Annotated in this window: 57 protein-coding genes, 2 tRNA genes and 1 pseudogene (1 of these 60 running past the window's edge); 31 read left to right on the plus strand and 29 right to left on the minus strand. The window is 68.4% G+C overall.

Annotated elements, in window-relative coordinates:
- Nucleotides 1–867 carry the end of a glycoside hydrolase family 97 N-terminal domain-containing protein gene (locus tag Hhyl6_RS09500; RefSeq protein WP_483738963.1) on the plus strand. Its footprint begins 2,985 nt before the window's first position, so only the last 867 of its 3,852 coding nucleotides appear in the window; its start codon lies beyond the left edge, outside the window; it ends in the stop codon at nt 865–867.
- Here the strand turns inward: Hhyl6_RS09500 and hisA are convergent, their stop codons facing one another.
- On the minus strand, nt 868–1,605 hold the full coding sequence (gene hisA, locus Hhyl6_RS09505) for a 1-(5-phosphoribosyl)-5-[(5-phosphoribosylamino)methylideneamino]imidazole-4-carboxamide isomerase (protein ID WP_483739695.1): 738 nt from the start codon (nt 1,603–1,605) through the stop codon (nt 868–870). It abuts the gene before it with no gap.
- Nucleotides 1,606–1,734: 129 nt separating this feature from the next.
- On the opposite strand from hisA, the gene Hhyl6_RS09510 reads away from it, so the two are divergent.
- The 7 genes from Hhyl6_RS09510 (at nt 1,735) to Hhyl6_RS09540 (ending at nt 8,246) form a co-directional block, all read left to right on the plus strand.
- On the plus strand, nt 1,735–2,529 hold the full coding sequence (locus Hhyl6_RS09510) for a hypothetical protein (RefSeq protein ID WP_483738964.1): 795 nt from the start codon (nt 1,735–1,737) through the stop codon (nt 2,527–2,529).
- A 75-nt stretch (nt 2,530–2,604) separates the two neighbouring features.
- Nucleotides 2,605–3,774 carry an anion permease gene (locus Hhyl6_RS09515; RefSeq protein ID WP_483738965.1) on the plus strand — a complete coding sequence of 390 codons (1,170 nt, stop codon included), beginning with the start codon at nt 2,605–2,607 and terminating at the stop codon, nt 3,772–3,774.
- A 46-nt stretch (nt 3,775–3,820) separates the two neighbouring features.
- Nucleotides 3,821–5,014: an anion permease gene (locus tag Hhyl6_RS09520; protein ID WP_483738966.1), complete on the plus strand. Its 1,194-nt coding sequence runs from the start codon at nt 3,821–3,823 to the stop codon at nt 5,012–5,014.
- Between the two features lie 83 nt (nt 5,015–5,097).
- The gene (gene fer1 / locus Hhyl6_RS09525) at nt 5,098–5,487 is read left to right on the plus strand and encodes a ferredoxin Fer1 (RefSeq protein WP_470311441.1); all 390 of its coding nucleotides are present in this window, start codon (nt 5,098–5,100) and stop codon (nt 5,485–5,487) included.
- A gap of 117 nt (nt 5,488–5,604) precedes the next feature.
- Nucleotides 5,605–6,633, plus strand: coding sequence for an A24 family peptidase (locus Hhyl6_RS09530; protein ID WP_483739696.1), 1,029 nt, complete (start codon nt 5,605–5,607; stop codon nt 6,631–6,633).
- A gap of 138 nt (nt 6,634–6,771) precedes the next feature.
- Complete coding sequence (hisI, locus tag Hhyl6_RS09535; RefSeq protein ID WP_483738967.1) at nt 6,772–7,134, plus strand: phosphoribosyl-AMP cyclohydrolase; 363 nt, start codon at nt 6,772–6,774, stop codon at nt 7,132–7,134.
- Nucleotides 7,134–8,246, plus strand: a complete 1,113-nt coding sequence (locus Hhyl6_RS09540) for a DUF7118 family protein (RefSeq protein WP_483738968.1) — start codon at nt 7,134–7,136, stop codon at nt 8,244–8,246. Before hisI ends, Hhyl6_RS09540 begins: the two co-directional genes overlap by 1 nt.
- A gap of 4 nt (nt 8,247–8,250) precedes the next feature.
- Here Hhyl6_RS09540 and glmM read toward each other — a convergent pair whose 3' ends face one another.
- A complete protein-coding gene (gene glmM / locus Hhyl6_RS09545) occupies nt 8,251–9,606 on the minus strand; it encodes a phosphoglucosamine mutase (RefSeq protein ID WP_483738969.1) in 1,356 nt (451 codons plus the stop codon).
- Nucleotides 9,607–9,805: 199 nt separating this feature from the next.
- Between glmM and pyrE the strand changes: the two genes are divergently transcribed.
- The 3 genes from pyrE to Hhyl6_RS09560 all read left to right on the plus strand — a co-directional run bounded on the left by pyrE (nt 9,806) and on the right by Hhyl6_RS09560 (nt 12,204).
- The gene (gene pyrE, locus Hhyl6_RS09550) at nt 9,806–10,345 is read left to right on the plus strand and encodes an orotate phosphoribosyltransferase (protein ID WP_483738970.1); all 540 of its coding nucleotides are present in this window, start codon (nt 9,806–9,808) and stop codon (nt 10,343–10,345) included.
- A gap of 97 nt (nt 10,346–10,442) precedes the next feature.
- Nucleotides 10,443–11,879, plus strand: a complete 1,437-nt coding sequence (locus tag Hhyl6_RS09555) for an NCS2 family permease (RefSeq protein ID WP_483738971.1) — start codon at nt 10,443–10,445, stop codon at nt 11,877–11,879.
- A 67-nt stretch (nt 11,880–11,946) separates the two neighbouring features.
- Nucleotides 11,947–12,204, plus strand: a complete 258-nt coding sequence (locus tag Hhyl6_RS09560) for a glutathione S-transferase N-terminal domain-containing protein (RefSeq protein WP_483738972.1) — start codon at nt 11,947–11,949, stop codon at nt 12,202–12,204.
- 121 nt (nt 12,205–12,325) lie between these two features.
- Here Hhyl6_RS09560 and Hhyl6_RS09565 read toward each other — a convergent pair whose 3' ends face one another.
- A complete protein-coding gene (locus Hhyl6_RS09565; RefSeq protein WP_483738973.1) occupies nt 12,326–13,297 on the minus strand; it encodes a transcriptional regulator in 972 nt (323 codons plus the stop codon).
- Between the two features lie 126 nt (nt 13,298–13,423).
- Here Hhyl6_RS09565 and Hhyl6_RS09570 point away from each other — a divergent pair, with 126 nt between their 5' ends.
- From Hhyl6_RS09570 to Hhyl6_RS09580, 3 genes are all read left to right on the plus strand, one after another.
- Nucleotides 13,424–14,689 (plus strand): TiaS agmantine-binding domain-containing protein, encoded by a 1,266-nt coding sequence (locus Hhyl6_RS09570; protein ID WP_483738974.1) that lies wholly within the window; start codon nt 13,424–13,426, stop codon nt 14,687–14,689.
- A gap of 102 nt (nt 14,690–14,791) precedes the next feature.
- A complete protein-coding gene (locus tag Hhyl6_RS09575; RefSeq protein WP_483738975.1) occupies nt 14,792–15,007 on the plus strand; it encodes a DUF7511 domain-containing protein in 216 nt (71 codons plus the stop codon).
- 58 nt (nt 15,008–15,065) lie between these two features.
- Nucleotides 15,066–15,269, plus strand: coding sequence for a DUF7511 domain-containing protein (locus Hhyl6_RS09580; RefSeq protein WP_483738976.1), 204 nt, complete (start codon nt 15,066–15,068; stop codon nt 15,267–15,269).
- Here Hhyl6_RS09580 and Hhyl6_RS09585 read toward each other — a convergent pair.
- Nucleotides 15,266–16,324 carry a pyridoxal-phosphate dependent enzyme gene (locus Hhyl6_RS09585; protein ID WP_483738977.1) on the minus strand — a complete coding sequence of 353 codons (1,059 nt, stop codon included), beginning with the start codon at nt 16,322–16,324 and terminating at the stop codon, nt 15,266–15,268. The genes Hhyl6_RS09580 and Hhyl6_RS09585 overlap by 4 nt on opposite strands.
- A gap of 186 nt (nt 16,325–16,510) precedes the next feature.
- Nucleotides 16,511–17,467 (minus strand): succinylglutamate desuccinylase/aspartoacylase family protein, encoded by a 957-nt coding sequence (locus Hhyl6_RS09590; protein WP_483738978.1) that lies wholly within the window; start codon nt 17,465–17,467, stop codon nt 16,511–16,513.
- A 126-nt stretch (nt 17,468–17,593) separates the two neighbouring features.
- Here Hhyl6_RS09590 and Hhyl6_RS09595 point away from each other — a divergent pair, with 126 nt between their 5' ends.
- On the plus strand, nt 17,594–17,845 hold the full coding sequence (locus Hhyl6_RS09595) for a DUF7536 family protein (protein WP_483738979.1): 252 nt from the start codon (nt 17,594–17,596) through the stop codon (nt 17,843–17,845).
- Here Hhyl6_RS09595 and Hhyl6_RS09600 read toward each other — a convergent pair.
- The gene (locus Hhyl6_RS09600; RefSeq protein WP_483738980.1) at nt 17,826–19,061 is read right to left on the minus strand and encodes a potassium channel family protein; all 1,236 of its coding nucleotides are present in this window, start codon (nt 19,059–19,061) and stop codon (nt 17,826–17,828) included. The two genes, Hhyl6_RS09595 and Hhyl6_RS09600, sit on opposite strands and share 20 nt — an antisense overlap.
- Nucleotides 19,062–19,295: 234 nt before the next feature.
- On the opposite strand from Hhyl6_RS09600, the gene citZ reads away from it, so the two are divergent.
- A complete protein-coding gene (citZ, locus tag Hhyl6_RS09605; RefSeq protein WP_483738981.1) occupies nt 19,296–20,441 on the plus strand; it encodes a citrate synthase in 1,146 nt (381 codons plus the stop codon).
- A gap of 46 nt (nt 20,442–20,487) precedes the next feature.
- Here citZ and Hhyl6_RS09610 read toward each other — a convergent pair whose 3' ends face one another.
- Together Hhyl6_RS09610 and Hhyl6_RS09615 are read right to left on the minus strand one after the other, a co-directional pair.
- Entirely contained in the window at nt 20,488–20,976 is a 489-nt protein-coding gene (locus tag Hhyl6_RS09610; protein WP_483738982.1) for a DUF6789 family protein, read from the minus strand.
- A 105-nt stretch (nt 20,977–21,081) separates the two neighbouring features.
- Entirely contained in the window at nt 21,082–22,716 is a 1,635-nt protein-coding gene (locus Hhyl6_RS09615; RefSeq protein ID WP_483738983.1) for a potassium channel family protein, read from the minus strand.
- Nucleotides 22,717–23,008: 292 nt separating this feature from the next.
- Here Hhyl6_RS09615 and ilvA point away from each other — a divergent pair, with 292 nt between their 5' ends.
- From ilvA to Hhyl6_RS09635, 4 genes and pseudogenes are all read left to right on the plus strand, one after another.
- Nucleotides 23,009–24,220: a threonine ammonia-lyase gene (ilvA, locus tag Hhyl6_RS09620; protein ID WP_483738984.1), complete on the plus strand. Its 1,212-nt coding sequence runs from the start codon at nt 23,009–23,011 to the stop codon at nt 24,218–24,220.
- 37 nt (nt 24,221–24,257) lie between these two features.
- Nucleotides 24,258–24,506: pseudogene (locus tag Hhyl6_RS09625) on the plus strand (Rid family hydrolase); the annotation flags it as partial.
- 23 nt (nt 24,507–24,529) lie between these two features.
- Entirely contained in the window at nt 24,530–24,733 is a 204-nt protein-coding gene (locus tag Hhyl6_RS09630; protein WP_483738985.1) for a DUF7981 family protein, read from the plus strand.
- A gap of 28 nt (nt 24,734–24,761) precedes the next feature.
- Nucleotides 24,762–24,843, plus strand: a tRNA-Ser gene (locus tag Hhyl6_RS09635).
- Nucleotides 24,844–25,078: 235 nt separating this feature from the next.
- Here Hhyl6_RS09635 and Hhyl6_RS09640 read toward each other — a convergent pair.
- Together Hhyl6_RS09640 and Hhyl6_RS09645 are read right to left on the minus strand one after the other, a co-directional pair.
- Nucleotides 25,079–25,339 (minus strand): DUF7577 domain-containing protein, encoded by a 261-nt coding sequence (locus tag Hhyl6_RS09640; protein WP_483738986.1) that lies wholly within the window; start codon nt 25,337–25,339, stop codon nt 25,079–25,081.
- Nucleotides 25,340–25,378: 39 nt separating this feature from the next.
- A complete protein-coding gene (locus tag Hhyl6_RS09645) occupies nt 25,379–25,753 on the minus strand; it encodes a VOC family protein (RefSeq protein WP_483738987.1) in 375 nt (124 codons plus the stop codon).
- Between the two features lie 114 nt (nt 25,754–25,867).
- Here Hhyl6_RS09645 and Hhyl6_RS09650 point away from each other — a divergent pair, with 114 nt between their 5' ends.
- From Hhyl6_RS09650 to Hhyl6_RS09660, 3 genes are all read left to right on the plus strand, one after another.
- A complete protein-coding gene (locus Hhyl6_RS09650; protein WP_483738988.1) occupies nt 25,868–27,259 on the plus strand; it encodes a PAS domain S-box protein in 1,392 nt (463 codons plus the stop codon).
- Nucleotides 27,260–27,313: 54 nt separating this feature from the next.
- Complete coding sequence (locus tag Hhyl6_RS09655; RefSeq protein WP_483738989.1) at nt 27,314–28,288, plus strand: aldo/keto reductase; 975 nt, start codon at nt 27,314–27,316, stop codon at nt 28,286–28,288.
- A 111-nt stretch (nt 28,289–28,399) separates the two neighbouring features.
- A complete protein-coding gene (locus Hhyl6_RS09660) occupies nt 28,400–28,594 on the plus strand; it encodes a hypothetical protein (RefSeq protein ID WP_483738990.1) in 195 nt (64 codons plus the stop codon).
- A 34-nt stretch (nt 28,595–28,628) separates the two neighbouring features.
- Here the strand turns inward: Hhyl6_RS09660 and Hhyl6_RS09665 are convergent, their stop codons facing one another.
- Both Hhyl6_RS09665 and Hhyl6_RS09670 read right to left on the minus strand, forming a co-directional pair.
- Nucleotides 28,629–29,183 (minus strand): sugar O-acetyltransferase, encoded by a 555-nt coding sequence (locus tag Hhyl6_RS09665; RefSeq protein ID WP_483738991.1) that lies wholly within the window; start codon nt 29,181–29,183, stop codon nt 28,629–28,631.
- 62 nt (nt 29,184–29,245) lie between these two features.
- Nucleotides 29,246–30,124, minus strand: a complete 879-nt coding sequence (locus Hhyl6_RS09670; protein ID WP_483738992.1) for a PhzF family phenazine biosynthesis protein — start codon at nt 30,122–30,124, stop codon at nt 29,246–29,248.
- A 97-nt stretch (nt 30,125–30,221) separates the two neighbouring features.
- On the opposite strand from Hhyl6_RS09670, the gene Hhyl6_RS09675 reads away from it, so the two are divergent.
- The gene (locus Hhyl6_RS09675) at nt 30,222–30,827 is read left to right on the plus strand and encodes a DJ-1/PfpI family protein (protein ID WP_483738993.1); all 606 of its coding nucleotides are present in this window, start codon (nt 30,222–30,224) and stop codon (nt 30,825–30,827) included.
- Between the two features lie 56 nt (nt 30,828–30,883).
- Here the strand turns inward: Hhyl6_RS09675 and Hhyl6_RS09680 are convergent, their stop codons facing one another.
- Together Hhyl6_RS09680 and rnz are read right to left on the minus strand one after the other, a co-directional pair.
- Nucleotides 30,884–31,957 carry a Gfo/Idh/MocA family protein gene (locus Hhyl6_RS09680; protein ID WP_483738994.1) on the minus strand — a complete coding sequence of 358 codons (1,074 nt, stop codon included), beginning with the start codon at nt 31,955–31,957 and terminating at the stop codon, nt 30,884–30,886.
- Between the two features lie 52 nt (nt 31,958–32,009).
- Nucleotides 32,010–32,930 carry a ribonuclease Z gene (gene rnz, locus Hhyl6_RS09685; RefSeq protein ID WP_483738995.1) on the minus strand — a complete coding sequence of 307 codons (921 nt, stop codon included), beginning with the start codon at nt 32,928–32,930 and terminating at the stop codon, nt 32,010–32,012.
- 220 nt (nt 32,931–33,150) lie between these two features.
- Here rnz and Hhyl6_RS09690 point away from each other — a divergent pair, with 220 nt between their 5' ends.
- From Hhyl6_RS09690 to Hhyl6_RS09705, 4 genes are all read left to right on the plus strand, one after another.
- Entirely contained in the window at nt 33,151–34,035 is an 885-nt protein-coding gene (locus tag Hhyl6_RS09690; protein ID WP_483738996.1) for a DUF7282 domain-containing protein, read from the plus strand.
- A 178-nt stretch (nt 34,036–34,213) separates the two neighbouring features.
- Nucleotides 34,214–35,839, plus strand: coding sequence for a DUF7282 domain-containing protein (locus Hhyl6_RS09695; RefSeq protein WP_483738997.1), 1,626 nt, complete (start codon nt 34,214–34,216; stop codon nt 35,837–35,839).
- Between the two features lie 51 nt (nt 35,840–35,890).
- Complete coding sequence (locus Hhyl6_RS09700; protein WP_483738998.1) at nt 35,891–36,550, plus strand: potassium channel family protein; 660 nt, start codon at nt 35,891–35,893, stop codon at nt 36,548–36,550.
- Between the two features lie 294 nt (nt 36,551–36,844).
- Nucleotides 36,845–37,324, plus strand: a complete 480-nt coding sequence (locus Hhyl6_RS09705) for a DUF7384 family protein (RefSeq protein WP_483738999.1) — start codon at nt 36,845–36,847, stop codon at nt 37,322–37,324.
- Here Hhyl6_RS09705 and Hhyl6_RS09710 read toward each other — a convergent pair.
- From Hhyl6_RS09710 to Hhyl6_RS09770, 13 genes are all read right to left on the minus strand, one after another.
- The gene (locus tag Hhyl6_RS09710) at nt 37,321–39,024 is read right to left on the minus strand and encodes a methyl-accepting chemotaxis protein (RefSeq protein WP_483739000.1); all 1,704 of its coding nucleotides are present in this window, start codon (nt 39,022–39,024) and stop codon (nt 37,321–37,323) included. The genes Hhyl6_RS09705 and Hhyl6_RS09710 overlap by 4 nt on opposite strands.
- 132 nt (nt 39,025–39,156) lie before the next feature.
- The gene (locus Hhyl6_RS09715; RefSeq protein ID WP_483739001.1) at nt 39,157–39,927 is read right to left on the minus strand and encodes an SDR family NAD(P)-dependent oxidoreductase; all 771 of its coding nucleotides are present in this window, start codon (nt 39,925–39,927) and stop codon (nt 39,157–39,159) included.
- On the minus strand, nt 39,924–40,634 hold the full coding sequence (locus Hhyl6_RS09720) for a non-canonical purine NTP pyrophosphatase (RefSeq protein WP_483739002.1): 711 nt from the start codon (nt 40,632–40,634) through the stop codon (nt 39,924–39,926). The genes Hhyl6_RS09715 and Hhyl6_RS09720 overlap by 4 nt, the downstream gene beginning before the upstream one ends.
- Nucleotides 40,635–40,705: 71 nt before the next feature.
- Nucleotides 40,706–40,984, minus strand: coding sequence for a DUF5808 domain-containing protein (locus Hhyl6_RS09725; RefSeq protein ID WP_483739003.1), 279 nt, complete (start codon nt 40,982–40,984; stop codon nt 40,706–40,708).
- 87 nt (nt 40,985–41,071) lie between these two features.
- The gene (locus Hhyl6_RS09730; protein WP_483739004.1) at nt 41,072–41,488 is read right to left on the minus strand and encodes an EamA family transporter; all 417 of its coding nucleotides are present in this window, start codon (nt 41,486–41,488) and stop codon (nt 41,072–41,074) included.
- A 38-nt stretch (nt 41,489–41,526) separates the two neighbouring features.
- Entirely contained in the window at nt 41,527–43,173 is a 1,647-nt protein-coding gene (locus Hhyl6_RS09735) for a bifunctional N(6)-L-threonylcarbamoyladenine synthase/serine/threonine protein kinase (protein WP_483739005.1), read from the minus strand.
- A gap of 9 nt (nt 43,174–43,182) precedes the next feature.
- Entirely contained in the window at nt 43,183–43,314 is a 132-nt protein-coding gene (locus Hhyl6_RS09740) for a 30S ribosomal protein S27ae (protein ID WP_135303338.1), read from the minus strand.
- Nucleotides 43,315–43,623, minus strand: a complete 309-nt coding sequence (locus Hhyl6_RS09745) for a 30S ribosomal protein S24e (RefSeq protein WP_166967012.1) — start codon at nt 43,621–43,623, stop codon at nt 43,315–43,317.
- Nucleotides 43,624–43,720: 97 nt separating this feature from the next.
- A complete protein-coding gene (locus Hhyl6_RS09750) occupies nt 43,721–44,725 on the minus strand; it encodes an AAA family ATPase (protein WP_483739006.1) in 1,005 nt (334 codons plus the stop codon).
- 115 nt (nt 44,726–44,840) lie between these two features.
- Entirely contained in the window at nt 44,841–46,031 is a 1,191-nt protein-coding gene (locus tag Hhyl6_RS09755; protein WP_483739007.1) for an ATP-binding protein, read from the minus strand.
- A gap of 165 nt (nt 46,032–46,196) precedes the next feature.
- Nucleotides 46,197–48,611: a bacterio-opsin activator domain-containing protein gene (locus tag Hhyl6_RS09760; protein ID WP_483739008.1), complete on the minus strand. Its 2,415-nt coding sequence runs from the start codon at nt 48,609–48,611 to the stop codon at nt 46,197–46,199.
- Between the two features lie 50 nt (nt 48,612–48,661).
- Entirely contained in the window at nt 48,662–48,811 is a 150-nt protein-coding gene (locus tag Hhyl6_RS09765; protein ID WP_483739009.1) for a hypothetical protein, read from the minus strand.
- A 231-nt stretch (nt 48,812–49,042) separates the two neighbouring features.
- A tRNA-Gly gene (locus Hhyl6_RS09770) sits at nt 49,043–49,113 on the minus strand.
- Between the two features lie 166 nt (nt 49,114–49,279).
- Between Hhyl6_RS09770 and Hhyl6_RS09775 the strand changes: the two genes are divergently transcribed.
- The 3 genes from Hhyl6_RS09775 to thsB all read left to right on the plus strand — a co-directional run bounded on the left by Hhyl6_RS09775 (nt 49,280) and on the right by thsB (nt 52,430).
- Nucleotides 49,280–50,113: an NAD+ synthase gene (locus Hhyl6_RS09775; protein WP_483739010.1), complete on the plus strand. Its 834-nt coding sequence runs from the start codon at nt 49,280–49,282 to the stop codon at nt 50,111–50,113.
- A gap of 75 nt (nt 50,114–50,188) precedes the next feature.
- Entirely contained in the window at nt 50,189–50,578 is a 390-nt protein-coding gene (locus Hhyl6_RS09780; RefSeq protein ID WP_483739011.1) for a DUF7383 domain-containing protein, read from the plus strand.
- Nucleotides 50,579–50,753: 175 nt separating this feature from the next.
- Nucleotides 50,754–52,430, plus strand: coding sequence for a thermosome subunit beta (thsB, locus tag Hhyl6_RS09785; protein WP_483739012.1), 1,677 nt, complete (start codon nt 50,754–50,756; stop codon nt 52,428–52,430).
- Nucleotides 52,431–52,622: 192 nt separating this feature from the next.
- Here thsB and chrA read toward each other — a convergent pair whose 3' ends face one another.
- Together chrA and Hhyl6_RS09795 are read right to left on the minus strand one after the other, a co-directional pair.
- Nucleotides 52,623–54,005, minus strand: coding sequence for a chromate efflux transporter (chrA, locus tag Hhyl6_RS09790; RefSeq protein ID WP_483739013.1), 1,383 nt, complete (start codon nt 54,003–54,005; stop codon nt 52,623–52,625).
- Between the two features lie 74 nt (nt 54,006–54,079).
- On the minus strand, nt 54,080–54,661 hold the full coding sequence (locus Hhyl6_RS09795) for a hypothetical protein (RefSeq protein ID WP_483739014.1): 582 nt from the start codon (nt 54,659–54,661) through the stop codon (nt 54,080–54,082).
- Nucleotides 54,662–54,815: the final 154 nt, after the last annotated feature.

Consider the following 54,815-nt stretch of genomic DNA (forward strand, 5'->3'; position numbering starts at 1 on the left):
GTCGAACTCGTCGTCGGCGGCGAGGTGGCGAGGCGCACGAACGTCCGCCTCCCGCCGGACTCGACGGACGTGACGGTCGAATTCGACTACACCATCGACGCACCCGGCGAGTACGACGTGGTCGTCCGCCGGAGCGACGGCGGGGTGCTCTCGAGCACGACGGTGACGGTCCAGCCACCGGAGACGGTCGCCACCGTCGCCGACCCCGCGGGCGACGACTACGGGCCGGGCGAGTACACCTACCCCACGTCCGACGACTTCCCCGACGGGTCGTTCGACCTGCGCTCCGTCACGGTCAACCAGACGCCGAGTTTCCAGCAGTACGCCTTCGAGGTGGCGACGCTCCCGCAGGTCTTCGGCGGGCGGTTCTCGCCGCAGATGTTCGTCTGCTGGATTCGGGACCCCGCGAAGAGCGGCGGGTCGACCACCAGCCTCGACGACCTCGGCGCGAACGTCGAGTTCGAGGAGGAGTGGCACTACCGCCTCCGGGTCGACGGGTTCAACGTCGGCCTCGTGAACGCGGACGGCGGGCCGGTGCTCGACGACGACGGGAACCCGGTCACGCCGCGGGTCGCCACCGACCGCGACGCCGGCACGGTGACGCTGGGCGTCGACCGCGAGGCGTTCGACGGGCGCGACGCCGCCGAGTTCGATATCGTGGCCATGGTCCAGTCCGAGGACTTCGGGTCGCTCCGTGCGGTGGAGGTCGACGCCGGCGGCTACACCTTCGGCGGCGCGAAGGCCGGTGCCGTCGACGACGCACCGCTCGTCATGGACGTGATAACGCCCGAGGGCGTCGGTCAGAGCGAGGCGCTGGCGTACACCGACTCGGAGACGGCGACGCTCCCGTTCGTCTCGCTGGACTGACTACGCCCGCTCTTCGACGGCGGCCATCGCCGATTCGAGGGTGAACGCACCCTCGTAGAGTGCGCTCCCCACCACGACGGCGGCCGCCCCGGCGTCTTCGAGGGCCAACACGTCCTCGACGGTGGCGACGCCCCCGCTGGCGACCACGGGGATATCGATGGCCTCGACGAGTCGGCGCACGGGGTCCGTACGCACGCCCTCCAGTTGCCCCTCGACGTCGACGTCGGTGAAGAGGATACCGGCGGCGCCCAGTTCCTCGTAGCGCTGTGCGGCCTCGGCGGGGTCCAGTCCGGTCCCCTTGGTCCACCCCGAGACGACGACCTCGCCGTCTTTCGCGTCGAGACTGACGAGGACGCCCTCGGGGTGGGACTCGCTGACTTCGGCGACGATGTCGGGGTTCTCGACGGCGGCGGTGCCGAGGATGACCCGGTCGACGCCGCGGTCCAGTAGCGAGACGGCGTCCTCGGCGGTTCGGATGCCGCCGCCCAACTGCACGCTCACGTCGTCGCCGACGGCCGAGAGCACCGCGTCGATGGCCTCGGCGTTCTCGCGCTCTCCCTCGAACGCGCCGTCGAGGTCGACGAGGTGGAGGGTGCGAGCGCCGGCCTCGACCCACCGCTCGGCCGCCTCGACCGGGTCGCCGTACGTCTTCTCGGTGCCGCGTTCGCCGCCCACCAGTTGCACGACCCGCCCGTCCTGCATGTCGACGGCCGGCACGACTTCGAACTCGGGGAACATGGCCGAGGCTGGGTCGCGGGCGGTCGAAAGCGTGTCGGTCCGCGGTGTGAGGGCCGTCTCGACGAGCGCCGACGCTGTCCGACCCCGCCCTATCCCCACGTTTTTACGCTGGCGTGGGAAATGTCAGATATGGCTACTGGAATCCCCATACTGACGCCGCTGGCTCGTCGGCTCGAATCCGTCATGTTCGGGCGGTACGAGGACCAGTACCGGCTGTTCGCACAGGCCGTGCTGGTCGTCGCCGTCGGCCTGTCGCTCGCGTGGGGACTGGTTGCGTTCGGTCTCGTCCCCCTCTCGACCGGCGCGACGTCGGCGCTGGCGACGGCCGCCAGCATCGCTATCTCGGCGTTCGTCGTCGTCGGCCTCCTGCAGTTTCTCGTGTTGGCGAACGTCCTCGAACGGACCAACGAGGACGTCGCAACCAAGGCGGCCGAACTCGAACAGGCCGCAGAGCAACTGGAACAGACCGCCGAGGAACTGGAGACGACAGCAGACACCGTCGAGGACGCGGCCGAGACTGTCGACGAAGCGGCAGAGGACGTCGAGCGGACCGCAGACGACGTCGAGAGAACGGCCGACGAGGTCGAACAGACCGTCGACGAGGTCGAGCAGACGGCCGACGAGGTCGAACAGACCGCGACACAGACCGGCGACGAGGCGGCCGCTGAGAAGGTGACCGAGGTCAAGGACAAGACGACCGAAGTGAAAGACAAGACGACCGAGGTCAAAGACAGGGCGACGGAAGCCAAAGACAAGACGACCGTAGTGAAAGACAAGACCAGCGACGCGAAGGAGACCGCCGAGTCGGTCTCCGAGGAAGTCGAGGCCGCCAAAGAGACCGCGAGCGAGGTCGAGGAGACGGCGGCGGAGAAACGCGAACGGCTGGCGAACGCCGAGAACGAGGACGAGAGCGACGCGGCGTAACCCGGAGAGATGCCCGACTGCGACGGTCGGGATTGCGGTCGATACCCTTTAACGGCCGCCCGGGCTTGCATCTGTATGGTCGAGGTTCTTTTTGTACTCGGACTAGCCGTCGCGGTGTTCGTCGGCTTCAACATCGGCGGGTCCTCCACCGGAGTCGCCTTCGGGCCGGCGGTCGGGAGCGACACCATCTCGAAGACGATGGCCGCCGGGCTGATGTCGGCGTTCGCCCTGCTGGGCGGGGCCACCGTCGGGACGGAGGTCATCGAGACGATGGGCGGACGCATCGTCCCGAGCGACCAGTTCACCCTGCTCGCCAGCGTGACGGTCCTCTTCTTCGTCGGGTTGGCCCTGCTGGTCTCGAACCTCTTCGGCGTCCCGGCCTCGACGTCGATGACGGCGGTGGGGGCCATCGCCGGCCTCGGCGTCGCCAGCGGCACCATCGACTGGGAGGTGATGGGGCGCATCGTCTCGTGGTGGCTGGTCGCCCCCATCGTCGCCTTCTGGCTGTCGGCGGTGGTCGGCCGCTACCTCTACCCGCATCTGGCGGCCCGCATCGCCTTCGAGAGCGACGGGCCCGGCACCACGCGCCGTGAGCGCGTCGGCCAGTTCCTCGTCGTCGCCATCGGCTGTTACATGGCGTTCTCGGCGGGGGCGTCGAACGTCGCCAACGCCGTCGCGCCGCTGGTCGGGAGCGGCGAACTCGGCCTGTACCCGGGCGTCGGGTTGGCCGGCGGCGCAATCGCCCTCGGCGCGTTCACCATCGCCCGTCGCACCCTCGACACCGTCGGCAACGACCTCACCGAACTCCCGATTCTCGCCGCACTCATCGTCGAGACGGTGAGCGCGACCATCATCGGCCTGCTGTCGTGGGCCGGCATCCCGGCGAGCCTCGCCGTCTCGGCGACGATGTGCGTCGTCGGCCTCGGGTGGGGGCGGGCCACTCGGACGACGACGCTCGCGGACGCGGCCGGTGCCGCCGTCTCCGGGGCGGCCGCCGGTGGCGGGAGCGGCGGTGGCGGCGTCTCGGTCAAGGCGCTCAACGTCGACACGGAGGAACCGAGCGCCTCGTCCGACGGCGGGGAGACGAAACCGGTCGCCAAAATCGGCGAGGAGGAACCGGAGTCGGTGACGACGGCGGCCGACCTGTTCGACCCCTCCGCCACCGGCCGGGTCGTGATGCTGTGGATACTGACCCCCTCTATCTCCGCGATGGCGTCGTACCTCGTCTTCCAGTACGTCCTCTGATTCCGACAGGCGGTAGCCTTTACCCCCCGCCGGGCTTGCACTCCGTATGGTCGAGGTTCTCTTCGCGCTCGGACTCGTGGTCGCCGTCTTCGTCGGATTCAACATCGGCGGGTCCTCGACGGGCGTGGCGTTCGGGCCGGCCGTCGGGTCGAACACCCTCACCAAACTCTCCGCGGCGGCGCTGATGACCGTCTTCGCCCTCGCCGGCGGGTTGCTCGTCGGCCCGGCGGTGGTCAAGAGTCTGGGGAGCGACCTCGTCTCGACGCAGTTCTCGCCGCTCGTCAGCATCGTCGTCCTCTTTTTCATCGGGACGGCGCTGTTCCTCTCGAACGTCGCGGGGGTGCCGGCCTCGACGTCGATGACGGCGGTGGGAGCCATCGCCGGCCTCGGGTTGGCGGAGCAGACGCTCAACGAGGGACTGATGCTCGAAATCGTCTCGTGGTGGCTCGTCTCGCCCATCGTCGCCTTCTGGGTCAGCGGCGTCATCGGGCGGTACTGGTACCCGACGCTCGTCGAGTGGTTCGCCGTCTCCCAGAGCGAGGGGTCGCTGCTCCGAGTCGACCGCTCGGGGGACCTGCCGCGCCTGCGACTGGGGGAGAACACCACCCCGCGGGAGTTCGTCGGCACCGCCGTCGTCATTGCCATCGGCTGTTACATGGGCTTCTCGGCGGGGGCGTCGAACGTCGCCAACGCCGTCGCGCCGCTGGTGGGCAACGGGTCGCTCGACCTCTACCCGGCCATCCTACTGGGCGGCGCTGCCATCGGCCTCGGGGCCTTTACCATCGCCCGGCGGACGATGGACACCGTCGGCAACGACCTGACGGACCTCCCTCTCGTCGCGGCCATCGTCGTCGCCACGGTGAGTTCGACCATCGTCACGTTCCTCTCCGCGCTGGGAATCCCGGCGAGTTTCGTCATCATCGCCACGATGAGCATCGTCGGCCTCGGGTGGGGGCGTGCGACGCGGACGACGACGCTCTCCGAGACAGTCCACGGCGAGATTCCCGCGGCGTCCGTGGGGTCGCTGACCGCGGACGACGCGCCGACGGTCGGCAACCGGTCTGAATCCCCGCCGGCGGACCCCCACCCCATCGGCGAGGAGTCACGCGACGACGTCCCGACGGCGTCGGACCTGTTCGAACCCGGGACGACCGCTCGGGTCATCTTCCTCCAGAACGTCGTCCCGTCCATCGCGACCGTCGCGGCCTATCTCGTATTCCGGTTTCTGCCGGTCTTCTGACTCTCTCGCGGTCCTTCACAATCGTTCATCCGAGCGTACTGAAGGGCAAAGTCTAACAAGTCGGCCTCCGAACCACGCAGGTGATGCCCACGGTAGAGTACCTTAATTACGAAGTAGTGGACGACAACGGCTGGGACATGTACGAGGACGACGTCTTCGGTGAGGCCGCGGACATGGACCTCAGCGACGAAGACTACGGCTCCCTCGAAGTCAACGAAGGGGAGTACATCCTCGAGGCCGCCGAGGCACAGGGCTACGACTGGCCCTTCTCGTGTCGCGCCGGCGCCTGTGCGAACTGCGCCGCCATCGTCCTCGAAGGCGACATCGACATGGACATGCAGCAGATTCTCAGCGACGAGGAAGTCGAAGACAAGAACGTCCGCCTGACCTGCATCGGCAGCCCCGACGCCGACGAGGTCAAGATCGTCTACAACGCCAAGCACCTCGACTACCTGCAGAACCGCGTCATATAACGCTGTTCTGCGGTTTCACCGCTTTCTCGCCGGATAGCCGCTGGTGTGTCGCTCGACCACCGTACGGCGACTCTCTCACCCGGAACCATTAGGAGCGTCCCCGTGAGACTGCAAGGCGTGCTGGGGTCGATACCGGACCTGTTGCGACTGCTCGCCGTGCCGGTGTTCGGGTGGGCGGCGTACCGCGACGTGAAGACTCGCCGGGTCCCGAACCGGACGTGGCTACCGCTGGCGGCGCTGGCCGTCGGCTTGCTCCTCTGGGACACCTACGCGGTCCTCGCGGGACCGACCGCCGGCCGGGCGTTCCTCCTCCGCGTGGCCATCAGTCTGGGGTTCGTCGCCCCGCTGGCCTACGGGTTCTGGCTGGTCGGGGGGTTCGGCGGGGCCGACGCGAAGGCGTTCATGCTCGTCGCCGTCCTCTTTCCCGTCTACCCCGTCTACTACCTCCCGACGACGGCGCTCCCGCTGGAACCGTCGGCGCTGGGCGTCTTCTCGCTCACTATCCTCTCGAACACCGTCCTCGCGGGGGTGGTCTATCCGCTGGGCGTCGGGGCGGCCAACCTCGCTCGCGGCCGCTTCTCGCTGGCGATGTTCATCGGGAAACCGGTCCCAGTCGAGCGCATTCCGGCGGAGTACGGCCGCCTGCTGGAGACCACCGACGGGTTCACCCGGAGCGGCCTCGACATCGACGCCCTCCGGATGTACCTCCAGTGGCGCGGCGCGACGCTGGCCGAGGTGCGGGCCGACCCCGACCGGTACCGGAATCCCGACTCGCTCCCGCGGGTTCCCAACGACCCCGGCGACGGGTCTATCGTCACCGACGGCGGGGAGCCGAGCGACGCGAGCCGACCCTCGTCGAAACCCCGTCCCGACGGCGGCGTCTCGCCGGACGCCCTCACCGAGTTCGGGACCGCCGCTACCGCCGACCCGTGGGGGGCCGAGCGGTTCTTGGACGACATCGAGGGGTCGGCCTACGGCACCTCGCCCGAGCAGTTGCGCGAGGGACTGGAGGTGCTGGTCAGCGAGGAGGTGGTGTGGATATCGCCGGGTATCCCCTTCCTCGTCCCGATGTTCGCCGGACTGGTCGTCTCGCTGGTGTACGGCGACGTGCTGTACGCTCTGCTCGGACTCGTCGGGGTTGCGTGACCAGTTCCCGTTGCCACTCTAACCGGCGTGAGTCTGGGGGAAAGAGGTCGCTGGCTGTCGGGAGCCGAGGTTCCGGACCCACTGCGCTCGCCTAGCCACGACAAAAGACCTATCTTCGGGACAGTCGACCCCTCAGGTATGACCGAGGTCCCCCTCGCGTTCGACGAACAGGAGTACATCCCGGCGGTCGCACAGGACGCCGACTCCGGCGAGGTGTTGATGCTCGCCTACGTCACCGAGGACGCGCTCGAACGGACCCGCGAGACGGGCTACGCTCACTACTACTCACGGAGCCGCGACGAACTCTGGAAGAAGGGCGCTACCAGCGGCCACACACAGGAAATCGAGGAAGTCCGGGTCGACTGCGACGGGGACGCCCTGCTGTATCTGGTCGACCAGTCGGGCGGGGCCTGCCACACCGGCTACGAGTCCTGTTTCTACCGCACCGTCGACGGCGAGGAGGTCGGTGAGCAGGTCTTCGACCCCGACGACGTGTACTGATGGCCGACGCTGCCGCGGCCCTCCGGGCGGCCGCCGAGGAGCGCGACCGGGCCAGAGAGCGCGTCGAGGCGGTCGGCGAGGCGCGTCTGCGGGCCTGCCAGTCTACCTACCGGGAGCTACGGGACCTGTTGGACCGCTACGAGGACACGGCGACGGGGAGCGGGAACTTCAAGGCGTTCACCGAGTTTCAGGGCGCCGTCGCGACGCTGACCGAGGAGATGGACGAGGACCTGCCCGAACGCGAGACGTTCGAGGCGATAGACGACTCGCTCCAGAAACGACGCCTCAGCGAGGCCGACTTCGAGTCGGCCCGGTCGCGACTCGCCCCGGTGGCGGACCTCGTGGGCCGCCTAGACGAGTGGGAACAGGCCCGCGAGGAGTACGCCGACGCTCGCCGGAGCGCCCGGAGGCGGCTGGACGAGGTGGACGAGCGCATCGCGGACCTCGAACGCCTCCAGCGCCTCGGCGAGGCTGACCTCGACGCGCCGGTCGGGGACCTCCGGGACCCAATCGAGGCCTACGACGACGCCGTCCGCGAGGCGTTCGGCGAGTTCCGGAGCGAGGCACCGGCCCGCGAGGTGCTGTCGGTGGTCGAACGCGCCGACGCGTTCCCGCTGGTCGGGTTCCAGTCGCCGCCCGCGGAACTACTTCGATACGTCCGCGACCACGCGGCCGGCGCGGAACCGATACCGACACTGCTCGAATACGCCGACTACTCGGCGTCGAAACTGGACCACTACGTCGACGACACGGCGGCGCTCCAGCGGACCGTCGCCACGCGGCGGACCTACCTCCGGAATCTGGACGCCGAGCCACTGGCTATCGGGTGGCCCCCGCCGCCCGCCGACCACCTGCCGTGGCTCGTCCGGGAGTACCGCTCGGTCCTCGCGGGGTTCGCCGACGACGCGGTGGTCGCGCGTCTGCGAGACGTGCGAGCGCTCGCCCGCCGCGAGGACTACGCCACCCTCCGCGAGAGCGCGCTCGCCCGGGCCGAGCTAGCAGCGGCGGAGCGCGAGCGCCTCGAAAGCGGCGCCGTCGCCGACGAACTGGAGTCGCTCCGGGCGGAACGGGCCGCTATCGAGTCGGCGCTCGACGACCACGGCTCGCTGTAGGGACTCACTCGGCCGCGGCGGCGTCGACCATCTGGGCGGCGAGTTCCTCGGCCCGTTCGGGCGACCGGGCCTCGGCGTAGACGCGGACGACCGGTTCCGTCCCCGACGGGCGGGCCAGCACCCAGCCGTCGCCGTAGTCCAACCGCCAGCCGTCGGTCGTGTCGAGGTCGGCCTTGGACGCGTCGGCGTGACCCTCGATACCCGAGAGCATCGCTTCGCGCTCGGCCTCGTTCTCGACGGTGAGGTTCCGGCGGACGTTGTAGTACTCGTCGAAGGGGGCGACCAGTTCGCGGGCGGGCGTCTCCGCGACGAGTTCGCAGAAGCGCGCCGCGGTGTAGGCACCGTCCCGGGCGATGCGGTAGTTCGGAAAGAGGATGCCTCCGTTGCCCTCGCCGGCGATGCTGACGTGGATGCCCTCGGCCTCTAACTGTCGGATGCGACTGACGATGTGGGTCGACCCGATGGGGGTCAGCGACAGCGTCGCGTCGGCGGCGTTCACCGCGTCCACGAGGCGCTGGGAGGCGTTGACCGCCGAGACGACGCCCTCTCCGGGGTCGAGTTCGGCGGCCGACAGCGCCGCCAGCGCGGCGTCACCCTCGATGTGTTCGCCGGTCCCGTCGACAAACATCGCCCGGTCGGCGTCCCCGTCGTGGGCGATGCCGAGGTCGGCGTCCGTCGCTTCGACGTAGGCCCGCAGGTCCGAGAGGTTCGCGGCGACCGGTTCGGGGTTCCGGCCGGGGAAGTGGCCGTCCGGTTGGGCGTTGACCGTGTGGACCGTACAGCCCAGTTCGCGGAACAGGTCGGGACTGGTCAGCGACCCGGCACCGTGGCCGGGGTCGACGACGACGGTGAGGTCGGCGTCGGCGATTCGCTCGCGGTCGACCGCCGCCAGCACCTCCTCGCGGTAGGTGCGGCGTGCGCTCTCGATGGGGCGGTCCTCCCCGACCTCGTCCCAGCGGGCCTGTGGGGTCTCCTCGGGGAGGGCGGCTTCGACCCGGTCTAACGTTCCGCGAGTCAACTCGACGCCGTCCGACCCGACGAGTTTCACGCCGTTGTACGCGGGCGGGTTGTGACTCGCTGTAATCATCACGCCCGGAATCCCCTCGCGTTCGCAGTGGGCCTGCAGGCCCGGCGTCGGGACGACGCCGAGTCGGTCGACGTCGAAGCCGATGCCGGTGAGGCCGCTGGTGGCGGCGTTGACGTACGTGCGGCCGGTGGTCCGCGTGTCCCGCGCGACGGCGACGCGGTCGTAGCCCTCGGCCCAGACGCTCCCGGCGGCCTGTGCCACTCGCAGGACGTACCGCGGAGTCAACTCTTCGCCCGCGACGCCCCGCACACCGCTCGACCCGAACACGTGCATTCAGGGAGGAGTGCGTGGCCGACGGGCTTATGAATGTCGCCGCTAGCTCGGTGAGGTGGTTCGAGAACGAATCCCGGCTCTGTCGGCAACGGGGCCTCAGTCTGGCTGTGCTGGACGGGCTTCTCTGTCGGGCCGCTGACCATACCTGTTCCGAGAGCGATTCCAACAGCCATTAGCCACCGGCCCCGAACCAGAGTGTATGGCCAACGACGAACTCATCGCGGCGCTCCGGGACGCTGACGCCGTCAAGTACGGGGAGTTCGAACTCTCCCACGGGGGCACGTCGAACTACTACGTCGACAAGTACATCTTCGAGACGAGTCCGCGGTGTCTGGAACTCATCGCCGCGGCGTTCGCAGAGCGGGTCACGGACACGAAACTCGCCGGCGTGGCGCTGGGCGGAGTCCCACTGGTGGCGGTCACGAGCGTCGAGACGGGCCTGCCCTACGTCATCGCCCGGAAACAGCAGAAAGAGTACGGGACGGCGAACCTCGTCGAGGGCGAACTGGCCGAGGGCGAGGAGGTCGTCGTCATCGAGGACATCGCCACCACGGGCCAGAGCGCCATCGACGCGGCGGCGGCGCTCAGAGAGGCCGGTGCCACCGTAGAGCGCGTCCTCGTCGTCGTCGACCGGGAGGAGGGGGCCCGCGAGAACCTCGCCGAACACGGCCTCGAACTGGAGTCGCTGGTGACCGCCTCGGACCTGCTGGCCGACGCGCCCGAGGACGCCGACGCGTAACCGCCGGCCGCCGGGCGGATAGGCGACGCGTCGTCCAGCCGACCATTTTCGGCCGTTCTCGCCACGCTTAAGCCAGTCTGTACAGAGATTCGGACAAATGGCGGGCACACTCGAAGAGTTGTTCGGTCTCGAAGAGCACGGCACCGACGTACGGACGGAGGTTCTGGCGGGGTTGACCACGTTCCTGACGATGAGCTACATCGTCGTCCTCAATCCGGTCATCCTCACGGCCTTCCCCGACGACAACACGCCGGGCGGAATCGCCCTGCAGAACTACTCGCCGCCGGAGGTGTTGCAGATGCTGGCGGTGGTCACCATCCTCTCGTCTGCGGTGGCGATGCTGGTGATGGCGTTCTACGCGAACCGGCCGTTCGGCCTCGCGCCCGGCCTCGGCCTCAACGCCTTCTTCGCCATCACCGTCGTCGGCGTCCTCGGCGTGCCGTGGCAGACGGCCCTCGCCGCCATCGTCGTGGAGGGTATCGTCTTCATCGTCCTCACCGCCGTCGGCGCGCGTGAGTACATCATCAAACTGTTCCCCGAACCCGTGAAGTTCGCCGTCGGGGCCGGTATCGGCCTCTTTCTCGCCATCATCGGCTTGCAGGCGATGGGCATCGTCGTGGACGACCCGGCGACGCTCGTGGGCCTCGGGAGCATCGCCAGTAACCCGGTCGCCGTCCTCTCGGTGGTCGGCCTGTTCCTCACGTTCGTCCTCTACGCGGCGGGTCTGCGCGGGTCCATCATCGTCGGCATCCTCCTGACCACCGTCGCAGGCGCGCTCGCGACGTTCCTCGGACTGGCCGAACCCGGTGTCCTCGCCACCGACGCCGTCCGGAACGGCGGGTTCGACGCCTCCCGTCTCGCCGGCGCTCAGTACGACATCACGCCGCTGGCCGGCGCGTTCGTCGAGGGCTTCGGACAGGTCGAGGCGTTCTCCTTCGCTCTCATCGTGTTCACGTTCTTCTTCGTGGACTTCTTCGACACCGCGGGGACGCTGGTGGGCGTCGGGCAGGCCGGCGGCTTCCTCGACGAGAACGGCGACTTCCCGGACATCGACAAGCCGTTGATGGCCGACGCCGTCGGCACCACCGTCGGCGGGATGCTCGGCACCTCGACGGTGACGACGTTCATCGAGTCCGCCACCGGCGTCGAGGAGGGCGGCCGGACGGGGCTGACGGCCCTCGTGGTCGCCGGCCTCTTCCTCGCCTCGCTGGTCGTCGTCCCCCTCGCGGCGGCGATTCCGCTCTACGCCTCCCACATCGCGCTGGTCGTCGTCGCCGTCCTCATGATGCGCAACATCGTCGACATCCAGTGGGACGACTTCGCCCACGCGGTGCCCGCCGGCCTGACCATCATGGTGATGCCTTTCACCTACTCCATCGCCTACGGCATCGCCGCGGGCATCGTCTCCTACCCCATCGTCAAGACGGCGCAGGGCGAGTTCGACGACGTCCTCGTCGGCCAGTGGGTGCTCGCGGCCGCCTTCGTCCTCTACTTCGTCGTTCGGACCGGCGGTATCCTCTCCAGCGCGGTCTGACGGCGCTGTTCGGTCCGCACACACCACCGACGGCCTTTTTCCGGTCGACCCCATACGAGTCGCCGAGATGGCGAACCTCGAACTCTACGAACTGGAAGGCTGTCCCTACTGCGCGAAGGTCAAGACGAAACTCGACGAACTCGGACTGGAGTACGAGTCCCACATGGTCCCGCGCTCGCACGGCGAGCGCACCGAAGTCGAGGAGGTCTCGGGCCAGACGGGTGTCCCGGTCCTCGTCGACGAGGAGCACGGTATCGAGGGGATGCCCGAGTCCGACGACATCGTGGAGTATCTCGAAGAGACGTACGGTAGCGGCGCGGCGTAAGCCGAACGCACTTTTTGTACCATCCGCTGAACGGTCGTTTTAGAGCGATTGCCGTCGCGGTGGGTCGCCGGATTGACGGCTCTCGGACTCGTCGACGGAACCCCGTTCTCGCGCCGTCGGCCTACGCCAGTTCCTCGTCGGGTTCCTCGCCGCGTTCCATGATGAGGTCTCGGAGGTCGTCGGCGTCCTCTATCTCCTCCATCTCACCCTCCTCGATGAGCGCCGTCCCCTCGACGGACTCGCGGGTGAGTTCGTCGACGACGTACACCGAGCGCGTGCGGGTCACCTCGCCGACGGAAGACATGATGCGGGCACGCTTCTCGGCGGCCTCGGTGAACGTCGAGTGGCCCGTCAACACCTGCTCGCGCCGACGGGCGTTCTCGTTGACCGTCTTGAACGGCGCACGGTCGGTCGGGTGGACCTCGAAGCCGATGCGGGTGAACACCGTGGCGATGGGTTCGTCTTCGGGGGCCACGTCCGGGTCCTCGGGCGCGGGTTCGTCGTCGCGGATGTCCTCGGTCCCTTCGAGGACGCTGACCGGCGACGTCAGCGGCGCGTCGAACAGGTCTTCGAGTTCGGCTGCCACGTCGACGGAGGCGTCCATGCCGTCCTCGTACTTCGAGACGGTCCGGCGGGAGACGCCCAGTTCCTTCGCCAACCGACCGAGCGACCACTCCTTCTCCTCGCGGGCGTCCGCGAGCACTTCGGAGTCGATGTTGACGTACAGACCGCCCGGCGCGGCGTAGATGAGCGGCGGGACCTCCTCGACGAACAGGTCCATCGCCGTGTCCGGCGAGAGGACGGGGACGCCGTGACGGAAGTAGACGACGCCCGGTTTCAGGTCCTCGTCCCGGGTCCGGAGGCCGACGACGATAGGCGTCGCGTTCAGGTAGGTGCCCAGACGGCGCATCTCGCCGCCGGTGCGGGCGTCGAAGGCGTCGATGTTCCCGAGTATCTTCACGAGCAACACGTCCTCGCCGCGGCGGGCCGCGACGTCGAAGCTCTTGGGTCGAATCGCACACCGGTCGCTCACGAGGAACCCGGCGTCCTCGAGCATGGCGGTGACGTTGCCGACCAGTGCCGACCGTGACATAGTGCTCGATACCTCTATTGATGGTAAGCCAGTCACCGGATATATGCGTTGTGCCGCCCGCCGAGTGTCTCTCGGCCGCACAGACACTGCGAAACTGGTTTGCCCGCCAATCGTCTACGTCCGGCCGTGACTGTCGTCGGACTGGACGATACGGACTCCCGCGAGACGGGGATGTGTACGACCTACGCGGCGGCCCAGCTAGCCGACGCGATACGCGAGGAAGGGGCCGACGTCGAGCGACTGCTGTTGGTCCGACTGAACCCCGCGGTCGAACACAAGACCCGCGGGAACGCCGCGCTGGCGGTCCACACCGACCTCGTCGCCGACCGAGCGACCGCACTCGTCCGAGAGACGCTCGCCCTCGCACAGACCGACGACCCCATGACGAACCCCGGTGCCGTCGTCGCCGACTGCGACCCCGAGGCGGTCCCGCCGCAGGTGGCCGAGTTCACGGTGGACGCCGTCAGGGAGATTCAGGACCGCGTGACGGCGACGTCGCTGGCGGACGTAGCGGGCTTTGCCCGCGTCGAACGCGGCAACGGCCGTGGACTGGTCGGCGCGCTGGCCGCCGTCGGCGCGTGGGCGGCGTTGGACGACTGGACCTACGAGCACATCGCCTACCGCGAGCAGTCGCGCTGGGGCACCGAGCGAGACGTGGACCCAGCGAGCGTGCGGGCCGCCGCCGACGCCCGCTACCCGACGGTGTGGGACACCGTCGACTGTGACTCGGGCTATCCGGTGTGTGTCCCGCGGACGCCGTGCCCCATCCTCTACGGTATCCGTGGGGACGACGCCGACGCCTGCCGGGCCGTCGCCGACGCCGTCGAGAGCGAACCGGTCGCCGAGCGCGCGACCTTCCACACGAACCAGGGCACGGACGTCCACCTGCGGGACGCCGAACTCGGCGAGGTGACCGACGACAGCGCGTTCCGGGTCACCGGGACGGTGACGGAGTCGCCCGAGACGCGGCGCGGCGGCCACGTCTTCCTGACCCTCGCCGAGGGCGACGCCAGCCTGCGATGTGCGGCCTTCGAACCCACGAAGCGGTTCCGAGACCGGGTGCGTTCTCTCCGAGTGGGCGACCGTATCACGGTCTGTGGCGAGGTGTCGAACGGGACGCTCAAACTGGAGAAGTTCGCGGTCCGCGACCTGGTGACCGCGGAACTCGCCACCCCTGACTGCCCCGACTGCGGCCGGTCGATGTCCTCCGCGGGCCGGAATCAGGGCTACCGCTGTCGGGACTGCGAGACCAGCGCGGACGGGAAGGTCGAACGGCCGGTCGACCGGTCGCTCGAACCGGGGTGGTACGAGGTACCGCCGGTGGCGCGCCGACACATCGCGAAACCGCTGGTCCGGGGCGGGTTCGACGGGCAGACGCATCCCGAGCGATAGGCCGTCTCCGCCCCCAGTTGGCTCGGCATACCGCCGAAAATTTCAACCGATAATACGGTTATGGGCGTTATAACAACTATTACACCACCGATAGTGGAGAGTATGAGCACCGAGCGTCGGGGGCTGGCAGACGAGGCGGCGCCACCACTTCCGCAGGACGATTTCGCGGAGACGGCGCTGGTGGCCGAACTCGAACCGACGAACGACGGGAGCAAGCGGGCGCTCCTGTACCCGCGCGACAGACCGGGCCACGAGGTAGCGACCCGATGGCTCGCGGTTCCGGCCGACGCGCTCGTCGAGTTGGACAGCGTTCGGTAGTCCCTTCCGAGAGATAACCGACTTGTAACAATGCTGGTTCTCAGCGACGCCTCTCGGCATGGGAACGGACCACTGGTCGCCGACCGGCGGCACGCCGTCGCCCGACCCCGACGAGGGGGTCCTGCCGGCGGTGGTTCGGAGCCGGTCTGACGGCACCGAACGGTACATCTGCTACGCCGCCGACGTCGACCCGTCCGACGTCGACACCCAGTGGATATCCATCGACGCCGACGTCCCCGTGTCGCTGCGGGTCTGGCGCTAGGCGTTCCGGCCCGTGAGTGCGACGACCACGTCGTCCTCCGGCCCGAGGACGCCTCGGTCGCGGAACGACGGGAGCGCCGCCGTCGCCGTCGCGCAGGTCGGTTCGACGTGGAACCCCGAGGCCGAGAGACGGTCGTGGGCGCTCCGAGTGTCGGCCTCGTCGACGGCGACGGCGTCCCCGTCCGTGGCCTCGACGGCCTGCCGTATCTGGTCGGCGCGTGCCGGGTCGCGTATCTGGATGCCGTCGGCGAGGTCGTTGCGGCCCCCCGTCCCGCCGTGTCGGCCGTCGGCGATTGGGCTGGCCCCGGCGGCCTGTGCGCCCAGTAGGCGCGGCACCTCGTCTATCCAGCCCGCTGATTCGAGCGCCCGGAAACCCCGATAGGCCCCGAGGAACAGCGTCCCGTGGCCCAGCGGCGTGACGACGGCGTCCGGTGCCGTCCACCCGCGCTGGGCGGCGAGTTCGTAGGCGAACGTGGCCGTCCCGGCGAAGAAGGCCGGGTTCCACGCGTGGCTGGCGTACCACCCCTCGCCCGCCTCGACGGCCTCGATGCAGGCGTCGGTGACGGCCTGCCGGTCGCCCTCGACGGCCACCACGTCGGCGCCGGTGCGCTCGATGCGGCGGCGCTTCTCGGCTTTCGCGTCGGCGGGGACGTATATCTCGGCGTCGAGGCCCGCCCGCGCGGCGTAACTGGCGACCGCCAACCCGGCGTTGCCCGAGGAGTCCTCCAGTATCCGGTCGGCACCGACGGCGAGGGCCTCCGCGACGACGGCGGCCGCCCCGCGGTCCTTGAAACTCCCCGTCGGGTGGAGGAACTCCAGTTTGAACGTCACGTCGTGGGCGGGCGCGTCGACCAGCGGTGTCCACCCTTCCCCGAGCGTCACCCGTTCGTCCATCGGGAGGAGGGCCTCGAACGCCCAGATGCCGTCCTCGCGGTCGACGTCGGGCGGGTCGTCCGAGGGCCGCGGTCGGTCGGCGTAGTCGAGCGCGTGCCCGCACGCACAGCGCCACGGCCGGTCGCGGGGGTACTCACGGCCGCAGGCTTCGCAGTGTCGCATGGGTTGATTGCGGGGACGCACGGTTCAAAAGGTGGTGGATGTAGCGGCGAAGGAGGTGTCGGAGCACGGGGACCCCGCAGGCCGCGAAGCGGCCGAGGCAACCCCGTGTGGTTCGAAAGACGCCGATGGCGTCTTTCATCGTCACGAGAGAGCGACCCTCCCTCGAACGACTGTAAAAAGTGGTCGTCAGTAGGTGTCGAGGTTCGTCCCGACCGAGCAGACGTACTCGCCGGAGGCGACCTGCGGGAGGCGGCGCGAGCGCCAGAAGACGCCGTTCGAGTCGGCGGTTATCTCGGCTTTCGGCTGGCCGAACACGTCGGTTATCTCGAACAGCGTCTCGCCGCGGGATACGCGGTCGCCGAGGTCCACGTGGAAGTCGACGAGGCCGCCGGCGGGCGACCCGTACTGCTCGAACCCGGTGGCGCGGGTCTGGGAGCGAGGGCTGTACCGCCCGTCGAGGAAGTCGTAGTAGGTCAGCACGTTGAACACGCCGTCGACGCCCTTCTGGATGGACGTCTCGTCCCAGCCGACACAGCCGCCGAGTTCGGGGTCGACGGTCGGGACGCCCTCGTCGGGGGCGGCGCGGGCCAGTTGGCCGTCGGGTCCCTTCTGGTCGAGGATGTAGCCACAGCCGAACACTTTGGCGAGTTCGAGACACTCGCTGTGGAGTCGGTGGCGGGTGCCACACCGAACACGGACCTCGTCTATCATCCGAGAGGTGGAGCCCTGATGCAGGTCCAACACGAGGTCGGCGCTGACGGCCGCGTCGTAGGTGGCCGCGGCGATGCGCTCGCTTGACGTGCCGCCGGTGTCGCCGGGGTAGGCCCGGTTCATCTTCGTGTCGTCGATGGGGTTGCGGTGTTCGGCGACCTGGAACGCGTGGTAGTTGACGATGCCACAGACCAGAATCGTCCCGGAGAGTTCGGCGGGGTCCAGTTGCGGGAGGACCCGCTGGATGACCCCGACGCCGTTCAGTTCGTCCCCGTCGCTGGCCGCCTGCATGTAGAGCGTCCGCCCGTCGGCCGCGCCGTTGACGACGGCGACCGGGAGTCCCACCGGACTGCCGTCGCGGGTTTCGCCGACCTCCAACCGCCCCGTATCCATCTCACCGGGGGCGGCACTCGCCGTACCGAGAGTTACCATTGCCGTGTCGTTCGGGTCGTTGACCTTTACTGGTTCGGATTCCGCGTGCCGTGCGGCCGGACGGCGGGCACCCTCGCCCGGCCCGGAGACCGAGGGGTCTTTTGCCCCCAGACCCTACGCTCGTCCGTGTCAGAGCCCGAGCAACAGAGCGGGGCCGGTGCGATGGTAGCGGCGCTGAACGTCCCGCGGAACGCGAAACTCGGCTTCGGTCTGGCGGCAGTGGTGACCCTCACCATCGTCGCGCTGTTCGTCCTGCCCGGCACCACCCGGCCTGCCGTCCTCTACGTCGCGCTGGCGTTCGTCCTGCTGGTCTCGCTGGGCGGCCTGCTGACGGCGCTGTTTACGGTCGTCTCGGCGGTCAGGCTTGCTCGTCGGTAGTCTCGGCGAGGTCGGTGAAGCGCTCGGCCCCGGTCCGGGTCCCCTTGGCGATGAGGACGTCGCCCGCTCTCAGCGGCGTCTCCGGGCCGGGCGAGACGACCCAGTCCCCGCCCTCGCGGCCGGTCCGCTCGCTCTCGCCGGCGGCTCGCCGGACGGCGATGATGCGCATCCCGGTGGCGGTCTTGACCGCCGCCTCCCCGATGGTGGTGCCGGCGAACTCGCTGTCGTCTGCGACGGTGGCGCGGACGATTATCTCGTCGGACTCCTGGACCGCCTCGGCGACCACCGGATGTGTCGACAGGCCGCGCAGGACGCCCTCGCTGATTTCGAGGGCGGCGTCGGAGATGACCTCCGTCGAGCGCGCCAGATGGACCAGTCCGCGGAGGGAGACGGGGTCCTCGACGTCGGCGGCCGCCCGCAGGGTCCACGCCTCGAACCGGGACTGCAGGGCGTCGACCTCCGCTTCGAGTTCGACGACCTCCTCGGCGACGGCCTCGCTGTCGAACAGCACCGCGCCGTAGGCCAAGTCGACGGCGAGTTCGCCCATGTCTTTCATCAGGATGATGGAGTCGATGGCGCGTTCGAGGTCCTTGTCCTCGCCCTCGGGCGGGTCCGGCGGTTCGTAGGCCTCGCCGGTGGCGTCGGCGTACACGCCGCTGACGCCGTCCTCGGGGCCGCGGAACAGCACCACGTCGTCGGCTTCGAGTCGCGTCTCGCGGTCGGGGTTGAGTAGCCAGTTCCCCTGCCGGCGAATCGCCAGCGCGCGGACGCCCGTCTCCGTCTCCAAGTTCAACTCGCCCAGCGTCTGCCGGGCCAGCGGGGAGTCCGCCGCGACGGTCGCCCGAACGAGCGTCTCGATTGCTTCCGGGAGGGCCGCCCGCATCGTGTCCGGCAGGCCGATGTCCTCCAGGACGACCTTGGCGATGTCGCCGGCGGCGTCGCTTATCTTCTCGGCCGCGCCGACCATCCCCAACACCGGCGCCAGCGCCTCGGCGTCGTCGGTCGACCGGCAGGCCATCAGCAGGCTCATCCGGGCCCGCAACTGGAGGACGTCCATCTTCGCCTCCAGTTCCAGCACCTCGGCGGCCACGTCGTCGCTTCGCAACAACACCGCCGAGTACGAGAGGTCGATGAGCAACTCGGCGGTGTCTTTCATCTCCGCCAGCACCGCCTTCACGCTCACCGGTTCGTACTTGACGGTTCCCGTCAGCTCCATGGCTCCTGTTTCGACAGCGCGTCTCAAAAGGGTTCGCTGTCCCGTGGCATTCGGTCACGGGCCGCGAGACGTGTCGCGGGGAGACGTACGACCTGTTCGAGGTAGAATTAGTCCATAGTTTGGCGCCCAACGGAAGACGCAGTGGTCGAACGTCCACTTTCACTCCCGCCGACCGTGTGACACAGACGCCCGGAAAGAAAATGCTTTTCCCGGCAGGTCGGAAACCATTGGCGTATGTCCGACGACCTCAAGAAAGGGCTGGAGGGAGTCCTCGTCGCCGAATCTGACCTCAGTGTCATCGACGGTGACGCGGGCAAGCTCGTCTACCGGGGGTATACGATAGAGGACCTCGCGAACGGTGCCAGCTACGAGGAGGTACTGTACCTCCTCTGGTACGGCCACCTCCCGGACGCCGGGGAGCTCGCCGAGTTCGAAGCCGAGATGGCGAGCGAACGGGAGGTCGACGACGCCGTCATCGCCACCGTCCGCGAGATGGCCGAGGCCGACGAGGAACCGATGGCCGCGCTCCGGACCGCGGTGTCGATGCTCTCTGCGTACGACCCCGCCCCCGAGGAGGCCGACCCGACAGACGAGGCCGTCAACCTCGGGATGGGGCGACGTATCACCGCCAAGATTCCGACCCTCATCGCCGCGTTCACGCGCATCCGCGACGGACAGGAGCCGGTCGAACCCCGCGAGGACCTCGACCACGCCGAGAACTTCCTGTACATGCTCAACGGCGAGGAACCGGACGACGTCCTCGCCGACGTCTTCGACCAGGCGCTGGTCCTGCACGCCGACCACGGCCTGAACGCCTCGACGTTCTCCGCGATGGTCACCGCCTCGACGCTGTCTGACATCCACAGTTCTGTCACGTCGGCCATCGGGACGCTCGCGGGGCCGCTCCACGGCGGCGCCAATCAGGACGTCATGGAGATGCTCAAGGAAGTCGACGACGCCGACCAGGACCCGCTGGACTGGGTGAAGAACGCGCTGGCGGAGGGTCGCCGCGTCTCCGGGTTCGGCCACCGCGTCTACAACGTCAAGGACCCCCGCGCGAAGATTCTGGGCGAACGCTCGAAGGAACTCGGCGAGGCCGCAGGCTCGCTGAAGTGGTACGAGATGTCCACCACCATCGAGGAGTACATGGCCGAGGAGAAGGGCCTCGCGCCGAACGTGGACTTCTACTCCGCCTCGACGTACTACCAGATGGGCATCCCCATCGACATCTACACCCCCATCTTCGCGATGTCCCGCGTCGGTGGGTGGGTCGCTCACGTCATCGAGTACATCGAGGACAACCGCCTGATTCGCCCCCGCGCCCGGTACACCGGACCGGACCCCGAGGAGACGACGTTCGTGCCGCTGGACGAGCGGTAACGACGACAGTTCACAATCCCGTTTTCCCGGCCAGCCCGTCTCGACGTTATCGGCCCGTCTCGACGACGAGGAGCGTCCGGTGTGCGGCCAGATAGTCGTACGTGCCGCCGAGGACGAGGCCGTAGAGGACGTACGCGACTACCGTGACGAGTAGGAGGCCGACGTCCGGCCGAGCCACCTGACTGGCCGGCCCGAGTCCGACGAGGGCGGCGGCGAGATAGCCCGCCGAGAGGACGACGCCGAAGGTGGCGCCGTGGGCCGGTCCCGACTCGCCGGGCAGTCCCCACGTGAACCCGGCGAACAGCAGAGGCCACGCGAGAGCGAACAGGGCGAGGAACCAGACGGCGGTCAGGGCCGTCGCCGTCGGCGACCCGAGTTCGCAGTACGGGGGGCCGCCGACGGCGCACAGACTCGTGAACGTGGAGAGCACCAACAGGGTCGTTCCGTCGAAGACGACGCCGGCGAGCAACAAGAACGCGGTCAGAACGGCGGTGGCCGCGACGCCGGCGACGAGACTGCTCCTGACGGGGTCCATGACCCGGTCGGACGGCGGCGACCCTCAATAGTATACACAGAGTTGCCACGATAGTGGGAGGTTTCCGCGGCCGTCGGCGGTGTCCGGGGCCGTCAAAAGGGTGTGTCAGTTGAAGCTGTCGGTGAACCGGTTGACGCCGTCGTCGGTGCCGGCGATGACGAGTTTGTCGCCGTACTCCACTTCGACGCCCGGACCGAGGTCCGTGAGGACGCTCCCGTTGCGTTCGATGGCGAGGACGGTACAGCCGGTTCGCGAGCGCACGTCGGCCTCGCCGAGCGTCTCGCCGGCGAGGCGGCCCGCGTCGGTGCGGACGATTTCGACCTGCTGGTCCATCGAGATGACGTCCTCGTCCTCCAGGATAATCGAGGCGAGCATCCGGCCGCTGACCGTCGCCAGCGAGAGGACGTAGTCCGCGCCGGCCCGGTACATCTTCTTGACGTTCTCAGTCTCCTCGGCGCGGGCGATAATCTCCACCTCGGGGTTCAGGTCGCGGATGACCAGCGTGGCGAACTCCGTGTCGGTGTCCTCCGAGAGGGCGAGGATGACGGTGCGGGCGTTCTCGACCCCCGCGTCCTGCAGGTCGTCCGGTTCGGTGGCGTCCCCGACCACGTCGACGCCGGGTTTCTCCGTCCGGTCGAGGACCGTGTAGGGAACTCCCGCGACGGCGAGTTCTTCGGCGATGGTCTGGCCCACCTCGCCGTAGCCGACGACCACCGTCTCGCCGCGCCGGAAGCCGCGGACGCTGGAGAGCGTCTTCGACTTCAGCGTCTCCAGTTGGGAGGCCGTCCCGGAGACGAGCAGGACCGTACTGCCGTCGAGTTCGGCGTCGGGGTCGGGCGGACTGACGAACTGGCCGCGGAACCACGCGCCGATGACGTTGACCCCGGTCTCCTCGCGGATGCCGCTCTCGGCCAGCGTCGTGCCGACGAGTTCGCTCCCGCGGTGAATCGGCAGTTCGGCGATGTCGAAGTCCACGCCGATTTCGAAGTCTTCGCCGAGCGTGGTCGAGACGCCGGTCGTGACCTTGCTCGCCAGGCTCTCGCCGAGCAGTTGGCGGGGCGAGATGACGGCGTCGGCGCCCGCGAGGTCGTGGTACTTCGCCCGGTCGGGTTCCTCCACGACGCTGACCGTGCGGACCCCCTCGTCGACTTCGCGGGCGGTGAGGACGATGCTGGTGTTGATCTGGTCCGAGGCGTCGGCGACGAGCGCCCGCGCCCCCGAGAGATGCGCCTTCTCCAGCCCTTCGACGGACTGTGGGTCGGCGTTGATGACGTGGTACCCCTCCGCGTAGAGGTCGTCGGCCCGGTCGTCGTCGGGTTCGACGACGACGTAGTCGACGTCCCACGTCTCCAGTTCGGTCACCAGCGTTTCCCCCCGCGGGGTGAAGTGACAGATGACGACGTGGTCCGAGAGCTCTGTCTCCATGGTCGTCGGCGCGCGGGTCTCCATCGCCTCCTCGAACAGCGGAAAGAGGAGCACAGGCAGTGCGAGGAAGATGAGGACGACGCCGGTGATGTCCATCACGATGATGAGCAGGCGCATCTCCGTGCTCTCCCACGGCGCGTCGGACCCGAACCCGGTGGTGGTGAACGTCTCGACGACGACCTGCAGCGAGTGGAGAAAGTCTCGCGACCGCCCCTCCCAGGCCGTCATCCCGTAGTCGTAGGCGACGGCGAACGCGACGATGATGCCGGCGAGGCCGACGACGTACCCCAGTGTCCGTCGCTGCCAGGTGTCCATCTACTCGGTATCTCGCCGAGGCGGTGTAAAACAGTTCTGACAGTCCGTGACGTGGGGCCGGTCGTGTGTGCGAGTGGCCATCAGTGCGACGCTCGTCTGACAGCGGGCTGACGTCCCGTTTACGGCGGCCACGTCGTGCGGTTTCACTTTCACCCCGATTCGGCGGGGTTTATGTGCCTCCGAGCGCTGGATTCTCGTGCAGTCACACGCTCCCCCATCCGTTCTCCGCCGAGACCCGACTCGCCAGCCGTGGCCCCGACAGTATAACACGCCCCGGCGAGTAGGCCGGGCCATGCTCTCGTTCGAGGACGTACTGGCGGCGCAGGACCGAGTGGCCGAGACGGCCCGACACACGCCGCTCGACTACTCGCATACGTTCTCCGCGATGACCGACGCGGACGTCCACCTGAAACTGGAACTGTTCCAGCGCACCGGGTCGTTCAAGATTCGCGGCGCGACAAACCGCATCGCCACCCTCTCGACCGACCAGCGCGAGAACGGCGTCGTCACGGCCAGCGCCGGCAACCACGCGCAGGGGGTCGCCCTCGCCGCGACGCGCATCGGCGTCGACTCGACCATCGTGATGCCCGAACACGCCCCCATCTCGAAGGTGAAGGCGACCCGGAGTTACGGCGGCGAGGTAATCCTCCACGGCGAGGACTACGACGAGGCCGCCGAGAAGGCCCACGAGATAGAACGCGAGGAGGGCCGGACCTACGTCCACGCCTTCGACGACGACTACGTGATGGCCGGACAGGGGACCATCGGCCTCGAGATATACGACGACCTGCCCAGCGTCGAGACGGTGGTCGTCCCCATCGGCGGCGGCGGCCTCATCAGCGGCATCGCCACGGCGCTGAAGGGCAAAGACGAGGACGTCCGCGTCGTCGGCGTGCAGGCGGAAGGGGCCGCAAGCGTCGCCGAGTCGCTGGAGAAGGGCCACCGCATCGAACGCGCCGGCGTCGAGACCATCGCCGACGGCATCGCCACCCGCACCGTCGGCGAGCGAACCTTCGAGGTCATCCAAGAACGGGTCGACGAGGTGGTGACCGTCTCGGACCCCGAAATCGCCGTGGCGCTGACCACGCTCCTCGAGCGGTCGAAGACGCTCGCGGAGGGCGCCGGTGCCGTCGCCCTCGCGGCCGTCACCGAGGAGAAGTTCGACTACGCCGACGACGAGACCATCGTCCCGGCGCTGTGCGGGGGCAACATCGACCTCAACACGCTCACCAACGTCGTCATGCGCGGCCTCGTCGAGACGGGCCGGTACCTGAAGATACGGACCGTCCTCAAGGACCGCCCCGGAGCGCTGGAGGAACTCGTCGAGATTCTCTCGGCCCAGCAGATAAACATCTACGGCATCGAACACGACCGGACCAACCGCGACGTGGCGATGAACGACGCCGAGGTGGAACTGGACCTCGAAACCCGCGGCCCGGACCACGTCGACCGGTTGCTGGCGGCGCTCCGGGACCACGGCTACGAGGTCGACGTGCTCGTCTGACGGTCGGTTTTATGCGCGTGGCCGCTCGCTCTCGGGTGTGAAACGGACCGTCCACACCGACGACGCGCCCGCCGCCGTCGGCGCGTACAGTCAGGCGACGACCACCGACGACCTCGTGTTCACCACGGGCCAGATAGCGCTCACGCCCGACGGGGAGATGCGCGACGACGCGTCGGTCGCCGAGCAGACCGAACAGACCCTCTCGAACCTCCGGGCCGTCCTCTCGGAAGCGGGGGCGGGGATGGGCGACGTGTCGAATGTCTCCGTCTATCTCGCCGCCGTCGAGATAGCGGCCGTCGCCGCGACGTGATGGACCCGAAGACGAAATCGAGCGTCCTGTGGGGCGTGGTCGCTGCTCTGGCGTTCCTCGTCCTCGTACAGGGGTACGAACTGCTCGCGGGGGCCGGCGTCTCCGTCGGGGTCAAGGCAGGCGTCGCGCTCCTCGTCGCCGTCGCGGCGACGCTCCTGACCTACGCGGCCGACGGCCGCCTGCCCGGAAACGAAAGCCCTTAACCGACCGACCACGCACACTCGGTTGCGTGCCAGGATGGCCGAACGGTAAGGCGCACGCCTGGAAAGCGTGTTCCCTTCCGGGATTCTGGGTTCAAATCCCAGTCCTGGCGTCCCACCTTTTTCGTCGTCGGGTGCGCTCGCGTCGCTCGCACACCACGCCTCGAAAAACGCGGTCTTGCCGAGCGAAGCGAAGCAAGGCTCGTCAGAGCTTGCTCCGACGGTGGCGAAAAAGCCGCGAATCGCTCTGTGAGTCGGTCGAAACCGCACCTCCGGCGCGGTATGCTTGCTGCCGTCGGCTCCGTATCGACCAGTCTCCGACCGACGCTGCGAGTACCGGTTCCCGGCTCACAACTGTTCCAGACACTCCCGACAGTAGACGAACCCGGCGTCGTTCTCGGCCCCGCAGTTGGGACAGCGGGGTCGCGACGGGTCGGCCGCGGGGCGGTCGCCCCCGTCCTCCTCGTCGACGGGCGGCATTGGACCGCCCTCACGCAACCGCTCGCGGCCGTCGACGACGATACGGAGCAGGACCGGTATCGCCACGGCGAGGGCGACGAGGGCCATGGCGGTCACGAGGAGGACGTACACCTGTCCGGGCGTGACCATGTCCGCTCTACGGGGTGGAGACGGGTAGCCGCTTCGGGGTCACAAACCGTGGTAGAACTCCAGCGTGTACCCCTCGGGGTCCTCGACGAAGGCGGCGTACGCGCCGGCGGCGTCGATTTCCGTCGGTTCGAGGACGGGCGACGCGCCGGCAGCGATAGCCGTCTCGAACTGCGCCTCGACGTCCTCGACGGTGAACGCGACGTGGTCCACGTCGGCCCGGGACGGCGCGATGGGCGTCGTCCGGTCGGCGTCGTAGCGCAGTTGCAGGTCCCCGTCGCTCCCCGGCCGGCCGAGGTAGACGTTCTCGACGCCGTCGAGGGTGAAGCGGTGGGTCTCTTCGAAGCCCAGTTCCCCGTAGAACGCCATCGCGCGCTCGAGGTCCGAGACGCAGATGGCGACGTGTGCGAGGTCCATGGTCGGCCGTTCATCCGCGCGTCGAATGATTGTACCGGTTCGTCCGGTCGACGTGTCACCGGGCCTGCGCTGGCCGCCGGTACTATTGTCCCTGCACACGAACGTGTAGCCGAGATGGGGGGAACGGCGCCAACGGCGCTCTTGTTGGACTACACGCAAGACAAGGTCGCGGTACTCGAAGCGTCGGGAGCGTACACCTACGTGAACGCCGCCGCCGAACGTATCCTCGGGTTCGACCCCGACACGCTCGTCGGCCAGAACGCCTTCGAGTACGTGCATCCCGAGGACCGCTCGGCGGTCCAGACGCAGTTCGAGACGGTCGTGGACGCGGACGACCAGTTCGCGGCCGGCACCGCGACCTACCGCCACCGATGCGACGACGGGTCGTGGGTCTGGTTGGAGAGTCGGATGTCGAACCTGACCGACTCGGTGCTGGACGGCTACGTCGTCAGCTCCCGCGTCGTCACCGACCGCGTCGAGGCAGAGCGCCAGCACCGCGAGACGCAGGAACGCCTACAGGAACTCGCCGACACGACCGACGATGTCCTCTGGATGTTCGACGGCGACTGGTCGGAACTGCTGTTCTGTAACCCCGCTTACGAGGACGTCTTCGGCCGCTCCGTCGAGGAACTGGAGGGGGACCCACAGAGCTTCCTCGAGTCGGTGTATCCGCCGGACCGACCGGTCGTCGAGGAGGCGATGGAACGGCTCTCGGCTGGAGTACCGACCGACCTCGAGATGCGGGTGAACCAGTCGACGGACTACAACCGCTGGGTCTGGGTACAGGGCGAACCGATAGTCCGGGACGGAGAGGTGGTCCGCATCGCGGGGTTCACACGCGACGTCACCGACCGACGCCGTCGGGAACGGCAACTGGTCGTCGTCGACAACTTCCTCAGACACAACATCCGCAATCAACTGAACGTCGTCCTCGGCAACGCGGAGACGCTGGCGGCGGACCTGGACGGCGAGGCTGAACGCGCTGTGATGATTCGGCGGGCCGGCGAGACGCTCTTGCAGACGGCCGAGAAACAACGCGACATCGTCGACGTCCTCTCGGCGATGCCACAGTCCGCGACGACGGATATCTGTGCCGCGGTCGGCGACGCGGTCGCGTCGCTCCGCGAGCGGTTCCCCAACGCAGTCGTCGACGCCGACGTCCCCTCCTCGGTCACGGTCGAGGGGCCGTCCGAACTGGAGGTCGCGGTCGCGGAACTCGTCGAGAACGCTATCCGTCACGCCCGCTCTGAGACGCCGCGGGTCGCCGTCGCCGTCCGGACGACGGCCGACCGCGTCGAAGTGTCGGTCACGGACGGGGCCCCGCCCATCCCGGAGTACGACCGGAAGGTCCTGTTCGGCGACCACGAGATGACGGCCGTCAATCACAGCCGCGGCTGTGGCCTCTGGCTCGTCTACTGGGTCGTCGACCTCGCGGGCGGGCGCATCGACCACACCGCGGACGAGGACGGGAACACGGTCACGCTCTCGCTGCGGCGCGCGGCGTAGGCACACCGCGACCGTCGTCCGAACTGTTTAGGTCACCCGGCCGTTGGTCCGCCCATGGAGTACACGACGCTCGGGTCGACCGGCATCGAAGTCAGCAAGATATGTCTTGGCTGTATGAGCTTCGGGAGCGGACGCGAGTGGATGTTAGACGAGGACGAGAGCCGCGACCTGATAGAGCGGGCCATCGAGTTGGGCGTGAACTTCTTCGACACCGCTAACGTCTACTCGGCGGGCGAGAGCGAGGAGATTCTGGGCGACGTCCTCGCCGACTACGACCGCGACGAACAGGTCGTCGCCACGAAGGTCCGGTTCCCCGGCGCGAGCGACCACCGGAACGCGCGCGGCCTCTCGCGGAAGACCGTCGAGCAGGAACTGTCGAACTCGCTCGACCGGTTGGGGATGGACACGGTCGACCTCTACCAGATTCACCGCTGGGACTACGACACGCCCATCGAGACGACGCTCCGGGCGCTCGACGACGCCGTCCGCCGCGGGCAGGTCCGTCACGTCGGTGCCTCCTCGATGTGGGCCCACCAGTTCCAGCGCGCGCTCCACGTCAGCGAGCGCGAGGGACTGGCCCGATTCGAGACGATGCAGGACCTCTACCATCTGGCCTATCGGGAGGAAGAACGCGAGATGTACTCGCTCTGTGACCGGAAGAACGTCGGCGTCATGCCGTGGAGCCCGCTCGCCGCGGGCTACCTCACGCGCCCGCACGAGGAGTTCGAGTCGACGACCCGCGGCGTCCACGAGAGCGAGGAGGCCGAGGTGCCCTACGCCGAGGGACCGGGCAGCGAGGAGATAAACGAGCGCGTGCAGGAACTCGCGGCCGACCACGGCGTGACGATGGCCCAAATCGCGCTGGCGTGGCAGTTCCAGAACGACAACGTCACGGCCCCCATCGTCGGCACGTCCAGCATCGAGCATCTGGAGGCCGCCGTCGAGGCGCTGGAGGTGGACCTCTCGGCGTCGGACGTGGCGTATCTGGAGGACCCGTACGAACCGGTGGCAGTGTACGGGCACGAGTAGCGAGGGTCTGAGCGGAGCGAAGACTCTCGATGGTGCGGGGAGCGGAGCGAACCGTGGAGTAGCGGGATTCAGAACGGAGTGAGTGGCCGTCGGAAACGATTTGGACGGCCGGTGACTAGTGGCGAGTATAGTCGCTGTTCCGAACCTGCCATGATTCCGCCGCTCGTCCGCCGCTGTCCTGAGTGCGGGCACCTGAACTGGAGTCGTCGCTTTCCGGTCGTGAGCGCCAGCGACGGCCCGCAACTCGTCGAATGTCCGTCCTGCGGCTATCGGTTCGAGACGGTCGACAACCCGCGGCTCAACTGACTCGGCGCTCCAGTCTGCGCCCAGCGGACGGCGGTTACAGCTCTTTAATCACCGTCGCGGGATTGCCGCCGACGACGACGCCGTCGGGCACGTCCGCTGTGACGACGGCCCCCGACGCGACGACGGTGTCGTCGCCGACTGTGACGCCCGGGTTGATGACCGCTCTCCCACCGACCCAGACGTTGTCGCCGATAGTGACCGGCTTGCCGTACTCGGGGCCTGCGACTCGCTCGCCCGCGTCCAGCGGATGCGTCGCGGTGTAGACGTGGACGCTGGGGCCGAGTTGACAGTTCTTTCCGATGTCGACCCGGCAGACGTCGAGAACGACACAGTCGAAGTTTGCGTAGAAGTTCTCGTCGACGTGGACGTTGTAGCCGTAATCACAGCGGAACGGCGGTTCGACGTGGCAGTTCTCGCCGCGGCTTCCGAGGAGGTCGGTGAGGATTTCGTCTCGTTCCTCGGCATCGCTCGGGGTCGTGCGGTTGTAGCGTCGCGTCAATTCTGTTGCTCGTTCCCGCTCTTCGACGAGTTGCGGGTCGTCGGCGTCGTACAGTTCGCCACGGAGCATCTTCTCCTTCTCACTGGCCATAGCTACCCCTGTCCGGAGGAGGCGGATAGGCGTTTCTGCCGAGGGGGCCGGTCCGCTCGTCGCTACGCCGACACGAAATCACCGCTCGCCACCGGCACCACGCTCCCACCGACCTCGACACGGGCCTCGTCGCCCGCGCTCGCGTCGGCGTGGAGGTGGAGCAGGGACGGCCGCCCCATCTCGTAGCCCTGTTCGACGCGCACGTCGACGGTCGGGTCGCCGAGGTACTCGTGGCTGGCGAGGTAGGCCGCGAGACACCCGTTCGAGGAGCCAGTGGCGGGGTCCTCGGGTACGTCGTAGAACGGCGCGAACACGCGGTCGGCGAGGTCGTTCTCGTCGCTCCGGGCGTCGGGGCAGAACGCCAGCACGTTCTTCGCCTCGCGGTCGCCGGTCACCCGGTCGTAGGCCGCGCGGTCGAGGTCGACACTCGTCAGCGCCTCGCGGTCGGTCAGTGGGACGACGATGGTCGGCAGACCCGTCGAGACCACCTGCACGGGCCACCGGTCGTCGAGGGCCTCCCGGCCGAGGCCCAGTACCTCGGCCAGCGCCGCGTGGTCGAGTCGCTCGCCGAACTCGGGGGGTTGCTGTGTCATCCACAGCGTCTCGTCCTCGCGGGCCTCGACCGGGACCTCGCCCACGCCGAGGTCGAGCGTCACCGTCTCCGGTCGGTCGTCGGCCAGATGCTCCCGAATCACGTGAGCGGTCCCCAGCGTCGGGTGACCGGCGAACGGAATCTCGCTGTTCGGCGTGAAGATGCGGACCGGCCACGCGCCCTCGTCGGGCGACCCGGTGACGAACGTCGTCTCGGAGTAGTCTACCTCGCCGGCGACGGCCTGCATCGTCGCCGTCGAGAGGCCGCCGGCGTCGGTGACGACGGCCAACTGGTTGCCGGCGTACCGCTCGCGGGCGAACACGTCGACGATGTGGAAGGGCTGGGACATACGAGAGCCGACGGCGGCGGGGACAAAGAGCGTGTGGCTCCCCTGACCCGGCGTCACACACGGCACGTCTTTGACGCGCCGGGGCGTCGAAGGCCACATGGACACGGTCGCTATCGTCTGCTACGACGGGTTCGACGAACTGGACGCAATCGGCCCCTACGAGGTGTTCGAGAACGCCACCCGGTTCGGTGCGACGTGGGACGTGACGCTCCGGCCGCTCGATGACCGGTCGACGGTCACCGCGAGCCACGGCCTCTCGGTCGGTGTCGACGGCCCACTCGCCGACGTCTCGCCGGACCGCCTCCTGGTTCCGGGCGGTGGCTGGAACGACCGGAGCGACGCTGGCGCACGCACGGAGGCCGAACGCGGTGCCCTCCCCGACGCAATCGCTGCTGCTCACGAGGCCGGGACGACGGTCGCCGGCGTCTGTACCGGCGGGATGCTCCTCGCCAGCGCCGGCGTCCTCGACGGCCGCCCGGCGGTCACCCACCGCGGCGCCCTCGAGGACCTACGGGAGACGGCCGCCGAAGTGGTGGAGGCCCGCGTCGTCGACGACGGCGACGTACTCACGGCCGGCGGCGTCACGTCGGGACTGGACCTCGCGGTCCACCTCGTCGAGCGCGAGTGGGGCGCCGAGACTGCCGACGCGGTGACGGCTGAGATGGAGTACGAACCGCGAGGGCGGGTCCACCGGTCGGGGTGAGCGACCCCTTTCTGCCTCTCTGACGCGGTAGTCTGCGGAAACTCGAGTGAGAACTGCTAGGCGTTCTGGCGGGCGTCGGCGAGCAAGTCTTGGACGCTGACGGCTTCGCCGCGCTCGCTGCTCTCGACGGCGGCGAAGACGATGGCCATCGACTGGAGCGTCTCCTCGACGCGGGTGTCCATCGGGTCGCCGCCGTCAAGCCACTCGCAGAACTGCTCGATGAGCCACGCGTTCTCCCAGAGGGGGCGTTCGACCGGCGAGACCTGCTGGCCGTCGCCCTTCCGGACGCCCTCCCAGTCGCCCACGCGCTCCGGGTCGAAGGGGAACCGCTCGACCTCGCGGTTGTCCAGCAGGACGGTCTCGTCCTTGCACTCGGCGCGGAACTGCTCGTGGCCCCACCCGTTGAGCGTCGTCGCGTTGGCGTAACTGCCCTCGTACTGGGCGCGGGTGCCGTCCTCGAAGTGGAGCGTGACGAGGCCGGAGCAGTCCCCTTCGTAGTCCGCGCCGTCCGGCACCCACGTCTCGGCGTAGACTCGCTCACAGCGGGCGTCGACGAACGACCGGAGCATGTCCAAGTGGTGGATGGCGCCGTCGAGCAACAGCATGTCCTCCATCTCGTGGACGTACTCGGAGTAGAGGCCGCGTTCGCGGACGTTCCCGGTGTAGCGGGCCGTGAGGTAGTCGACGGGGCTGGCCTCCCTGAGCGCACGGCGGAACGTGGTCTTGTCCTGGTCGTAGCGGTGGCTCATCGTGATGCCCATCTTCGCGTCGGCCTCGCGGACCTTCTGGGCGATGCGGACCGACCCTTCGAGGGTGTCGGCGATGGGCTTCTCGGAGATGATGTCGAGGCCGTGCGAGAGGGCCGTCTCGACGACGGGTTCGTGGGCCGAGGGGGGCGTCACGACCGAGCAGAAGTCGGCGTCGCGCTCCGAGAGGGCGGTGTCGAGGTCGGTGTAACAGCGTTCGGGCGGGAGGTCGAGGTCCGTCTCGGCGCGTTCGAGTCGCTCGGGGGCCGTGTCGACGGCGGCGACGACTTCGACGCGGCTGGCGTCGACGTTGGGGGGAATCGCTTCCGTGGTCCAGTGTCGACCCTGTCCGCCGAGGCCGACGTGTACCATCCGGTGTGTCATTGGTACGTACCGATGCTGGGCGTCAATAAATGTCGCGCTATCCGCGGTGCCGTCACTCCTCGGGGAACTGGACGTGTCGCTCCATCCCGTCCTCGGCGACGAACGTCTCGCCGTCGAAGCGGTCGCGGGCCTCCGCGGCGAGTCTGTCGGCCCGGCCGGCGTAGCGCGTCGAGATGTGCGTCAGCGCGAGCGTTCGGACGCCCGCCTTCTGGGCGACGTCGGCGGCCTCCTTCGCGGTGGAGTGGGCCGTCGCCTTCGCGCGCTCTTTCCGGTCTTCGGCGAAGGTGGCGTCGTGGACCAGCAGGTCCGCGCCCTCGCTGGCCTCGATGACCGACTGCGTCGGGAGCGTATCGCCCGTGTAGACGAACGTGCGGCCGGGACGCGGGGGGCCGACGACCTCTTCGGGTCGAACCGTCCGACCGTCGTGTTCGACGGCCTCGCCGCGGTGGAGCTTCGAATATTTGGGTCCCGGCGGGATGCCAAGTTCCTCCTCGGCCTTCTCGCGGTCGAACTCGCCCTTGCGGTCGTCCTCGGCGAGGACGTATCCCACGGAGGCACAGCGATGCTCGGTGGCGATGGCCCGAACCTCGTACTCCGGGCGGTCCAGCACGGTGTCGCCAGCAGACACCTCGTTTAAGCGGACCGGGTAGGAGGGGGTGGTCCCGTTGGCCTCGATGAGTTGCTTGACGTTTCCTCGGGTGCCGGCGGGCGTGTGGATTGTGACCGGGTCCTCGCGGTCGTTGAAGTCGAACGTCTGGAGGAGGCCCGGAATCCCGAGCACGTGGTCCCCGTGGAGGTGGGTGACGAAGAGGTGGTCGACGGCGAACCCGGTGCCGTAGCGCATCATCTGGCGCTGGGTGCCCTCGCCGCAGTCGAAGAGGAGGTAGTCGCCCTCCCGGTTGACGAAGATACTGCTTGTGTTGCGCTGGGTCGTCGGGATGGCCCCGCTCGTCCCGAGGAACGTCACTCGCATCGTTCGTGTCGTCGGCCGCCCCCGCGTAAACGCGTGTCGAAAGCCGTCCGGCAAAGCCGACCTTTCTCGGGCTAACCTCGGCCTTGGATTCGGATGGCCCTGTCTTCGGGGTTGAACTGTCGTAGCGCTTTATCGGTTGTCCTGTTGTCACTTCGTCCGCATCGTCACCGAACTGATGATACCGAGATATATGATACGCACAAAGACAGTCGCCGCGTTTTTGGCTCTACTTGTCACCGGGATGCTCGTCGCCCAAGCCGCGGCGATACCCGGCGTGACAGCACAGCAAGAGACACCGACAGAGACGCCGACACCGTCGGACAACGAGACGGCCGCGAACGAGACGGTCGAACCGTCGGTCACCTTCGACGACCAAGAGACCGACGGCACCACGGTCACGGTGACGAACGTCACCGTCCCCGAGGGGGGATACGTCGTCATCCACGACGAACTGTTGGCCGAGGGCGACGCGCTCAACAGCGTCATCGGGGTCTCGGAGTACCTCGAACCCGGCGAGTACGACGAGGTGACCGTCCAACTGTTCGACGTGCCGGGCGCGGAGTTCGGCGCGGAGACCACCGAGACGGAAACGCCGACCGAAGCAGGCACCGAGACCGGCACGCCGACAGAGATGACGCCGACGGGGACGGAAACGGGGACGCCGAGCGAGGAGACTGCGACCGGAACCCCGACAGAGAGTGAGGCGACCGGGGCCCCCGCGGAGGGGACTGCGACCGAGACGCCCACCGAGAGTGAGATGACCGGGACGCCGGCCGAGGGCACTGCGACCGCCACGCCCACGGAGTCGGCCGACACCGGCGCACAGACCCAGTTGACGAGCGACCAGACGCTCACCGCGATGCTCCACGTCGACAGCAACGACAACCGGACGTTCGACTTCGTCACCACGTTCAGTCTCGAAGACGGTCCGTACGTCGTCGCCGGCGAACCGGTGACCGACAGCGCGAACGTGACCGTTTCCGAGACCGGTACGGAGACGGGAACGCCGAGCGAGGAAGGCACGGAGACAGGAACGCCGAGCGAGGAAGGCACGGAGGCCGGCACGCCGACGGAGACCGGCACGCCGGGCGAGTCGGCCGGCTAACGCCGTGCGATGACGACCGAGTGCCGGCGTCGCCGGACAAAGCCCGCCTTTCTTTCGCTAACTCGGACTTAGCGGCCGGTTGGTCGGTCCTTCGATTCTGAACTGTCAGCGCGGTTTATCGGGGCTCCTTCCTACCCATCGTTCGCGTCGTCAGCCCACTGACGACAGGAAGTAAGCTATGATACGAACCAGAACGCTCGCCGTATTGCTCGCGTTGCTCGCCACGGGTGCCGTCGCCGCGCAGGTCGCCGCCGTCCCCGGAGTAACACCACACCAACAGGACGGTCCGACGGCGCAGTCGGCGTCGTTCACCGTCGACATCCTGTCGGCACCCGAGAGCGCCGCGCCCGGGTCGACCGTCACCGTCGTCGCGGAGGTGACCAACGACGGCGCCCAGCGCGGCACGCAACCGGTCGAGTTCCGCGTAGGCGGCGCTGTCGCGGACCGGGCGGTCCTCACGCTCGGACCCGGCGAGAGTCAGGTCGTCACGTTCACCGCCGACACGGAGGGGCTCGACCCCGGAGACTACCGCCACGGCGTGTTCACCCGGGCGAACGGACAGACGGCGCTGCTCGTCGTCTCGGAGTCGTTCACCATCGAGGACTTCGACGCGCCCGACGCTGTCGAGGCCGGCGAGACGGTCACCGTCGACGTCGAACTGGAGAACCCCAACGACTTCGACACCACGCAGAACGTCTCGTTCTGGCTCGCGGGGTCGCTGGTCGAGACGCAGTCGGTCACCATCGACGACGAGGACACGGAGGACGTGACGTTCAACGTCTCGACGGAGGGCGTCCCGCCCGGCACCTACGTCCACAGCGTGTTCACGCGCGACGACGGCCAGTTCGCCGAGATTACCGTCGAGGAACCGGGGCCGGAGAACGCCTCGGTCGTGATGAACGACCAGGAGTCCGACGGGACGGCCGTCACCGTGGACGAACTCGTCCTCCCGAGCGACGGGTACGTCGTCATCCACGACAGTAGCCTGCTGGAGGGCAACGTCGTCGGGAGCGTCGTCGGCGTCTCCGAGTACCTCGAAGCGGGCGAGTACGAGAACGTCACCGTCACGCTGTTCGACGTCGAGGGTGCCGAGTTCGACGAGACCACCCTGACCGAGGGCGGGACGTTCGTCGCCATGCCGCACAACGAGACGACGGGCGACGAGACGTACGACTTCGTCGCCAGCGACGGCGCCGACGACGGCCCGTTCGTCACCGACGGCCAACCCGTGACCGACGCGGCCAACGTCACCGTCGCTGGAGCGGACGACAACGAGACGGAGACGCCCGCCGACAACGAGACGGAGACGCCCGCCGACAACGAGACGGAGACGCCCGCCGACAACGAGACGGAGACGCCCGCCGACAACGAGACGGAGACGCCCGCCGACAACGAGACGGCCGCACCGACCGGCAGCGTGACCTTCGACGACCAGTCCTCCGAGGGCACGAGCGTCGTCGTGACGAACGTCACCGTCTCCGAGGGCGGCTACGTCGTCGTCCACGACAGTAGCCTGCTGGAGGGCAACGTCGTCGGGAGCGTCGTCGGCGTCTCCGAGTACCTCGAACCCGGCGAGTACGACGAGGTCACCGTCGAACTGTTCGACGTGCCCGGCATCGGGTTCGAAGAGCCGACCCTGACCGAGGACCAGACGCTCGTCGCGATGCCGCACCTCGAAACGACCGGCGACGAGACGTACGACTTCGTCACGAGCGCCGGCGACGACGACGGGCCGTACGTCGCAGACGGGCAACCCGTGACCGACGCGGCCAACGTCACCGTCGCCAACGAAACCGCCGGCTGACGCCCCTGTCACACGTTCACATTTTTATCCCTGGCTGTCGTACCCCGCCGCATGAAGTTCGTCATCGTCGGGTACGGTCGCGTCGGGACGCGGACCGCACGCATCCTCCAGAGCGAAGGTCACGACGTCGTCATCGTCGAACGGGAACACGAGAAGGTCGACCGGGCCACCGACGACGGGTTCACCGTCGTCGCCGGCGACGGGAACGACGAGTCCGTCCTCGAAGAGGCGGGCATCGACACCGCCGACGCCATCGGCGGCCTCACCGGCGACCTGAACACGAACTTCACGGCCTGCATGATAGGCAAGGAACACGGCTGTCGGACCGTCCTCCGCATCGACGCCGACTACCGCGAGGAGATTTACGAGAAGTACGCCGCCGACGTCGACGAAATCATCTACCCCGAGCGACTGGGGGCCGCCGGTGCCAAGACGGCGCTACTCGGCGGGGACTTCAACGTCCTCGCGGACCTCACCGAGCGCCTCTCCATCGCCAGCGTGCAGGTGCCCGAGGAGTCGCCGGTCATCGGCAAGCGCGTCGTCGAGGTGGAACTCCCGGGCGACGCCCACATCTACGCCCACGGGAGCGGGCACGAACCGATGACGATTCCGCTGCCCCAGACGGTCATCGAGGCCGGCGACAGCGTCGCCGTGATGGCCGCACCCGACGGACTCGACGACGTGCGCGCGTCGCTCCGAGGCGAGGCCTGACTCGGAACTGGGCGGTAGAACGGAAAGGGGTGCGGTGTCCGGGCGCGCGATGGGAGGATGGGATGCGCTGCAAGCACGCGAGCAGCGTCGTAAGTGCCGTTGCGCGCCCGTGTGGACGAGAGACGGCCACGCGATATAAACTCCCGTCAGACGGACGGCACACGGCACGGCTTTTTGCCCTCGGGCGGCGTCTCACGCACATGGCGTGGCAGGACTTGTTCGAGCGAGCGGCGGCGTACGAGACGAGCGTTGAGCGCGTTCGAGACCGACTCCGAGAGCACCGGGAGACCGACGATGACTGAGGCGGCGCCCGCCCGCGTCGTCGCCGACGCCGACGTCCTCGCGGCGGACCTGCTCTGTGGGGACGAGGACAACGCGGCCCGGGCGGCGCTGGACCACGTCCGCCGACACTCGTGGGTCACGCTCGTCGCCAGCGACCCGCTACTGGACGACGCCGAGGCCGTGATTCGCGACCTGAGCGAGGCGTCGCTCGCCGGGGACTGGCGCGAGCGAATCGAGCGAGAGCGCGAGGCCGTCGACCACCCCGCGGACGACCACCCGGCGCTGGCCTCGGCCTACCGGGGCGACGCCGCGCACCTGCTCACCTACGAGGAGGACCTGCGGAGCGCGAAGACCGGCCTCTCCCTCCAGCCACACATGCAGGTCAGCGTTCGGCCGCCGGACGCCTTCGCCCGCCTGTTCGACGCCGAATCGCTGTACGAAGCCGTCGAGGGCGGCGAGTACCCCGGCCCGGACCGGGACCCGCGCGACTAGTCGCCGGCGCCCGACGCGACGGCCCCCGCGCTGGAGTGCGGGCGCGCTCCCGCTCTGTCGCCCACCTCGAACGCCGTCAGTAGGTCGTGGAGGTCGTCGGTCCGTGCGGCGACCGACCGGACCTCCCCGGTCACGTCGGAGATTGTCGCGGTCTGTTGCTGTGCGGCCGCGGCGACGGACTCCGCCTCGGCCTTCGTCTGGTCGCTGACCGCCGCCACCTCGTCGACGGCGGTGACCACCTCCTGGGTCGTCTCGGCCTGCTGACCGGTCGCGTCGGATATCTCCTGAATCGCGTCGTTGACCTCGCCGACGACGTCCACGATGTCCTCGAAGTTCCGCAGCGTCGCCTCGATGGTGTCCGTGCTGTCGGCCACGCGCTCGTTCGTCGCCTCCACGTCGGTCACCGTCTCGTTGGCGGCCGTCTGGACCGCGTCGATGCGTTCGGAGACGTCCTCGGCGGCCTCCCGCGTCTCCTCGGCCAGCGCCTTCACCTCGTCGGCGACGACGGCGAACCCGTCGCCGTCGGCGTCGGCCCGCGCCGCCTCGATGGAGGCGTTCAGTGCCAGCATGTTCGTCTGCTCGGCCACGTCGGTGATGAGGTCCACCACCTCGTCTATCTCGGCTATCTGCTCGACGAGGCCGTCGACCGACCCCGCGATGTCGTCGATGCGGCCCGCCATCGTCTCCAGTTCGTCTATCGCGGCGGCGGCCTCCTCGCGTCCCTCCCGGCCGCGAGTCGCCGCCCGGTCGGCGGTCTGAGCGGCGTCGTCGGCGGTGGCCGCTATCTCCTCGACGGTCGCCGACAGCGTGTTCATGTCCTCGGCGACGCTGTCGTGGCGGTCGGACTGCTGACTCGCTCCCGCGGAAATCTCCTGGACCGACCGGGCTATCTCGTCGCTGGCCCGGTCTATCTCGGCGACGCTCTCGGTGACGGTGTCGCTGGTCTCGGCCACCTCGTCGGCGAAGGCGGTCACCTCGCCGATGGTGTCGGCGAGCGTCGTCACGAGGTCGTTGTAGTCGGCGACGACTCGCTGGAACTCCGCGTCCACGTCGTCGAACTCGGCGTCGATGGTCGCCGTGAGGTCGCCCGCCTTCGCCCGTTCGGCGGCGTCGCCGAAGGCCCCCACCAGCTCCGAGAGCGCTTCAGACCGCCGTTCGAGGTCCTCGGTCATCTCCTGCAGTTCGGTCGTGTACGACTCCATGTTGGTCGCCATCCGGTCCAGCGACGCCCCGAACGTGCCGGGGACGTCCTCGTCCATGACCGGCGCGTCGAACTCCCGCCGCGAGAGCGCGTCGGCCTGCCGGGACACCGTCTCCAGCGATTCCTGCATGGCCCCGAAGGAGGCTAACAGACTCGCCACCTCGTCCTCTCGGTCGCTGTCGGGCACGTCGACGTCGACGTCTCCGGCGGCGATGCGGTCGGCACGCTCCGAGAGCGTGACCACCGGGTCTACGAGGTCCTCTCGGGTGATGAACACCGTGTTGGCGAACGCGACGGTCGCACCGGTGAGCAGGAGGCCGGTGAGGACGGCCTGTGCGACGCCACTCAGGAGGAAGGCGACGGCGGCGAGCGCCACCGAGACCGCGAACTGGAGGCCGACGGCCGCGAGTACCTTCCGCTCGACGGAGCCAGCGACGCCGAACGCGTCGAGTGACGCGCGTATCAGCCCCTTGTAGCGCCGGACGAATGTGTTCGACATACGCCACTGTTCCTCGGTCCGGTACTTCAATACACGGCGCGGTTCTCGAAATTCGAAAAGACAGCTGTCGGAGGAAAGGACGCTCTGTCCCGGTCGGTACGTCTGTCGGGAGTCGGTTTTCGGGTCTGCGATTCAGCGCCCGCCGTTGACCCACTTCGCGACCCGGCGGACGACGGGGCGGGGCGTCACCCGGCCCAGAAGGTCCACGACCCGCATCGCACGGCTCGGCACCACGACCGTCTCGCCCGCCATCAGCCCTTCGTAGGCCGCCTCGGCGACGGCCTCGGGCGTGTTCGACGTGAGGCTCCCGACCGCCGAGTCGCCCATCCCCGCCCGGTCCTGAAACTCGGTGTCGACGGGGCCGGGACACAGCAGGGTCACGGCCACCTCGTCGCGCAACTCCGCGGCGATGGCCTCGGTGAAACTGTTGACGTAGGCCTTGCTGGCGTAGTACCCCGCGAGGTTCGGTCCGGGCTGGAACCCGGCGACGGACCCGACGTTCAGCACCTTCCCGCCGCCGTCGAACTCGTCGAGGAAGAGGCGAGTGAGTTCGACGGGGAGGACGACGTTCAGGCGCAACTGGGTGCGCTCGGCGTCGAGGTCGCTGTCGGCGAACGGGCCGTACGTGCCGACGCCGACGTTGTTGACGAGGACGTCGACGTCTACGCCGCGGTCGGTGACCGTCTCGTGGAGGTCTTCGGCCGCCGACGCGCGGTCGAGGTCCATCGCGACCGTCTCGGCGGTCACCCCCTCGCGTTCGAGGCCGGCGGCCAGCGATTCGAGACGGTCCTCGCGCCGGGCCACCAGCACCACGTCGTGGCCGTGGCCGGCGAACTCGCGGGCCAACGCCTCGCCGATGCCGGCCGACGCGCCCGTAATCAGGGCCGTCCCGCGCTCGGTCATCGTGTCTGGTACCACTCGGCGAACTTCGCTAGCGCCCGGCCCCGGTGGGAGACGGCGTTCTTCTCCTCGGTGCTCATCTCGGCGAAGGTGGCCCCGTCGTGTTCGAAGATGGGGTCGAACCCGAACCCGCCGTCGCCCCGCGGTGCGACGAGTTCCCCGGGTACTCGCCCCTCGAACAACTTGACCGGGAGCGTCTCCTCGCCGCCCGCGACCTGTTCGTCGGTGGTCGCGGCCCCCCGTTCGTCGCTCGCGAGGTCCTGTCCCCGGCGTTCGTCACGGTCGACTGTGTTCGCGGCATCCGCCGCTCGCCCGTCCGGCGGGCTCTCCTCGCGGTCGACCCCGCCCGGGTCCGGCGTCGCCGCGAACGCCTCGCCGTCACAGTAGGCGATGACCGTCTTGAACGCCGCCGCGTGGTCGTCCTCGGGTTCGGTCATGCGCCAGACGCGTTCGACGCCGACGGCGTCCTCGACGTACGAGGAGTACGGACCGGGGAAGCCGTCGAAGGCGTCGATGAACAGACCGGCGTCGTCGACGATGACCGGACCGTCGGCGGCGCGGTAGGCCGCCCGTGCACCGTGGGCCGCCACCGCCCCGAGGTCGTCGGCCTGTATCTCGGGGTAGTCGAAGTCGAACTGGACCACTTCGTCGTCCAGATACTCGGTCGCCTCCCGGACCTTCCCGGGGTTGGTCGTCACGAAGTTGAGCATACCGGCACAGGGGCGGGCGGCGGCAAAAGAGGCGTCGGTCCGTCCTACGGCTGCTGTGTACCGCTGCCGTCTCAGTCGACGACGACTTCGACGGGTTCGTCCTCGCTCTCCTCGTCCTCGAAGCCCTCGGACCCGCTGTTGCGTTCGAGGTAGAGCATGGCGCCAGCCACGAGGAGGACGACCCACGACCGCCAGTTGGCGAGGTTCAGCGTGTAGCCGATACCGAACGGTTTCTCGACGAGCATCCCGTCACCGGGCTGCCAGTACGAGGAGACTAACCGCTTGAGGCTCGGTCGTTCGAAGTTGTACGGCACGCCGAACAGGGTTCCTGACTGGGGTTTGTCTGCCATACCCACCTGTACACGTGCCGACGTTAAGTCAGTTGCCCACCTGCGGTTCTGGTCGGCGGGGTCGACGGCGTGTGCCACCCGCCGCGCTCACTCCGCGGCCGTCAGGTACACGGCGAGTATCGCGAGACCGATGCCGGCGGCCTTCCGCGCGGTGAGCGACTCCTCCAGAAACAGGATACCGACGACGGAACTGGTCGCGATGAACATCCCGAAGATGGGGACGACGACGCTGACCGGGCCAGCCGCCAGCGCCCGGTAGTACGCGATGATGCCGACGGTCAGCGCGACGCCCGCGCCGTAGGCGTACATCGCGTCCTCGTGGGTGAGATACTTCGCTACCGAGAGGTCGTTGGCGGCGACGATGCCGGCGGCGGCGACGATGAGTATCCCGTTGGAAATCACGACCACCACGTCACTGGGTATCTCGGCCGTCGCCAGTTTCGCCAGCGGCGGCACGAGCGTGTACCCGAGGAGTGCGAGCACCGCCCACGCGATGTAGTTCATACGCCGGGTGACGGCCGGGAGGGCCGTGTGCGTTCCGGTTACTGGTACCGGCCGCGCCCCTCGATGTCGGCGAGGCTGGCGAAGACCGACTCGGCGTGGTCGCTCTCGTCGCGGTAGGCGTCCTCGGCGGCGGCCAGTAGCCTTTCGGGGTCGTCGGCGGTGCCCGCGAGCGACTGGGCGAGGACGTGGAGGTCCATCGCGTGGTCCTCCGGTTCGTCGGTGTAGTAGCCCAGTCCGAAGTCGATGAGAAACGACCGGGGACCGTCGCCGCCGGATGCCGCGACGCGCACGTTCCGCGTCGTCGGGTCCCCGTGGACGAACCCCGCGTCGTGGATGCGCGCGAGGTGGCGACCGACGGCGGCCACGCTGTCGACGGTCAGCGCCTCCCGCAGGTCGGCGTCGCCGACCCGCTGGAACACGAGGCGGGACTCGTCGGGGTCGGTGTCCAACACCAGCGGCGTCGGGACGCCGTGCCGACGGGCCTCGCTCGTGAGGCGGGCCTCCTGCCGGGTGCGCTCGATTCGAAGGCGCTCGTCCAGCGCCGGGTGTCGGTAGCTTCGCGGGACTCGGTTCTTGACGACGCGGTCGGCCTCGATGCTGACCGTCGCCTCGGCGCCCTGCACCTCGGTCTCCGTCTCGACGGCCCGGTCGACGGACTCCTCGGGGCCGCGCCACGACACCGCGACCTCGTCGGGCCGGAAGTTCGAGTCGACGCCCGACTCCTCGATAGCGAGTGTGTCGCCGGCGGCGTACATCTTCGCGCCGAGGACGGCTATCATCCCGGCGTTGTCCCGCAGGAAGCGGTTCTCGGGGGCGAAGAAGTCGGCACCGCGTTGCTCGCACATCTCGCGGAGCATCCGCTGGAGGCGGTCGTTCTGGGCGACGCCGCCGCCCAGCACCAGTTCGTCGGCGCCGGTCAGCGACAGCGCTCGCTCCGAGACTTCGGTCAGCATGGCGAAGATGGTCTCCTCCAAGCCGCGACAGACGTCGTCTATCGGCACGCCGTCGTCGGAGGCCTGCTTCGCGGCGCTCATGATGCCCGAGAAGGAGAAGTCCATCCCCTTGACGACGTACGGGAGCGGGTGGAAATCACCTTCCCGGGCGTGCCGTTCGACCTTCGGACCGCCGGGGTGTTGCCAGCCCACGTGGCGGGTGAACTTGTCGATGGCGTTGCCGACGCCGGTGTCCATCGTCTCGCCGAGCACGCGGTAGCGGCCGTTCCGGTAGCCCAGCACGTGTGCGTTCGCGCCGGAGGCGTTCAGACACACCGGCGACTCGAACCCGGAGCGGTGGCGGCCGACTTCGAGGTGGGCCACCATGTGGTTGACGCCCACGAGGGCGACGTCGAACCGCTGGGCGACGGCGCGAGCGGCGGTGCCGACGATGCGGAGACAGGGGCCCAGACCCGGCCCGCGGGAGAAGGCCACTGCGTCTATCGGCGGGCCGGACTCGCCGGCGTCGGCCGCTCGCTCCCGGGCGTGGTCGATGGCCGTCTGGACCACCTCGGGGACGGCCTCGCCCATGTGTTCGGCGGCCTCGCGCGGGTGGATGCCGCCGCTCTCCGGTTGGTAGGCGTCGCTCTCGACGAAGACGTGTTCGTCGTCGGTGGCTCGGGCGGGGCTATCCGTTTCGAACACCGCAGCACTAGCTGCCCACGCGGTACCTTCGATACCGAGAACGCGCATGTGGTGGCCTTACTTCCACTCGGTGTAGCCGCACTTGCCGCAGTGCTTGCGGTCGTCGTGGTCGGCCAGCACCGTGTCGCCACATCGGGGGCAGTTCTCCTTGACCAGTTCGCCGTCCTCGTAGTACTCGTTCCGGGCCATCTATGCTTCCTCCGCCTCTTCCTCGCCGTCGGCGACAATCTTGTTGCGCTCGAGCATGTGGTCCTGTTCGACGTCGCGGGCGTACTCGGGGCTGTCGTAGACCTTCGCGTAGCCGACCGTCTTGCGCATGCCGAACTTCGTGTCGAGTTCGTGGATGACGACTTCCTCGGCGTCCTTGTTCAGCGTCGCCGCGAGGGAGTCACGCACAGAGAGACGGGACGGCGTCGCTTCGTCGTGGACGACCTCGAACCGGACGTCCGTTCGGTGCAACATGGGATTCGTTTCTTCCTCGATGATGTCGATATCCATGGTTCGTTGTCCATAGATTCCCGCCGAAGCGCCTAAAAGGATTTCGAAGCCGCAACTACCGGTTCTCGGGGCTGTCGCTGGTGCGCAGTTCGCACGGCTACGCCTGTAGCTGTGCCAGTAGCCGCGAGAGGTGGATGCGCTCGTTGGCCGCGTCGGTCAGCGCCACGTCCGTCTCGCCGGCCAGTCGATGCACTTCGGCGAGCCGCTGGCCGGAGTATCGCGACCGGGCGACGTCGAGCAGTTCCTCCAGCACGTCGTCCGCCCCGTACCCCTCGTCGACCAGCAGGTCGTCGAGCGTCGAGCGCGCGTCCGAGAAGCGCCCCTCCTCGGCGGCCTCGACCATGTCTTCGACCGCGTCGTCGGCCTCGACGCCGGCCAGCACTTCGTAGGCTGTCTCCATCGTCACCTCGCCGGCCTCCTCGTAGGTGGTCTGAGCGGCGAGGATGGCCTGTCGTAAGTCGCCCTCGGCGTAGCCGGCGACGTACTCCAGTCCGTCGTCGTCGTGGTCGGCGCCCTCGGCGGTGACGACGTCTCGGAGCACGGAGACCGTCTCCTCGTGGGTCGGCGCTCGCATCACGACGGGGAAACAGCGCGAGCGGATGGGTGGAATCAGCGCCGAGGGTTGGCGGGTGGCGATGACGAACTGCGTCGCCTCGTAGTACTGTTCCATCACCCGGCGCAGGGCCTGCTGGAAGTCCTCGCGCATCCCCTCGGCGTTGTCCAGCAGGATGGTCTTGTAGGTGCCCGACATCGGCGAGTAGCTGGCCGACTCCTTGAGGACGTGGTTGATGAGGTCGGCCTTCGAGGACTCCCGGCGGCGCTTGCTGTCGATGAACGAGGAGAACCGGGGGTCGTTCGCGACTTCCTTCTTCGTCATGTCGAACACGTCGGCGACGTTGAGTTCGGTGAAGTCGGCGTCGGGGTTGTCGTGGACCGTCTCGGCGAACGCCCGGACGGCGGCCGTCTTGCCGGCCCCCTTCGGCCCGTGGACCAGCAGGTTCATCGGCTCCTCGACGGCGCCCTGTAAGTGCTCGCGAGCCTTCGGCTGTGGTACGTCTTCGAGTGCCGGCGCGTGGGTCTCGGTCCACAACGGGGCGTCCATCTGTCGCCCGTGGGTAGGCGAGGCCGCGACAAGTATCCCGCGGTTGCGCGGGCCGCGACAGCGCGGTCCGCGACGGAACGGAGAACAGAGTGTGGGGTGTCGGCCGGTGGCCGGTCTACAGCAACGTGCGTACCCGCCGCGTCACCGTTTCACTACTGGTGGTTTCAGGGTCCTCGGTCACCGGCGAGACGGCGCGTCCCTCGCCGCCCGCCAAGGGCACGACTAGCTCGACTGCGGCCCCGCCCAGCGACGACTCGCGGACCCGGATTTCGCCGCCGTACTGCCTGACCACCGAGGCCGTGAGGAACAGACCGAGACCGTCACCATCGCTCTCCAGGCCGCGCTGGTTGGCCTCGAACACGCGCCCGCGGGCGGCCTCCGGGATGCCGGGGCCGTCGTCGGCGACGGTCACCACCGCCGACTCGTCGCTCACCGTCGCACGAACGACCACCGTCGGTCGCTCGCCGTCGTTGTGCTCGACGGCGTTCTCGACGACGTTCCACAGCGCCCGGCCGAGGAGGTCGTTCGCCCGAACCGTACACTCCGGCACCGATTCGAGGGCCACCGCCGCCTGGGGGAACCGCTCGCGGGCGTCGGCGACGCAGGGTTCGAGGACCGCCGGCAAGGGCCGGGAGTCGAGGTCGGTCTCCTCGGTCAGCGTCCGGGTTATCCGCCCGATTTCCTCGACGGTGTCGACCATCCGGTCGGTCCTGTCGAGGACCGTCGTGGCCCACTGTTCGGGGTCGTCCTCGGTTCGCGACGCGAGCAGTTCGGCCCGCCCGCGGACGACGGTGAGGCCGTTGAGCAGTTGGTGGCGCAGCGTCCGATTCAGCAGTTCGTTGGCGTCCCGCTGGCGTTCGAGCAGTTCCTGCTCGACCCGGGCCTGCGTGGCCCGCTCTGCGGACTGGCGGGCCTGCACGCTGTAGACGCCGACGAGCAGACCGAACAGGCCGCCGGCGATGACCTCGGTCAGCAGGCGGACGCCCACCGGGACCGTCGCTTGGCCGACGGCACGCAGGAGGACGGGCCAGAGGCCGAGGCAGGCCATCACCACCAGTCCGCCGGTGAACCACCGGAGGACCGTGTCGGCGTCCTCGAACGCGTCGGCCCGACGCAGACGGAGACCCTGCCAGACCGCGACGCTGACGAACGCCGTCGGCAGCATGATGTCCAGCAGGGCGTACGCCGGCGTCGTCACCTGCACCCAGACGACGGCCGTCAGCGCCCCCAGCGCCATCAGACTCACCGTCGGCACCCACCACTCGCGCACCGCTTGCGTCCATCCCCGGGTCCCACCCCCTACCATCTCACTCAAATGTCATTGAGCTATGGTAAATACGTTGTGCCGGTCTCACGAGCGGACACCGCGTCGCTTCGCGGACCGCTCACCTCGTTTGACCCTCGCTACCGCTCACGGGCCACTCCGTTCGCCGTTCGCGCTCAGAGGGTCTTCGCTCGGCTCAGACCCTCGCTACCGCTCGAACAACTCCTCGAACACCTTCTGCTGGGCCGCCCGGAGGTGCTGGTGGTACGTCGGCCTGGAGATGCCCATCGCGGTGGCGAGTTCGTCGCCGTCGACCTCCCGGGGCCACTCGAAGAACCCGCCGAGGAAGGCCGTTCGGAGCGCCGTCTCCTGTCGGTCGGTGAACCGCTCGGCCAGCGACGCCCGGAACTCCTGTTGGGTCTGAACCGGACGCTCGTGTTCGTGGTACCCGACGAGGTCGGTGCCGTCGTAGTTGTCCTCGACCAGCGAGAACACCTCGCGGGCCTCCGTCTCGTAGGGGAGTTCGATGGCGTACCGCGTGACGCCGTTCTCGCTGGCGATGGTCTTCGGGACCGCGCCGTGGTCGACCAGCGTCGCCAGCAGCGACTCCCCGACCGTGACGTCGAACAGGGCGCTGCCCTCGTGTTCGGCGACGCAGGTGGCGTCGACGACCGCCTCGTCGCTCGTCATCGCGTCGAGGACCGTCTCCGTGTCGCTACCCTCGACGGTGAGGTACAGTCGCAGCGACCCGTCGTCCTGCGTGACCGCCCCGGCCGAGGTGAACGTCGCGCCCGTCGACGCCGACAGGCGACTCAGGAGGAGCGCCCGGTCGTCCACGGTGAACTCCAGTTCGACCACCTTGTCGGCGGAGAGAATCTTCCCGCTCTCGATGGCGTTGATGGCGTTGGCGACGGCCCGTCCCAGCGCCTCCAGAACGACCTGTTCCCGGTCGTCGAAGGCACCGGGTTCGTCGGCACAGACGTACAGGACGCCGTAAGTCGAGTCCGTGTAGGAGAGCGGAATCGCCATCACCGAGGCGACGCCGGCCTCGCGGGCGCGCTCGGCCCACTCGCCGTCGACGTCGTCGAGGTCGTCGAGTATCTCTGTCGTGTGGTCTGTGAAAGCGGTGCTGCCGGGCGCGCCGTCGGCTATCGGCACGTCGATGTCCGCCATCGCTATCGGGGCCTCGCCGGCCCACTGACTCGGGGTCAGGCGACTCCCGCGGACGTCGGGACGGCCCACCCACGCGAACGTGTAGGGGTCCGTCGCCGCCAGTTGCTCGCAGACGCCGGCCTCGACGGCCTCGCGGGTGGTGGCCTCGACCAGCACCTCGACGGTGTTCTCGATGAGGCCGTTGATGCGGTCGAGGATGGTGGCGATGCGCTCGCGGGTCTCTCTGACCTCCTGTTCGCGCTTGGCGCGGTTGCACGCGGCGGCGGCGTTGGTCGCGAGCAGTGCGACGACCTGCCGGTCGATGTCGTCGAACGCGTCGGAGTCCATCGACAGGACGCTCAGGGTGCCGTGCACGCCGATTGGGAAGTACAGGCCCGACCCGACGGACGTCCCGCCGTCGTCGAGGTCGTGCGGGTCGCTCAGGGTGGCGGCCTCCCCCGACGCGAACACCTCGCCGGGTCGCCCCTCGTCGAGGGCGTACACCGGGCGCTCGCCCAGTCGCTCGACCACCGCGTCGGTCGTCGCCGCTGGCCGGAGCACTCGCTCGTCGGCGTCGTACAGGCGGACGACGGCCATGTCGAGTCCGAGGACCTGTTCTGCGGCACCGGCGACGATGGTGGCGACTTCCTCCCGGCTGGGGGCCTGCATCAGCGCCCGAGACGTCTCTTGCAGGGCCGAGAGCATCTCCTCGCGGCGCTTCCGCTCGGTGATGTCCCGGATGACGCCCGCCGTCCCGCGAAACTCCCCCTCGGGCCCGTACAGCACCGTCATGTGGTCCTCGCACGGTATCGTCTCGCCCGTCGCGCGTCGGAGTTCCAGTTCGAACGTGGTTCCCACGTCGTCCGCCCCGTCTGCGGAGAGCAACGCCGCGAGTTTCGACTCGGCGAGTTCGACCGTCTCCCGGTCCTTGATGACCGCCGTGTGCTCGCCGAGCAGTTCGTCGACGCCGTAGCCCGTCAGTTCGGCCATCGCGTCGTTGACGAAGACGAACCGCCCCTCGTCGTCGAGCGCGTAGACGCCGTCGTCCAGGGCCTCGATGACCTCGCCGTGCCGGTCGAACCCGCCAGTCTCGTTCCCCAGCGATGCCGTCTCGGTGGTCGCTACTGCCCGCTCGATGCGGTGGGCGAGGACGGCGTACTGCTCGTCGGTCCCGCGCTGGACGTAGTCCGTCGCGCCGTCGGCCAACACGCCGCCGACGACGTCGGCCGGTCCGCTCCCGAAAACCACGAGCGGGAACCCCGGGCGCTCACGACGTAGTGACTCCGCTAGCGGCGTCAACTCGGTGCCCTGATTCACCACGCAGTCGACGTCTCCGACCGAGGCCGCGGACGTCTCGGCGGCGGCCGTCACCGGTTCGAACTGCTCGCCCACCCGCTCCAACTCCCGCGCCGTCGCCGCGACGTCCGCCTCGTCCTCCCCGCAGACGAGGACGGCTAACCCGCTATCCATACCTAACTGGTTAGTAAGTCCAGCACAAGAAGGTGTAGGGTCCCGCGCGGCTACGCGGGTTCGTTCCGGAGGACATCACTCATCTCCGGGTGACACCGGGCACAGAGCCACTCGATTCTCCGATGGGTCATCGTCTCCGTCGGCCGCCGGTGTTTCCAGACGTGTACCGCGTCTTCCTTGCAGTAGTCACACTCTGCCATTGTCACACATTGTCGTGTGTGTCGGTGTGGCATAAAGGCTCCGTGTAGTCGTGTTTAATGCAGTAAAGTTGTACTATCGCGCATTTTCGAGCCGCTAATTAGGCGAACGTACGAAAGCGTACCAAAAGATACGCTGTGCTATCGGTGGGTCGTTTCGAAGAACGGACGCCGACCGGGAGTGAACGAACACACCGGGTTCGCGAACTACGGGCGGCGAACGACGACAGGGAGTGCGCCGGCCGGGAATTGAACCCGGGCTATTGGCTTGGGAAGCCAATGTCCTACCACTGGACCACCGGCGCAGGGCACTCACTCAAATCTTCTACGACCGTCGCACTTGAACGTAGCGCTTCCGGCGGGCGACGCAGGACTGGACACCGGTCCCGAGGGCCGTCCGTTCGCTGGACGCACGTCCGAAAATACCGCGCGGATGGATGGCTATTTGTTCGATTAGGCCTACCGATACGTATGGCCGAAGCCGACAGCGTCGTGCGGGCGGAGTCCCCGCTCGACCTCACATTCTCGGAGGCCGAACTGGAGGCACATCGCGAGCACATCACCGAGTTCGTCGCCGACCAACTCGACGCCGCCGGGGTCGACCGGGCGGTCATCGGTCTCTCCGGAGGTATCGACAGCACGCTCACCAGCCACCTCGCAGTCGAGGCACTCGGTCCCGACGCCGTCCACGGCCTCGTGATGCCCAGCGAGGTCAACCGGGCCGACAACATGAGCGACGCCGAACGGGTCGCCGACGAACTGCTGGGCATCGAGTACGACGTCGTCGAAATCAACCCGCTGGTCGACGCGTTCCTCGACGCCTACCCCGACGCCGAGGGCGACCAGATGGCCGTGGGCAACCTCCGCGTGCGCTGTCGGGCCGTACTGAACTACCTCGTCGCAAACCACGAGGCGGCCCTCGTGTTGGGGACCGGCAACCGGAGCGAAGCGCTGGTGGGCTACTACACGAAGTACGGCGACGGTGCCGTCGACTGCCACCCCATCGCGCCGCTGTACAAACAGCAGGTGCGCCAGTTGGCGAGACACGTCGGCGTGCCCGACGCCCTCGTCGATAAGACCCCGAGCGCGGAGATGTGGAGCGGGCAGACCGACGCCGCGGAGATGGGGATGGACTACGACACGCTGGACTCGATTCTCGCCTTGCACGTCGACGGCGGCGTCCCGAAGGCCGCCACCGCTGACCACATCGGGGTCCCCGAATCGGTCGTCGACCGGGTCCGCGAGATGTACGAGGCGAGCGCGCACAAGCGCGCGATGCCACCGGGCCCGGACCCGCTGTACTGACCGCTCCGTGGTCCTGCGACCGTCTTCGCCGGCCTCGCCACCCTGCTTTATTGCGCTGCCGACCGTTTGTCGGGTATGACGCGCCGCGCGAACTACGCCCGCTGTACCTTCCAGCAGCACCTCGGCCCGGACGCAGACTCGCTCGACGTCCCGTGGGCCGAGTTCTCCGGCGACAGCACCGACCCGGTCACCTTCGAGGTGCCCACGGACGTCCCGGCCGAACCGTACATCGAGATGCAAGTGTACGACGTCGACGCGTTCTCCCACGAAATCTGTCTCAACGACCGTCCTCTCTCGGGATTCGACATCCCGCCGTGTACCGGGTGGCAGTACTGGATGGACACCGTCGGCGACGACCAACTCCGGCCCGGCGAGAACACCCTGCAGTTCGAACGAGACAGGGAGACCACCGACGCCTTCGTCGTCGGCACCGCCGTCGTCCACTGGACGGAGCCGGTGGAGTAGGTATATAAATCTCCCACTCGACCCGCTGGGCGATGTGCCACTCTGTCACACGATACTGCCACGTATCGGTCGCAGTGGGGTGGTTTGAGCGCTGCTCGGTGGTTCCCTCGCCGAGCCATCGCTCGCGCCTAACCCGTACTTTTATATAGAACCACATGCAATCTTTCGGCTGACTATGAGCCAGCGTCAGATGCAGGGCCAGCCGATGATAATTCTCGGTGAGGACGCCCAGCGGATGAAGGACAAGTCCGCACAGGAGCACAACATCTCGGCCGCCCGCGCGGTCGCCGAGTCCGTACGCTCGACACTCGGACCGAAGGGGATGGACAAGATGCTCGTCTCCTCGATGGGCGACGTCACGGTCACGAACGACGGCGTCACCATCCTCACGGAGATGGACATCGACAACCCGACGGCCTCGATGATCGTCGAGGTCGCCGAGACCCAGGAGGACGAGGCCGGTGACGGCACCACCTCCGCCGTCGCCATCGCCGGCGAACTCCTGAAGAACGCCGAGGACCTCCTCGACCAGGACATCCACCCGTCGGCCATCATCAAGGGCTTCGACATGGCCGCCAAGGAGGCCAAGAAGGAGATTCACGACATCGCCACCGACGTCGACCCCGACGACGAGGAACTCCTGAAGAAGGTCGCCGAGACGTCGATGACCGGCAAGGGCGCGGAACTCAACAAGGAACTGCTCGCCCAGATTATCGTCGACGCGGTCAACGCGGTCACCGTCGAGGCCGACGACGGGAGCGTCGTCGCCGACCTCGAGTACCTCAACATCGAGACCCAGACCGGTAGCTCCGCCGGCAACTCCGAACTGCTCGAAGGAGCCGTCGTCGACAAGGACCCGGTCCACGAGGAGATGCCGTCCTCGGTCGACGACGCGAAGGTCCTCCTGATGGACACGGCCATCGAACTCGAGGAGACCGAAGTCGACGCACAGCTCTCCGTCGACGACCCCAGCCAGCTCCAGAACTTCCTCGACAAGGAGGAACAGCAGCTCAAGGACCTCGTCGACAAGGTCGAGGCCACCGGCGCCAACGTCCTGTTCTGCCAGAAGAACATCGACGACATGGCCCAGCACTACCTCGCCCAGAAGGGCATCCTCGCGGTCAAGCGGGCCAAGAAGTCCGACATCGAGTTCCTGAAGGAGGTCCTCGGCGCGAGCATCGTCTCGGACCTCGACTCCGCCAGCGAGGACGACCTCGGTCACGGCTCCGTCTCCCGCGACGAGAACGAGGGGCTGTTCTACGTCGAGGGCGGCGAGGACGCCCACGGCGTCACGCTCCTCCTCCGTGGCTCCACCGACCACGTCGTCGACGAACTCGAACGCGGCGTCACGGACGCGCTGGACGTCGTCGCCTCCACCGTCGCCAACGGCGCGGTGCTGGGCGGCGGCGGCGCACCCGAAATCGAGGTCGCCGCCCGCCTGCGCGACTACGCAGACGGCGTCGAGGGCCGCGAACAGCTCGCCGTCGAGGCGTTCGCCGACGCGCTCGAAATCATCCCGCGCACGCTCGCGGAGAACGCCGGCCTCGACTCCATCGACACGCTGGTCGACCTGCGCGCCGCCCACGAGGACGGCGACGTCAGCGCCGGCCTGAACGTCTTCACCGGCGACGTCGAGAACACCCTCGACACCGGCGTCGTCGAACCGGCCCACGCGAAGACGCAGGCCGTCTCCTCGGCTGCAGAGGCCGCGAACCTCGTGCTCAAAATCGACGACATCATCGCCGCGGGCGACCTCTCGACCTCCGGTGACGGAGACGAGGGTGGCCCCGGCGGCCCCGGTGGCGCCCCCGGCGGCATGGGCGGCATGGGTGGCATGGGCGGCGCGATGTAAGCGAGGTTCCGTAGGAACCTCGACAGCGAACGGGCGTAGCCCGTGAGATAAGGCCACGTTTTGCAACTCCCTCGGGCGGCAAAGCCGCCCGCCGTCGTGCAAAAACGTGGGGAAAACCGCGGCTGAACCGGCGCGCTTCGTGCGCCGGATGCTCACTGCGGTCCGCTTCTGCGATACTTCGTCGTCGGTAGCTCACAGCACGAAAAACACGCCTGCACCGACTAGCCCGCCACCCAGAATCAGGTACATCGCGTCCACGTCCCGCGTGAAGAGGACGAACGTCGCCATCGCGAGGGCCGCCCGGAACGGGTCGACGCCGGCCACGCCCACCGGAGACCCGGTGACGACGGCGAAGGCGTCGACGGCGAGCGTCACCGTCGCGCCGACGATGGCGCCGACGACAGCGGCGTTGACGCCGTACAGCGCGGCCTGCACTGTCTCGTCGTCTCGGACGCGGGCGACGTAGGGGAACGCGCCGGTGATGAAGAGGAAGGAGGGCGCAAACGCACCGAGCATGGCGACGAACGCGCCCAACACGGCCCATCCCACCGACCCGTAGGCGTCGAGCATGAGTTTGTAGCCGACGAACGCCGTGGTCATCACCACGGGGCCGGGCGTCAACTGACCGATGGCGATGCCGTCGACGAACTGCGTGGCGGTGAGCCACCCGAAGACGCCGACGACGTACGTCTCGATGAACGGGATGAGGACGAGGCCGCCGCCGAAGATAAAGGACCCCGTGTACAGCATGAACAGGAACAGTTTCACCCAGAGGTTGCCCCAGACGGCGGCGAACGGGCCGGTGAGCGCGGCCGGGACCGGGAGCGCGTCGCCCAGCAGAGCCGCCACCCGGCCCCGGAGCGCGTAGAGCGTGCCGACTGCGACGGCGGCCCCCGTCCCCACCGAGACGCGCCGCCAGTTCGCCCGGACCCACTCGGATCGGAACAGGGCGACGGCGACGGCCCCGGCGACTGCGAACTCGACGACGGGGTTCGGGTTCACGAGGACGGTGGCGACGAGAGCGCCCGCGAGCAGTCCGAACAGGCGGAGGTCTATCGCCCACTCGTCGCCGCCGAGCGCGAACGTGAGGTCGGACCGACCCGCCTTCAGCGAACTCCGCCCCATCGAGAAGGCAGCGCCGGCGATGAGGCCGATGACGACCGGGTTCACGCCGTAGAAGAACGCCTGTACCGACGGGAGTTGCCCGAACGCGAAGTAGACGTACGAGAGCGCGACGACGATGAGGAACGTGGGGGCCATGAACGTCGCGCCGGCGACGAGCGCCCCCAGATTGCCGCCGCGGACCCACCCCATGAAGATGCCCAGTTGGGTCGAGGCCGGTCCCGGGAGCATGTTGCAGATGGCCAGCCCCTCCATGAACGTCGACTCGTCGGTCCACTCGCCGACGAGTTCGTCCTCCATCATCGCGATGTGGACCAGCGGCCCGCCGAACCCGACCAGCCCCAGTTTCAGGAAGAAGCGGGCGATGCCGACGAGTCGCGACCGAGTGGCAGACCCCTTGTACTCGCTCGCGGTGTCCGCCGTGGCGTCGGTGGTCGCGGAGTCGCCGGCCATGCGAGAGGCGACGGGGCATCGGACCAAAAAATCACGTCCACGGAGCGGTCCGGAGCGGGCAGTAAACGTCCGGACTACGACTCGGTGACGGTCCCCGGGGAACACGCAAGCAACGTCGAGGACGCCGTCGACGTAATCGGTCCCACGCCGGGGACTCTGACTCGGTGACCGGAACTGTTGCAGTCGAACCAGTTCCGCCCGACGTCGACCGTCGTCCGCCGGCCGTCGGCGGGGACGTGAATCTCGACGGCGTAGGCCGCCGGTGTGAGCAGTTCGAACCGGCGCGCGACGCCGGCGGCGTACTCGTCACGTCGCTCCAGCGACGGGCCGTGGTCTGGCGCTCGCACGTCGACGGCTATCTCACGGGCGGTCGACCCGGCGTTCCACACCACCACGTCGTGGGGCCGGTTGTCGTCCGGGTTCTCGACGCCGTCACGCGTCCCGACCGCTATCGTCTCGACGACTCGCGTGGGAGCGGAGGCGTCGTCGGTTTCGGTGGACTGCTCGGCGGTCGATGGCGACGTGAGCGTCGCTTCGGTGGGTTCGGTCCCGGTTCGGTCTGGCTGTGGTCCGTCCGAGGCGGCACTGTCGAGCGGCGAGACACAGCCGGCACCGAACGCGGTACTCAGGAGGGCGAGATACGACCGGCGCTTCATACTCTGTGCTGTCTGTCGAACGGAAAGTACTTCGTGGTCACTCGAACGGTCGCCGAGCGACTGGCGCGTGTCGAGGTGCGTCGGGGCCGGCCACGCTACGGGTGTCGGTGCCGAGACTGTCCGACCGACCTTGCGTGTGCCACGGTAACGAGCA

It is taken from the genome of Haloarcula sp. H-hyl6 (assembly GCF_056934455.1).

Coding starts and splice junctions, on each gene's coding strand:
- hisA (WP_483739695.1), bottom strand. CDS start 1,605: ATGTTCCCCGAGTTCGAAGTCGTGCCGGCCGTCGACATGCAGGACGGG.
- Hhyl6_RS09540 (WP_483738968.1), top strand. CDS start 7,134: ATGGCCGACGCTGCCGCGGCCCTCCGGGCGGCCGCCGAGGAGCGCGAC.
- fer1 (WP_470311441.1), top strand. CDS start 5,098: ATGCCCACGGTAGAGTACCTTAATTACGAAGTAGTGGACGACAACGGC.
- Hhyl6_RS09580 (WP_483738976.1), top strand. CDS start 15,066: ATGGGAACGGACCACTGGTCGCCGACCGGCGGCACGCCGTCGCCCGAC.
- Hhyl6_RS09585 (WP_483738977.1), bottom strand. CDS start 16,324: ATGCGACACTGCGAAGCCTGCGGCCGTGAGTACCCCCGCGACCGGCCG.
- Hhyl6_RS09795 (WP_483739014.1), bottom strand. CDS start 54,661: ATGAAGCGCCGGTCGTATCTCGCCCTCCTGAGTACCGCGTTCGGTGCC.
- Hhyl6_RS09650 (WP_483738988.1), top strand. CDS start 25,868: ATGGGGGGAACGGCGCCAACGGCGCTCTTGTTGGACTACACGCAAGAC.
- Hhyl6_RS09750 (WP_483739006.1), bottom strand. CDS start 44,725: ATGGACGCCCCGTTGTGGACCGAGACCCACGCGCCGGCACTCGAAGAC.
- Hhyl6_RS09730 (WP_483739004.1), bottom strand. CDS start 41,488: ATGAACTACATCGCGTGGGCGGTGCTCGCACTCCTCGGGTACACGCTC.
- Hhyl6_RS09780 (WP_483739011.1), top strand. CDS start 50,189: ATGACGCGCCGCGCGAACTACGCCCGCTGTACCTTCCAGCAGCACCTC.
- Hhyl6_RS09645 (WP_483738987.1), bottom strand. CDS start 25,753: ATGGACCTCGCACACGTCGCCATCTGCGTCTCGGACCTCGAGCGCGCG.
- Hhyl6_RS09640 (WP_483738986.1), bottom strand. CDS start 25,339: ATGGTCACGCCCGGACAGGTGTACGTCCTCCTCGTGACCGCCATGGCC.
- ilvA (WP_483738984.1), top strand. CDS start 23,009: ATGCTCTCGTTCGAGGACGTACTGGCGGCGCAGGACCGAGTGGCCGAG.
- Hhyl6_RS09710 (WP_483739000.1), bottom strand. CDS start 39,024: ATGTCGAACACATTCGTCCGGCGCTACAAGGGGCTGATACGCGCGTCA.
- Hhyl6_RS09665 (WP_483738991.1), bottom strand. CDS start 29,183: ATGGCCAGTGAGAAGGAGAAGATGCTCCGTGGCGAACTGTACGACGCC.
- Hhyl6_RS09520 (WP_483738966.1), top strand. CDS start 3,821: ATGGTCGAGGTTCTCTTCGCGCTCGGACTCGTGGTCGCCGTCTTCGTC.
- citZ (WP_483738981.1), top strand. CDS start 19,296: ATGTCCGACGACCTCAAGAAAGGGCTGGAGGGAGTCCTCGTCGCCGAA.
- Hhyl6_RS09560 (WP_483738972.1), top strand. CDS start 11,947: ATGGCGAACCTCGAACTCTACGAACTGGAAGGCTGTCCCTACTGCGCG.
- Hhyl6_RS09675 (WP_483738993.1), top strand. CDS start 30,222: ATGGACACGGTCGCTATCGTCTGCTACGACGGGTTCGACGAACTGGAC.
- Hhyl6_RS09515 (WP_483738965.1), top strand. CDS start 2,605: ATGGTCGAGGTTCTTTTTGTACTCGGACTAGCCGTCGCGGTGTTCGTC.
- pyrE (WP_483738970.1), top strand. CDS start 9,806: ATGGCCAACGACGAACTCATCGCGGCGCTCCGGGACGCTGACGCCGTC.
- hisI (WP_483738967.1), top strand. CDS start 6,772: ATGACCGAGGTCCCCCTCGCGTTCGACGAACAGGAGTACATCCCGGCG.
- Hhyl6_RS09615 (WP_483738983.1), bottom strand. CDS start 22,716: ATGGACACCTGGCAGCGACGGACACTGGGGTACGTCGTCGGCCTCGCC.
- Hhyl6_RS09575 (WP_483738975.1), top strand. CDS start 14,792: ATGAGCACCGAGCGTCGGGGGCTGGCAGACGAGGCGGCGCCACCACTT.
- Hhyl6_RS09565 (WP_483738973.1), bottom strand. CDS start 13,297: ATGTCACGGTCGGCACTGGTCGGCAACGTCACCGCCATGCTCGAGGAC.
- Hhyl6_RS09590 (WP_483738978.1), bottom strand. CDS start 17,467: ATGGTAACTCTCGGTACGGCGAGTGCCGCCCCCGGTGAGATGGATACG.
- Hhyl6_RS09760 (WP_483739008.1), bottom strand. CDS start 48,611: ATGGATAGCGGGTTAGCCGTCCTCGTCTGCGGGGAGGACGAGGCGGAC.
- Hhyl6_RS09630 (WP_483738985.1), top strand. CDS start 24,530: ATGGACCCGAAGACGAAATCGAGCGTCCTGTGGGGCGTGGTCGCTGCT.
- chrA (WP_483739013.1), bottom strand. CDS start 54,005: ATGGCCGGCGACTCCGCGACCACCGACGCCACGGCGGACACCGCGAGC.
- Hhyl6_RS09555 (WP_483738971.1), top strand. CDS start 10,443: ATGGCGGGCACACTCGAAGAGTTGTTCGGTCTCGAAGAGCACGGCACC.
- Hhyl6_RS09740 (WP_135303338.1), bottom strand. CDS start 43,314: ATGGCCCGGAACGAGTACTACGAGGACGGCGAACTGGTCAAGGAGAAC.
- Hhyl6_RS09745 (WP_166967012.1), bottom strand. CDS start 43,623: ATGGATATCGACATCATCGAGGAAGAAACGAATCCCATGTTGCACCGA.
- Hhyl6_RS09725 (WP_483739003.1), bottom strand. CDS start 40,984: ATGGCAGACAAACCCCAGTCAGGAACCCTGTTCGGCGTGCCGTACAAC.
- glmM (WP_483738969.1), bottom strand. CDS start 9,606: ATGCACGTGTTCGGGTCGAGCGGTGTGCGGGGCGTCGCGGGCGAAGAG.
- Hhyl6_RS09695 (WP_483738997.1), top strand. CDS start 34,214: ATGATACGAACCAGAACGCTCGCCGTATTGCTCGCGTTGCTCGCCACG.
- Hhyl6_RS09775 (WP_483739010.1), top strand. CDS start 49,280: ATGGCCGAAGCCGACAGCGTCGTGCGGGCGGAGTCCCCGCTCGACCTC.
- rnz (WP_483738995.1), bottom strand. CDS start 32,930: ATGCGAGTGACGTTCCTCGGGACGAGCGGGGCCATCCCGACGACCCAG.
- Hhyl6_RS09755 (WP_483739007.1), bottom strand. CDS start 46,031: ATGGTAGGGGGTGGGACCCGGGGATGGACGCAAGCGGTGCGCGAGTGG.
- Hhyl6_RS09715 (WP_483739001.1), bottom strand. CDS start 39,927: ATGACCGAGCGCGGGACGGCCCTGATTACGGGCGCGTCGGCCGGCATC.
- Hhyl6_RS09610 (WP_483738982.1), bottom strand. CDS start 20,976: ATGGACCCCGTCAGGAGCAGTCTCGTCGCCGGCGTCGCGGCCACCGCC.
- thsB (WP_483739012.1), top strand. CDS start 50,754: ATGAGCCAGCGTCAGATGCAGGGCCAGCCGATGATAATTCTCGGTGAG.
- Hhyl6_RS09680 (WP_483738994.1), bottom strand. CDS start 31,957: ATGACACACCGGATGGTACACGTCGGCCTCGGCGGACAGGGTCGACAC.
- Hhyl6_RS09510 (WP_483738964.1), top strand. CDS start 1,735: ATGGCTACTGGAATCCCCATACTGACGCCGCTGGCTCGTCGGCTCGAA.
- Hhyl6_RS09600 (WP_483738980.1), bottom strand. CDS start 19,061: ATGGAGCTGACGGGAACCGTCAAGTACGAACCGGTGAGCGTGAAGGCG.
- Hhyl6_RS09655 (WP_483738989.1), top strand. CDS start 27,314: ATGGAGTACACGACGCTCGGGTCGACCGGCATCGAAGTCAGCAAGATA.
- Hhyl6_RS09720 (WP_483739002.1), bottom strand. CDS start 40,634: ATGCTCAACTTCGTGACGACCAACCCCGGGAAGGTCCGGGAGGCGACC.
- Hhyl6_RS09705 (WP_483738999.1), top strand. CDS start 36,845: ATGACTGAGGCGGCGCCCGCCCGCGTCGTCGCCGACGCCGACGTCCTC.
- Hhyl6_RS09670 (WP_483738992.1), bottom strand. CDS start 30,124: ATGTCCCAGCCCTTCCACATCGTCGACGTGTTCGCCCGCGAGCGGTAC.
- Hhyl6_RS09735 (WP_483739005.1), bottom strand. CDS start 43,173: ATGCGCGTTCTCGGTATCGAAGGTACCGCGTGGGCAGCTAGTGCTGCG.
- Hhyl6_RS09700 (WP_483738998.1), top strand. CDS start 35,891: ATGAAGTTCGTCATCGTCGGGTACGGTCGCGTCGGGACGCGGACCGCA.
- Hhyl6_RS09765 (WP_483739009.1), bottom strand. CDS start 48,811: ATGGCAGAGTGTGACTACTGCAAGGAAGACGCGGTACACGTCTGGAAA.